At 72.8% G+C, this 57,671-nt stretch carries 40 protein-coding genes (1 of these 40 only partly in view); 18 read left to right on the plus strand and 22 right to left on the minus strand.

Annotated elements, in window-relative coordinates:
• The first annotated feature begins 228 nt into the window (after positions 1–228).
• Positions 229–942, plus strand: a complete 714-nt coding sequence (locus ACFVTF_RS07680; protein WP_387810491.1) for a TNT domain-containing protein — start codon at positions 229–231, stop codon at positions 940–942.
• A gap of 134 nt (positions 943–1,076) precedes the next feature.
• Here ACFVTF_RS07680 and ACFVTF_RS07685 read toward each other — a convergent pair whose 3' ends face one another.
• Together ACFVTF_RS07685 and ACFVTF_RS07690 are read right to left on the minus strand one after the other, a co-directional pair.
• The gene (locus tag ACFVTF_RS07685) at positions 1,077–6,767 is read right to left on the minus strand and encodes a hypothetical protein (RefSeq protein WP_387810494.1); all 5,691 of its coding nucleotides are present in this window, start codon (positions 6,765–6,767) and stop codon (positions 1,077–1,079) included.
• 689 nt (positions 6,768–7,456) lie between these two features.
• A complete protein-coding gene (locus tag ACFVTF_RS07690; protein WP_387810497.1) occupies positions 7,457–8,410 on the minus strand; it encodes a hypothetical protein in 954 nt (317 codons plus the stop codon).
• Positions 8,411–8,595: 185 nt separating this feature from the next.
• Between ACFVTF_RS07690 and ACFVTF_RS07695 the strand changes: the two genes are divergently transcribed.
• Positions 8,596–10,695 (plus strand): hypothetical protein, encoded by a 2,100-nt coding sequence (locus tag ACFVTF_RS07695; protein WP_387810500.1) that lies wholly within the window; start codon positions 8,596–8,598, stop codon positions 10,693–10,695.
• 93 nt (positions 10,696–10,788) lie between these two features.
• On the opposite strand, the gene ACFVTF_RS07700 is transcribed toward ACFVTF_RS07695, so the two are convergent.
• Positions 10,789–11,055: a hypothetical protein gene (locus tag ACFVTF_RS07700; RefSeq protein ID WP_387810503.1), complete on the minus strand. Its 267-nt coding sequence runs from the start codon at positions 11,053–11,055 to the stop codon at positions 10,789–10,791.
• A 72-nt stretch (positions 11,056–11,127) separates the two neighbouring features.
• Complete coding sequence (locus tag ACFVTF_RS07705) at positions 11,128–11,550, minus strand: LLM class flavin-dependent oxidoreductase (RefSeq protein ID WP_387810506.1); 423 nt, start codon at positions 11,548–11,550, stop codon at positions 11,128–11,130.
• A 134-nt stretch (positions 11,551–11,684) separates the two neighbouring features.
• Here ACFVTF_RS07705 and ACFVTF_RS07710 point away from each other — a divergent pair, with 134 nt between their 5' ends.
• On the plus strand, positions 11,685–12,893 hold the full coding sequence (locus ACFVTF_RS07710) for a serine hydrolase domain-containing protein (RefSeq protein ID WP_387810509.1): 1,209 nt from the start codon (positions 11,685–11,687) through the stop codon (positions 12,891–12,893).
• 47 nt (positions 12,894–12,940) lie between these two features.
• Positions 12,941–13,723, plus strand: a complete 783-nt coding sequence (locus ACFVTF_RS07715) for a MerR family transcriptional regulator (protein ID WP_387810512.1) — start codon at positions 12,941–12,943, stop codon at positions 13,721–13,723.
• A gap of 90 nt (positions 13,724–13,813) precedes the next feature.
• Here ACFVTF_RS07715 and ACFVTF_RS07720 read toward each other — a convergent pair whose 3' ends face one another.
• Together ACFVTF_RS07720 and ACFVTF_RS07725 are read right to left on the minus strand one after the other, a co-directional pair.
• The gene (locus tag ACFVTF_RS07720) at positions 13,814–14,536 is read right to left on the minus strand and encodes a GntR family transcriptional regulator (RefSeq protein ID WP_387810515.1); all 723 of its coding nucleotides are present in this window, start codon (positions 14,534–14,536) and stop codon (positions 13,814–13,816) included.
• 153 nt (positions 14,537–14,689) lie between these two features.
• A complete protein-coding gene (locus tag ACFVTF_RS07725; RefSeq protein ID WP_387810518.1) occupies positions 14,690–16,246 on the minus strand; it encodes an FAD-dependent monooxygenase in 1,557 nt (518 codons plus the stop codon).
• A 98-nt stretch (positions 16,247–16,344) separates the two neighbouring features.
• On the opposite strand from ACFVTF_RS07725, the gene ACFVTF_RS07730 reads away from it, so the two are divergent.
• The gene (locus ACFVTF_RS07730; RefSeq protein ID WP_387810520.1) at positions 16,345–17,067 is read left to right on the plus strand and encodes a TetR/AcrR family transcriptional regulator; all 723 of its coding nucleotides are present in this window, start codon (positions 16,345–16,347) and stop codon (positions 17,065–17,067) included.
• Positions 17,068–17,186: 119 nt separating this feature from the next.
• Here the strand turns inward: ACFVTF_RS07730 and ACFVTF_RS07735 are convergent, their stop codons facing one another.
• On the minus strand, positions 17,187–18,248 hold the full coding sequence (locus ACFVTF_RS07735; RefSeq protein WP_387810523.1) for a CU044_5270 family protein: 1,062 nt from the start codon (positions 18,246–18,248) through the stop codon (positions 17,187–17,189).
• 5 nt (positions 18,249–18,253) lie between these two features.
• Positions 18,254–18,886 (minus strand): RNA polymerase sigma factor, encoded by a 633-nt coding sequence (locus ACFVTF_RS07740; RefSeq protein WP_387810526.1) that lies wholly within the window; start codon positions 18,884–18,886, stop codon positions 18,254–18,256.
• Positions 18,887–19,220: 334 nt separating this feature from the next.
• On the opposite strand from ACFVTF_RS07740, the gene ACFVTF_RS07745 reads away from it, so the two are divergent.
• Positions 19,221–23,015 carry a cytochrome D1 domain-containing protein gene (locus ACFVTF_RS07745; protein ID WP_387810529.1) on the plus strand — a complete coding sequence of 1,265 codons (3,795 nt, stop codon included), beginning with the start codon at positions 19,221–19,223 and terminating at the stop codon, positions 23,013–23,015.
• Positions 23,016–23,072: 57 nt separating this feature from the next.
• Here ACFVTF_RS07745 and ACFVTF_RS07750 read toward each other — a convergent pair whose 3' ends face one another.
• The 14 genes from ACFVTF_RS07750 to ACFVTF_RS07815 all read right to left on the minus strand — a co-directional run bounded on the left by ACFVTF_RS07750 (position 23,073) and on the right by ACFVTF_RS07815 (position 46,410).
• Positions 23,073–24,590, minus strand: a complete 1,518-nt coding sequence (locus ACFVTF_RS07750) for a DUF2207 family protein (RefSeq protein WP_387810532.1) — start codon at positions 24,588–24,590, stop codon at positions 23,073–23,075.
• Entirely contained in the window at positions 24,587–25,156 is a 570-nt protein-coding gene (locus tag ACFVTF_RS07755; RefSeq protein WP_331744307.1) for a LemA family protein, read from the minus strand. The genes ACFVTF_RS07750 and ACFVTF_RS07755 overlap by 4 nt, the downstream gene beginning before the upstream one ends.
• Positions 25,157–25,314: 158 nt before the next feature.
• The gene (locus tag ACFVTF_RS07760; RefSeq protein WP_387810536.1) at positions 25,315–26,628 is read right to left on the minus strand and encodes a ferritin-like protein; all 1,314 of its coding nucleotides are present in this window, start codon (positions 26,626–26,628) and stop codon (positions 25,315–25,317) included.
• Entirely contained in the window at positions 26,625–27,410 is a 786-nt protein-coding gene (locus ACFVTF_RS07765) for a putative DNA-binding domain-containing protein (protein ID WP_387810539.1), read from the minus strand. The genes ACFVTF_RS07760 and ACFVTF_RS07765 overlap by 4 nt, the downstream gene beginning before the upstream one ends.
• Before the next feature lies 1 nt (position 27,411).
• On the minus strand, positions 27,412–28,308 hold the full coding sequence (locus ACFVTF_RS07770; protein ID WP_387810542.1) for a DUF692 domain-containing protein: 897 nt from the start codon (positions 28,306–28,308) through the stop codon (positions 27,412–27,414).
• The gene (locus tag ACFVTF_RS07775) at positions 28,305–28,952 is read right to left on the minus strand and encodes a hypothetical protein (protein ID WP_387810545.1); all 648 of its coding nucleotides are present in this window, start codon (positions 28,950–28,952) and stop codon (positions 28,305–28,307) included. Before ACFVTF_RS07775 ends, ACFVTF_RS07770 begins: the two co-directional genes overlap by 4 nt.
• A gap of 289 nt (positions 28,953–29,241) precedes the next feature.
• Positions 29,242–32,157: a glycoside hydrolase family 3 C-terminal domain-containing protein gene (locus ACFVTF_RS07780; RefSeq protein WP_387810548.1), complete on the minus strand. Its 2,916-nt coding sequence runs from the start codon at positions 32,155–32,157 to the stop codon at positions 29,242–29,244.
• 402 nt (positions 32,158–32,559) lie between these two features.
• The gene (locus tag ACFVTF_RS07785; RefSeq protein WP_387810551.1) at positions 32,560–33,318 is read right to left on the minus strand and encodes a thioesterase II family protein; all 759 of its coding nucleotides are present in this window, start codon (positions 33,316–33,318) and stop codon (positions 32,560–32,562) included.
• Positions 33,319–33,378: 60 nt separating this feature from the next.
• The gene (locus ACFVTF_RS07790) at positions 33,379–34,614 is read right to left on the minus strand and encodes a cytochrome P450 (protein ID WP_387810554.1); all 1,236 of its coding nucleotides are present in this window, start codon (positions 34,612–34,614) and stop codon (positions 33,379–33,381) included.
• Positions 34,611–36,539 carry an amino acid adenylation domain-containing protein gene (locus ACFVTF_RS07795; protein WP_387810557.1) on the minus strand — a complete coding sequence of 643 codons (1,929 nt, stop codon included), beginning with the start codon at positions 36,537–36,539 and terminating at the stop codon, positions 34,611–34,613. The genes ACFVTF_RS07790 and ACFVTF_RS07795 overlap by 4 nt, the downstream gene beginning before the upstream one ends.
• 190 nt (positions 36,540–36,729) lie before the next feature.
• Positions 36,730–37,110 carry a nuclear transport factor 2 family protein gene (locus tag ACFVTF_RS07800; protein WP_387810560.1) on the minus strand — a complete coding sequence of 127 codons (381 nt, stop codon included), beginning with the start codon at positions 37,108–37,110 and terminating at the stop codon, positions 36,730–36,732.
• 131 nt (positions 37,111–37,241) lie between these two features.
• Positions 37,242–40,391, minus strand: a complete 3,150-nt coding sequence (locus ACFVTF_RS07805) for an amino acid adenylation domain-containing protein (RefSeq protein WP_387810563.1) — start codon at positions 40,389–40,391, stop codon at positions 37,242–37,244.
• Positions 40,388–44,692, minus strand: a complete 4,305-nt coding sequence (locus ACFVTF_RS07810) for an amino acid adenylation domain-containing protein (RefSeq protein ID WP_387810566.1) — start codon at positions 44,690–44,692, stop codon at positions 40,388–40,390. The genes ACFVTF_RS07805 and ACFVTF_RS07810 overlap by 4 nt, the downstream gene beginning before the upstream one ends.
• Complete coding sequence (locus tag ACFVTF_RS07815; RefSeq protein WP_387810568.1) at positions 44,689–46,410, minus strand: condensation domain-containing protein; 1,722 nt, start codon at positions 46,408–46,410, stop codon at positions 44,689–44,691. The genes ACFVTF_RS07810 and ACFVTF_RS07815 overlap by 4 nt, the downstream gene beginning before the upstream one ends.
• A gap of 436 nt (positions 46,411–46,846) precedes the next feature.
• Between ACFVTF_RS07815 and ACFVTF_RS07820 the strand changes: the two genes are divergently transcribed.
• The 12 genes from ACFVTF_RS07820 to ACFVTF_RS07875 form a co-directional block, all read left to right on the plus strand.
• A complete protein-coding gene (locus ACFVTF_RS07820; protein WP_387810570.1) occupies positions 46,847–48,364 on the plus strand; it encodes an AMP-binding protein in 1,518 nt (505 codons plus the stop codon).
• Positions 48,361–48,630, plus strand: coding sequence for an acyl carrier protein (locus ACFVTF_RS07825; RefSeq protein ID WP_387810573.1), 270 nt, complete (start codon positions 48,361–48,363; stop codon positions 48,628–48,630). The genes ACFVTF_RS07820 and ACFVTF_RS07825 overlap by 4 nt, the downstream gene beginning before the upstream one ends.
• Before the next feature lie 2 nt (positions 48,631–48,632).
• Positions 48,633–49,700, plus strand: coding sequence for an anthranilate phosphoribosyltransferase (locus tag ACFVTF_RS07830; RefSeq protein WP_387810575.1), 1,068 nt, complete (start codon positions 48,633–48,635; stop codon positions 49,698–49,700).
• Complete coding sequence (trpA, locus tag ACFVTF_RS07835) at positions 49,697–50,500, plus strand: tryptophan synthase subunit alpha (RefSeq protein ID WP_387810578.1); 804 nt, start codon at positions 49,697–49,699, stop codon at positions 50,498–50,500. Before ACFVTF_RS07830 ends, trpA begins: the two co-directional genes overlap by 4 nt.
• 108 nt (positions 50,501–50,608) lie before the next feature.
• Positions 50,609–50,983, plus strand: a complete 375-nt coding sequence (locus tag ACFVTF_RS07840) for an ectoine synthase (RefSeq protein WP_331744348.1) — start codon at positions 50,609–50,611, stop codon at positions 50,981–50,983.
• A 13-nt stretch (positions 50,984–50,996) separates the two neighbouring features.
• On the plus strand, positions 50,997–52,136 hold the full coding sequence (locus tag ACFVTF_RS07845) for an acyl-CoA dehydrogenase family protein (protein WP_331744351.1): 1,140 nt from the start codon (positions 50,997–50,999) through the stop codon (positions 52,134–52,136).
• 6 nt (positions 52,137–52,142) lie between these two features.
• On the plus strand, positions 52,143–52,817 hold the full coding sequence (locus tag ACFVTF_RS07850; RefSeq protein WP_387810582.1) for an N-(5'-phosphoribosyl)anthranilate isomerase: 675 nt from the start codon (positions 52,143–52,145) through the stop codon (positions 52,815–52,817).
• Positions 52,818–53,609 carry an indole-3-glycerol-phosphate synthase gene (locus tag ACFVTF_RS07855; protein WP_387810584.1) on the plus strand — a complete coding sequence of 264 codons (792 nt, stop codon included), beginning with the start codon at positions 52,818–52,820 and terminating at the stop codon, positions 53,607–53,609.
• A 4-nt stretch (positions 53,610–53,613) separates the two neighbouring features.
• Positions 53,614–53,829, plus strand: a complete 216-nt coding sequence (locus ACFVTF_RS07860; protein ID WP_331744360.1) for an MbtH family NRPS accessory protein — start codon at positions 53,614–53,616, stop codon at positions 53,827–53,829.
• Complete coding sequence (locus ACFVTF_RS07865; RefSeq protein ID WP_387810587.1) at positions 53,826–55,004, plus strand: Glu/Leu/Phe/Val dehydrogenase dimerization domain-containing protein; 1,179 nt, start codon at positions 53,826–53,828, stop codon at positions 55,002–55,004. The genes ACFVTF_RS07860 and ACFVTF_RS07865 overlap by 4 nt, the downstream gene beginning before the upstream one ends.
• Before the next feature lie 341 nt (positions 55,005–55,345).
• Positions 55,346–56,194, plus strand: coding sequence for a class I SAM-dependent methyltransferase (locus ACFVTF_RS07870; protein WP_387810589.1), 849 nt, complete (start codon positions 55,346–55,348; stop codon positions 56,192–56,194).
• A 379-nt stretch (positions 56,195–56,573) separates the two neighbouring features.
• Positions 56,574–57,671, plus strand: the 5' portion of a protein-coding gene (locus ACFVTF_RS07875) for a hypothetical protein (protein WP_387810591.1). Its footprint extends 237 nt past the window's final position; only the first 1,098 of its 1,335 coding nucleotides appear in the window; its start codon is at positions 56,574–56,576; its stop codon lies beyond the right edge, outside the window.

Below are 57,671 nucleotides of genomic sequence, written 5' to 3' on the forward strand. Positions count from 1 at the left end.
GGCCAGGGGCGGCAGTGCGCGTGGCGCCGCAGCGAGCCGAGTATCCGTCAGCGGCATCGGCCGAACGGGTGGGCACCAGTGGCGCCGGACATCTTGTGCGTGCACGAAGGCAAATCGCCGTGCGTAACTGTGCGCGGGTCCGGCGGCCACACGGTCCGCCGTACGAGCCGACGGCCGCAGCCCGCCCGGCCCTTCCCCGCCCCGCACCCCGAACGGAGCCGCCCGCCCATGCGCACCCCCACTCTCGCCGCCCTCTCACTGGCGCTCGCCCTACCCCTGACGGGGCTGGCCGCCACCGGCACCGCCGCCGCCCAGTCCTCCGCCTCCCGGGGGGTTCCGATCACGGAGTGCAAGGACGTCCCCAAGGTCCGCGATGCCGGCGCCGAGAACTACCTCTGCACCCGGAAGGAACTCGGCCCGGTCACCCTGCCGACGGACTCCGTGCTGACCAAGCTGCTGGCGGGCTACGACCGGCTGGGCGGAGTGACGCCGGTGCGCTTCCTGGACTGGTACCGGGACTGGAGGGGGTGGAAGTACCCGGACAACAACGGCTTCGCCGACAACAACGGCACCCTCGACATGGCCGTACAGAGCATGAAGGAGCACCAGAAGCTGGACCGCTTCGGGAACAGCGCCTACGGCTCCTACCTCGCCCCCGGCGGCACGCCGTTCCCCCGGCGCGCCCTTCCGCCGGACTCCCTCAACGGAGGCGAGGACAACTACCACTGCTTCGAGGTGCAGAAGCCGTTCGACGTCCAGCAGGGCCGCATTGCGGGCGCGTTCTCCCAGCCGGGCAACGGGCTCCAGCAGTGGCTCGACCCGACCCTGAAGCCGGGCGACATCCCGGGCACGTACGACGTCGCCGGCCTCATCACCGCCGGGTACCTGACCGAGCACACCGCCGACAAGGACTTCTGCCTGTCGGGCCAGAACGACGCCTGACCCCCACCCCGCCGGACCTGACCGCGCACGCCCGGCAACCGGCAGCCGCCCAGCCCCGCCCTGCTACGCGCTCGGCGGGGCTGCCGCGACAGTCGGCACGGGCCTGTGACCTGCGGCGACACCGGGAAGCACGGCTAGTCGAAGGACGGGCTGACCGAATCGGAGAGCCCGACCGCATCGAGGTCCTTCGCCAGCCAGTTGTAGGCGAGAGCCGTGGCCGGAGTGTCCCCGAACACCCACAGGGCCTCACGGACGACGCTCCGGCTGGACCATGCGGCCGATTCGGGGCGGAGGTGGCGGAAGTCGGCCTGGCCGTCGACGGTCTGGCCGTCGACGGAGCCGGACCACGGCCAGGAGTCGGGCTCGGCAAGGACGTCCTCCACCCGGGTGACATCGACATGCGACGAGGAACCGAGCGGCAACGGGACGACGACCCGCGAGAACGTGGGCCCGAAACCCCAGCCGCGGTCGCTCCCGGCGGGTGGCCAGCTGATCTTGCAGGCGAACCGCACCGGCAGCGCACCGCCGAGGAACATGGTCCGCCGGACGGGAGACAGGTACTGCGCGACGATGTCCTCGTAGATGGAGAGGGCGCCGGAGTAGACCTGTCCGACCAGGTCGATCAGCACCTCCTCGCTGTACGCACTCGAAATGTCGCCCGACATCTGCTCCGGCGGGACGTCCGGTACCGGGTAGGGGCGGTGGATCAATCCGTCACGCGTGATCGGGAGGCTCTGTTCGACGCACCGGTCGCGGAGTTCCGCCAACTGCGACCTCGACACGACCTCGCCGCGCCGGAACCGCAGCAGGACGGCGTCCGGCGCATGGCGGAAGATCTCGTCGATCGTGGAGACGACGTCGGGGATCGGAACGGGACGGTGCGCCCCTGTGCCACGCTGGTCGGTCAACAGCCGGGAGAGACGCCAAGCCTCTTCCAGGCACGCGGCCGGGTTGTCCGGCAGTGGAAAGGCCCTGTGCGCCAGCACCTGCGCCATGCTGCTCTTCACCCAGGACAGCGAGAGCCGCCACGGCCAGGCCGGGACATCGGACGCGACGGTCACCGAACGCATCGAGGTGATCCTCAGCCCGTCCACTTCGCCTCGTTTCAGGTCCGGCGGGGCAGTGGTCTCGAAGAAGCGCTCACGGCCGTCGAAGGCTGCGGGGTCGGCGAACACGAGGCCGAGACTGCTGGAACTCTCGGTGCCCGATCCGACCCCGATCGGGACCCCTCGGCCGGTTCCGTCCGAGCAGCTGAGCAGCGCGCTCGCGCGGCCGACTCCGCCGAGCCAGGCGTCGAGCGTCCCGGACAGGCGCCGGGCGCATTCGAGGGCCTCGGGGTGCGCGACCGTCGATCCGTGCCCGAAGCTCGGGACGGCCTTCTCGGTGATCCATGCGGCCAACCCGGGGTCGACGGCCGTCAGATCGCTCAGCAGAGCCGTCACGCGGTCCCAGGGGCCGCTGGAGACGACGAAGGTCAGAGCGTCCCGCCACCGGTCCCGGCGCTGTGGCGAGAAATCCACGAGCTCCGGCAGTCCGTTGTCCAGGACGTACTGGCCGCCGAAGTACTGTCCCAGCACCGGGAGGGCGAAGGTGAGCGTGCGCTGCCGGTGGACGACCAACCTGGTCCGGACGAGTCGCAGCTGTTCCTCCCTCGTCCCGGCCTCGCCCGCCGGGACGGCGCCACCGGAGTCCAGGGTGAGCCGGCCCAGCCGACCGAGCAGGCTGTACGTGTCGTCACCGAGCCCGGGGGCCCGCGCGAGCGCCCGTTCGACGAGGGCGGCGAGGAACTCCCCCCGTGTGTGGGGTACATCGGAGCCGGCCTTCCGGCAGTCGGCGGCGATCAGCGCGAAGAGCGGCCGGTGCAGTGCGTCGCGGATCTCGGGGTTGGAGTGCCACGCCAGCGCCCGTGGTGCCCCCACCCTGTCGAGGAGGTCGCGGAGTTCGGTGTCCGAGAGAGCGGGCAGGGTGAGACAGTCGGTGCTCTGAAGGAGGCTGTCAGGGCGGCTGGTCGCCAGGACCTTCCGGCCGGACGCGCTGTAGACCCATTCCCGGAGGTCGTCGAGGATCTCCGCCGAGCGCCCGGCACCGAACTCGTCCAGGCCGTCGAGGAAGACCGTCACCTGGTCGTGGTCGCCGGGGAACCGCGCGAGCTGTTCGTCGAGCGCTCGCAGCAGGTCGGACCCGCTCGACTTCACGGTGAGGTGGACCGGCAGCGGCGCACGGGGGTCGTCGACGGCCCGCAGCACCGACGTCCGGTACTCGCGTTCCAGGGCGACGGTCTTCCCCGAGCCGAAGTCGCCCGTCAGGACGGCGACCCTGCGTCCGCTGTGGAATCGCCCGAACTCCGGGCACGCGCCGACGGCGCCGTCCTCGGCCAGCTCCTCCGCCAGTTCGGGTGCCAGCCCCACGGCGATCCAACGCGTCACCAGCCGTCCCCGGCTGGCGGACAGGCCGACGAGGAGTGCGTCCCTCCTGGCCGACACACTCGACGCGTCGTCGCCGGAGACCGCCCGCCGGACGTGGCGCGCAGCGACGGCAGCGTCGCGATCGAGGCCGATCGGACGGGCGAACCCCTCCTCGGGCGAGGGGAGTTCGGACCGGCCGTTCAGCTGTCCGATGACATTCGAGTCGATGTAGTGACCGTTGAACTCGTAGTGGTCCCCCAGGACGATCGTTCCCCCCTGTCCGGGGAACGACAGGATGCCGACCAGTTCGTCGAGGGGAACTCCCGACCATCCGGCCGCGGCGTAGCCGTTCTGTGCGGCGACGAGCGCGGACTTCAGACCCAGTCGCCAAGGGAACTCCGCGACCAGTGACTTGAGGACACGGAGCGCTTCCGGGGTGCATCGGCGAGTCAGCGTCCGGGGGATGGCGTCCCGCCACTCCACGACCTGCTGCTCGACACCGATGGAATGGGCTCCCAGGGGGTAGGCGGCTTCGGTTGCGGCGGACAAGGAGTGCAGCCAGCGGTAGAGCTCGGCCAGTTCGGCCTCTGCCAGCGGTGCTTCGATCCGCTGCCGTGCCGCCTCCGCGGTACAGGCCTCCGCCAGGCCGCGGCTGAACGACTCCGATCTGCCGGTCAGCGTCCGAAGGCGCGGCCACGCCCCGGGAGAGTCCGCGGTCAGCAGCGCCTTGGCCGCCCTGACCGCCAGCTCCGCTCGGACGGGCTCCTGGAAGTCCGCGACCCCCTTCAGCACCTCGGCCACGAGAGCGTGTGCCGACGCGCTTCCCGCCGGCAGCAAGGCTTCGAGCAGCACCGACCAGGTGTCCAGCGCCGCCCTGTCCACCCTGTCGTCACCCGCTGACTGCCCGATCCCCTCGGCCACTGACCGGGCCAGGCCCTCCATCGCACGTGCCAACGGCGTGGACCACTGCGGTTCCAGGAGCCGCAGGTTGCAAGGGTGCTGCCCGTGCTCCAGGTCTGCTCGGACACATCGTTCGACGGTTTCCGCGAAATCGTCCGGCGCGTGCTCGGCGGCGAGGCGCAGCAGCGCCGTCTGCACTTCACGAAGTGCCTCCTCAGGTGCGGTCGGCGGGCTGCACGCGACGGCTGCCATCCATCGGGGCCAGATCTGTTCGGGAACCTCGCCGATTCGGCCTGCCCGGTGCAGGAGGACGAGCGACTGATGGCCCGCCCAGGCCCGCAGGTCCTGCTTGTCCGTCCCGAGCCAGGAATCACGGTGGTCGTGCTCGGCCCGGAGATAGTGCAGCGCGCAGTCCGGAAGCTCGGCAAGCTGCTCGGCGGAGAACAGTGCGGCGCCCGGCCAGTCCTTGATGTCACCGCTGTCGCACGCCTCGGTCCTGCCGCCTTCGGGAGGCACTTGGAGGTTCCACAGCAATTTCCAGAAGCTGTCGGTGTCACCGTTTCGGGCACCGGCGAGTGCCGCATGCTGAAAACCGGACAGTTCGGCGGATGCGCCGGCCGGCTCGGACGCATCGCGTTCGGCTTCGGAATTCATGCGCAGGAACTCCGCCGTCTCACCGGCCAGCGGAACCCCCTCGAAGATCCACTTCAGTCGCGCCCAGGTCGGATCCTCCCGCCGCGCCCAGAGGAGTTCGAAAGCCTTCCGGTCGTCGTGGCGGTAGAGCTGGAACGCGAGGGTCGCGTAGGCTTCCGCGACCTCCGGCTCGCCGGCCCGCACTGCCCGATCGCCCTGGTCCAGGACCCACCCGAAGTCCTCCACCCTCGCCAGACTGCAGACGGACCTACGATCCGGTGCCGACCACCGCGGGCGGGTGAGCTCCCACAGCACCACCACGGACGATCGGCCGTCGCTGAGGCTCTCCCTGACCAGCGCGTCCACGAACGCCAACCGGCGCGACCGGGCCGCGGCGGCATCACAGGCGCCCAACCCGGTGTCGCCCAGCCCGGTGTCGTCCGGCCCGGTGTCGTCCATGGCGCTCGGACAGGAAACCCGCGCATGCCGCCGGAGGCGCCCGGCGACGATCACCGCCGCCTGCGGATAGAGCGCCGCGGCACGCTCGGAGCTCAGCACGCGATCGATGACCGCGTCGACGAACTGCTCCACCGCCGGATCGTCCGAACCGGGGAACCCGGAGTCCCGGGCCACCAGCCGGCCCAGCAGGCCGGCCGCCTGCTCCTCGTCGCAGTCGGCCACCAGAACCCGGAGGAATGCGCGATAGCTGCCGTACAGATGGGTGTTCCGCGGCGGTCGCAACACCCTCAGCACCGTCGCGAGGTCGAGATGACCGGGCCAGAGGCCGGTCAGCAGGACGCCTCGGAGCTCATCGTCCGGATCGACGCGAGCGGCGTACTCGTCATCCTCCAGGGAGCAGAGCAGGGGCCGCAGTTCACTCGCGGCCGTCTCGGGGGCGCAGGCGAACGCCGCGCTCACGGCGAGCCTGCGCTCGGTCGCCGGCCAACGGTCGTCATGGCACAGGGCGAGCAGCGGAGCCACCAGAGCGGGCTCGGCGCAGCCCCGGGCGAGCTGCAGAGCCACCCGTACCCGCGCCCGCATCGGCCAGTCGTCGTCCAGCGCGGTCGGGTCGCCCACCAGGGCCGCACGGAGTTGCTCCCCCAGCCGCGGGTGCAGCAGGCTCCAGCGGGTGAGCTGCCACCGGTTGGCGCTCAACTCCACCTCGGCCGCGTCCTCCAGGAGCCGGGCGACGATCAGCTCGCGCATCGCGTCGGACCGCACCAGCGAGCTGTGGACGGTCACGCTCTCGGGATCCGCGTCGGCCAGCCATCCGACGTGCTCCGGATCAAGGGCGACCAGCCAGGCCGCCGTCTCGCGCAGGGGCGGAGGGATGCGGGCCGCGCTCGCCCCCGGGATGTCGACCAGGAAGAGCGCCTTCAGCTGCCGGCGCGGCAGCCGTCGACGGACCAGGTACGAGGCGGCGAGATAGGCCGACAGCGACGAATGCCGGAACGCGCTGCGTTCGCGGTTGGTCGCGGTGAACAGAGCGGTGTGAAGCACCTCCCGCACCGCCAGCGGGGTGACCTGGAAGCGGTCCCCCGGCGCGGTCTCCTCCTCTCCCCCGGCCACGTCGTCGATCTCCAGGTCGAGCCGGTGCAGCTGATCACGATGCGCGGGCTCGTGCCAGAGCGTCCGTCGTCCCGACAGCAGCATCCGGGCGGCGATCCGGCCGGCGATCTCCACGCGCTGCTTGGGCAACGTCTGCGGTGGGCCCGGGGTGTTGCGTCCGGGGTCGTGTTCGGCGGCCAGCAGCCGGGCACCGCTCGCGAAGAGCCCGTGGGGATCACCGCTCAGGCCGTCGTTCTCCCGGCAGGAACGGACGAGCAGTTCCAGCGTCAGCGGCGCGCTGGCCAGGGCGCCCGCGCCGACCGACACCGCGGCGGTCACCAGGCGCTCGCCGTCCATACCGGTGCTGTCGACCAGGCGCACGGCCTCGGCACGGGACAGTGGTGCGAGGTCGACGAACAGGCAGTCGCTGAAGTGTTCGGTGAGTACGTCGGTCAGTCGCGGGGGCCAGTCGGCGGTCCGACAGGCCAGCAGCATCCGCAGGCCCGTGGTGTCCCTGCCGTTCAGCGACCTCGCCAGGGCTCCGTGCAGGGGGAGCAGCCGGGGGCTCTCGTCCAGCTGGTCCAGCACGATGGTCAGGCGGCGGGCGGCTGCCGCATCCGATGCCGCCGCCGTGCCGTCGCCGCTCCGCCGGGGCTTGCGGGGCAGGCCGTCCAGAATCCGTCCGACCAGCTGCTGGTAGGAGTACTCGGTCAGCTCGGAGCCGTCGACCCAGACGTAGCCGTCCGAGGTCCCCGGATCCGCCGGGTCCAGCGGCGCCAAGTCCTCGACCAGACGCCGCAGCACCGTCGTCTTCCCGCCGCCGGGCTCGCCCAGCAACACCATGACCCCGGCTCCCGCCACTTCCTCCGGCCGCAGCAGGGCCCCCGGGAGCACCTCGCCGTCCACCGGCCGGTATCCCGCCTCCTCGTCCAGGAAGCCGTCGTACCCGAGCGGGAACAGGTCCTCGACCGGATCACTGCCCGCCCGGACCCGGCACAGCCGTTCGGCCTGGACCTGGAACAGACTCCTCAACGATCACCATCCGAGTGGGGCCGCTCCGCACGGCAACCTGCTTGTCTGCCCGTCACCGTCGAGCCCGTGAAGACTCCGTTGAACTCGTAGTGGTCACCGCCGTAGCGGCGGTCACCACCGCTCCGGCCCGCAGGTCGCTCCCGTGCTGTGGCGAACGCGGTGGCGAACGTGGTGGCGAAGGTGTCACCGGTTGGACCGGCCGACTGCCTCGGGGGGAGGCCGGCGATCACGGACGACACCGCGGCGGCGGCAGCAGCCGCCGCTCTCGATCGCGATCCGTCGGCGTCGACGGCCTGTCCGGCATCCTGCGCACGGCCGCCCACCCCGCACACCACCAACGCCTGGCGGGCACGACGCAGGTACGCCAGCACGGACCCCGCGCGCCCGTCGTCGACCGCCACCGCGTCCCGGTGGTCGTCGCTCAACCGTTCGGCCACCTCTCCGGCCACCTCTCCGACCGTCATGTCGAGCGGGGCGCCTCCGGAAACGATCGGCTCGAAGTGGACGGCCGGCCTCCCGGCCAGGAGCACCCCCGGAGCGATCCGGTCGCGCCATCGGCCGTCGGTGAGAGCGGCCGAGGCATCCTGCACCAGGGGCACCGGTGGCTGCCACGGCGGTGGAGAGCCGCCGAGCCCCGCGGAGTACGGGCCCGCCAGTTCGTGATGCACCTCGGTGGCGACGACGACGTCGCCGAGCGCGAGGTCGTCCTCCAGGCAGTTCACGAGGTCGGCGAAGAACAGGGCGGTGGGTTCGGCTTCACCGACACGTTCGGCAATCACCGCGGCGGCCCGGTCGTACCCGCCGACGAGGACGGGCGCGACCCGCCACGAAGTCCCGGCCAGCCGGCCGCACGCCACGAACTCCCGTGCCCCGACCGGCCATCGCTCCACCTCGTCCAGCTGGCCCAGAAGCGCCTGGTACATCACCGGCAGGGTCGTCAGAACGGTCACCGCTCCCGACTGTTCGCCCACCCGTGCACCCTTCGTCACCCTTCCTCCGTTCACCGCAGCGGTCCAGAGCGACCGCTCGGACGACTTTCGAGCTGGCAACTTCCCTGTATACCAGTCTTGTTGATCATCACTGTCGAATCCATGCGTTTACCCGTCGTCACCTCGAAACCCGCTAGCGTCCTGCCATGGCCAACCACCCGGACGCACATCCCGACGAGACGGCGGACGAGGAGTGCGGTGACGGTACCGGTACCTCGTTCGAGGACCTGGCCGACCTCCTGAGCGCCGGCGATCGGACCGGCCCGGTCATCTACGCGCCATACGGAAACATCAACACCGGTGCGGTACACGGCGACCAGCGCGTCCTCAATGGCCATGCGGCTCATCATGAGGACCGTCACGCACACGTCCGCAGCGGCCCGATCCCCCCGGCGGAACTCGCCGACGCGCAATCGGGCTTCGCGGAACCGGACTGGTTCGCCGGCGCCCTGGCGTCACCTGGGGCGCGGCTGTTCTTCCTCACCGGGCGGCCGGGGACGGGACGGCGCACCGCGGCCGTCAATCTGCTGCTCCGCCTGCTTCTCCGCCGCGGTCGGCCGGGCAGCGCGCTGTGGTCCGTCGACGGCGATACGGACCTGTCGTCGTGGCGGCCCCACCGAGGAGAGGCCGGCGGCTACCTGCTGGACGACCGGCAGGCTCCGCGCTCCTTGAGGCTCAGCACCGTTCATCACCTCCAGCAGTCGCTGGAGAGCGCCGACGCCTACCTGGTGATCGTCGTACCCGACAGCCCCGAACTCGTCCGAGGTCTGGAACACCAGCTCCGCGTCGGTCCGCTGAGGCATCAACCACCGGTCCCCGAAGTCGTGTTCGCGACCCGCTTCGCGGCCGCAGTACCGGACCCGGACGAACGCGACCGGCTGCTCAAAGGCCTGGCGCCCGGCCTGCTGGACACAGTGCTCGTCCCGGAACTGGTGCCCGCCGAAGTCGCCGAGTTGGCGACGGCCGTGGCCACCTCGGCCGGGAAGTCCCTGACACTCGGCAGTCTGCACGAGCGGCTGGTCCTCCTCGCCGACAGCGAAGCTCCGCGCATCGTCGCCGAGTTGCGCGCGAACCCGCATGCCCTGGCGTTCCTGCTGGCCGTCTGCGTCTTCGAAGGCCTCGACCACCGGCTCGTCCAGGAACAGGCGGAGCGGCTCCTCGGCATCCTCGACGGCGCCCTTCGGACCGTACCCGGGAACGGCGACGACGGAAGCCCGCAGTTCTACGCCGATCCTCGACTCGCCCTCGCGTGGCCGTGGGAGGAGCTGCTGCACATCGTCCGCGCGGAGCGGATGCCGCCGGAGATCCGCACCGGGCCACCTCACCCCCGGACGCTGGAACCGGTGCGATTCACGCGACACCGGCAGGGCGAAGCGGTCCTACGACATGTCTGGCGCGAGTACAGCGGCCTCGCCGCCGCGCTGACCACATGGCTCGAACACGTCGCCGACACCGCCGAACTGACCGCGGCGGCCGGCCGAGCCCTGGGCCTGGCCGCGGGTTGCGGCCTCGGCCCCCAGGCGTTCCGGCGGATCGGCGCCCTCGCCGCGTCGGAACGCGGCGCCGACCGGGCGATCGCGGCCCACGCCCTGAGTGCAGCGGCCGCCGATCCGGCGCTGGCGGAGCAGGTCGAGTCCCTTCTGAACCGGTTGAGTCGGAGCCATGACCCGCGACGTCGCAGCACCGTGGCCCACGTCTGCGACACCTCCTTCGGACGTTCTCGGCCGGATCGCGCCATGGAGCTCCTTCTACGGGTCGCCCAAGGGCCCGTCGGTGAACCCAGTCTGCTGGTCCAACGCGCCGTCCGCCCCTCCGTGGTGAACCTGTTCACCTCGGGCGGCCAGCCAACGGTTGTGCGGCACCTGGCGAGCCGGCTGCGGCAGAGCGAGGCCGACGCCGAATCGGCCCTGCGCCTCTTTCCGCACCTCCTGGCGGATCTCCTCACCGAGGCGTCCTGGTTCCAGCAGGAAATCCTCGCCGAGGGCGCGTGCATGCGGCCGGTCGTCGAACTGATCCGCCGCAGCCTGGACCACGACGGAGTCTTCGACCTGACCTGTCGGCACCTCGTCCGATGGTGCCGCCTCGCTCCGACCGGTCCCCGGAGCAGGGCCGTGGACATCCTGTTCCGCGAGCTGGCCCGGCACCAAGGACGCGGGACACGACGACTCTCCACCGCCCTCGCCCCGAACAGCGGCCTCCTGTCGGCCGACCCCCGGAGCGATTCCGGGACGCCCCGGGGCACATGACGGCCGCCACCTGCCGTACGCGGCCGGCCGGCGCACGGGAATCCGGCACCGGCCGGCCCTGCAGAGCCCGTCCGGTCAGCCGGACGGCAGCGGTCAGGAGTTGGGGGCGATGGCCAGCGCCTCCCTGGGCTCAGGAATCTCCTCGCGCCGGTCGCCCGCCCAGACGACCGCACGGTACCCGTCCGGCGCGACGCCGGTCTGGCTCTTCTCGAGGAACGTCCTGAGGACCGTCTGCGCCAGTTCGTTCGGCGTCCCCTCCCACTCGTGGAAGCCCACCACCCCGTTGCCCACCGGCGTGGCCCATACGACACGATCGGGCCAGATCTGCTTGCGCTGGATTGCGCTCGTGTAGGTAGCCATGAACGCAATGTAGTCGGGGTGCGTCGCGAAAGGGGCCGGAACCTGACCAATACCGGCCGGCCCTCGGCTCGTTCAGTCGGCGAGGCGGGCGTGAATGCGGAGATAGTCGACGACGTCCTGGACGTCGTCGAGGGGCAGCGGGTAGACGACGAGGCGGCTGAGGCCGAGTGCCGCGTAGCGGCGGTGGGCCTCGCCGTCGACGGGCGTCATGGCGGTGTAGTTGAGTTCGAGGGGGCCCAGCCGGGCGGGGCGTTCGACCTCGTCGGCCGCTCTGCGCAGCCCGGCGAGGTTGGCGGCGAGCTGGTCGGGGCTGTCGCCGGCCCCGAACCAGCCATGGCCGCGGGCGACGGCCCTGCGGTAGGCGGCGGGGCTGTGCCCGCCGATGAGGATGCGCGGGCCGCCGGCCTGTACGGGGCGGGGGTGGGCGTCGAGGTGGTCGAAGGCGACGTGCCTGCCATGGAAGGCGGGTGCGGGCTGGGTCCAGAGGGCGGTCATGGCGTCGAGGACCGCCGCCCCCCGCTCGCCTGTGAGCCACATCACCGTTGAGGTTGACCTTGGGTCAGGGCTCAAGCTCCTCGCAACGGCACGGCGCCGACCCGGGCGTCACCGATGCGAAGGAGCACACCACCATGCCACTCCCCCTTTCCGACCTTTCCGGCCCTTCCGGCCCTTCCGACCAGGACGAGAACACCCTGCGGACCGCCGCCCTCGACGCCGCCGGGCAGGACCGCCCGGAGCTGCGGAAGGCGATCGAGGAGATCGTCGACTCCGGTTTCACCGGGGTGTCGCTGCGCGTGCACGACGAGCGGGGCGCGTGGGTCGGCAGCGCCGGGACGGCCGAACTGGGCGGGGCCGCGAAGCCCCCGACGGACGGGCGGGTCCGGATCGGCAGCACCACCAAGACCTTCACCGCGACCCTGGTGCTGCAGTTGGTGGCCGAGGGCAAGGTCGGGCTGGACACCCCGGCGGCGCACTACCTGCCCGAGTTCGGTCTGGACCAGCGGATCACGGTGCGGATGCTGCTGCAGCACACCAGCGGGGTGTTCAACCACACCGGCGAGGTCCACACCGACGGGACGGTCGCGCCGGGCATCCCCATCCCCTACGGCACCACGGGCAGCGAGTGGATGGACAACCGGTTCAAGACCTACCGGCCGCAGGAGCTGGTACGGCTGGCGCTGTCCAGGCCGGCCCGGTTCGAGCCGGGGACGAGCTGGAGCTACTCCAACACCAACTACGTGCTGGCCCGGCTGCTGATCGAGAAGGTCACCGGCCGCCCGGCCGCCGAGGAGATGCAGCGGCTGATCCTGGGGCCGCTCGGACTGTCGGCCACCGTGGTGCCGGGCGCCTCGCCGGAGATCCCCGAGCCGCACGCCCATGCCTACTACCGCTACGAGGACGCCGGCGAGCAGAGGACGATCGACATCACCCGCCAGAACCCCTCCTGGATCTCCAGCGGCGGCGACATGATCTCCACCACCCGGGACCTCCACACGTTCATCTCCGCACTCCTGGGCGGCAGGCTCCTGCCTGCCCCGCTGCTGGCCGAGATGTGCACCCCGCACCCGACGGGCATCCCGAACATGGACTACGGCCTGGGCGTGTTCGTGGTGACGACGGACGACGGCGCGACCGTCATCTCCCACAACGGCGCCGCCGTGGGCCACGCGGCGCTGATGTACAGCACGCACGACGGAAGCAGGACCCTGACCGCCGCGCTGAACTGCGTGGACGACGCCGACCTGTCCGTCGGCGGGGCGTTCCAGCAGGCGATGCGCAGGCTCGTCGACGAGGTGTTCTGCGGCAGGCAGGCCGATCCGGCCCAGCCGACGGACTGATGTGCTGTGCGTAGCCGCCGAGTTCGAACCCGGGGCAGGATTGACGGATGAATGGAGTCACGATCGGGCAGGCGGCGGCATTCGTCGGCATCACGGTGAAGACGGTGCGGCACTACCACAAGCTCGGCCTGGCCGAGGAGCCGGAACGCGACAGCTCCGGATACCGACGGTACGGATCGGCCGACCTGTTGCGGCTGGTGCAGATCCGGACGCTGGCCGCCGCCGGGGTGCCGCTGGCCGAGACCGCGCCCCTGCTCGACGCCGACGCCGCGCTGTTCACCGCCAAGCTTGCCGACGTCGAACGTCAACTCACCGAACACATCGAGGAGTTGACTTTGCGGCGCGACATGCTGCACCGGCTCGCCGACGGCGACCGGGCGCTGCTGCCCGACCGCGCCGTGGCACTGCTGGAGCGGATGGCCGGCCTCGGCTTCACCCCGGACGAGGCGGCGGCCACCCGGGAGGGCTGGGTACTGGCCAGAGCCCTGGTCCCGGAAGGCTTCGAGGACTACCTCACCGATGTCGAACACGCCCTGCTGGACGACCGGTTCGTCGCCTTGCTCAAGCGCGGCGCCGAAGCCGCGGCCTGGGAACCGGACGACCCGCGCATCGCCGAACTCGCCACCACCGCGGCCGACCACTTCCTCGCCAACCCCGCCCAGCTGAAGATCGTGACCGGCCTCCAGGCCCGCACCGAAGCCGCGACCCGGTACCAACTGATCGCCCACCACGGAGAAGAACAGGGATCGGCCGGGGCCCGCCTGGTCGCACTGGTCGAAACCAGGCTCCGCTCCGCCGACATCCGCATCCCCAGGCCGAACTCCCCCTGACCGCGGCGGGACCGATCACGCGAGGAATCCGCCCCGGCCTACGGGACCGGGGCGGCTCGTTCGTCCATCGGCGGCGTAGGTGCCGGGGGCTCAGGCGCCGTACTCGTAGCCGATCGTGACCCGGGTCGGGACGACCCAGAGGCCGAACTCGATCACGCCCTCATCGTCCGACCAGCGATGCACCCCGCCCAGGACCGGGGACCCCACGCGAAGACCCAGGGCCGATGCCTCTCGGGCATCGCACTCCCGGGCGTGCATGTCATCCCGGGCGTGCGTGATCGTCCGGCCGGACGCGTCGAGCACTTTCGCAGTGAGACCCGCGTTCTTGCCGGGCGCCGTGGAGAGCAGATCCGGCACCAGCGCGGCGAAGTGCGCCGGGTACCAGACGACCGCCAGCATGGTCCGGCTCCTGCCCCGGCCCGCGATGTACTCGCGGCGGACGAGCTGATCGCCGGGATCGAGGTTGAAGATGTCCTGCACGTACAACGGGGGCACCACCAGCTCGGCGGCGGTGACCCGGCTGGTTTCGCCCTCCATCAGGCTGGACCTGAACCGCTGGACGGTGGTCAGCCGGTCCCGCCCCGTCGCGGTGGACGTCACCTCGTCCGCCACGAACGTGCCCCGCGGGCTCGTCCTGATGAGCCCTTCCACCAACAGCTGGTTCAAGGCCCTGCTGACGGTCGCCGCTGCGACGTTCCACCGCTGGCACATCTCCCTGTTGGTCGGGAGCTTCCCGCCTGGAACGAGTTCGCCGGTGAGTATCGCCTGCCGGTAGTGATCGGCGATCGCGGTGAACGTCTTGGGGCCGGCCATGCGCTACTCCTCGGTCGAGGCGATAGTCACTCAGGAGCACGCTAGTGCACCGATGTTGAAGCCGACAGCGCTTCTCCTCGCTCTACCTTCTGACCCAGGACACAGGTTGAGTGCTCCAGGGAGTTCGCAGTGGTGGTTCACAAGAGGTGAAGTTCAGAGCACCGGGTCGGGCTGCGGCGCGGGGGACGGTGTGCCCGCCCAGTGGTGCAGGGCGGCTTCGAGGCCGGCAGCGTCAGCGGTGTCGCAGGCCCAGGCGACCACTCCGTCCGGGCGGACGAGGACGCCGGTCGGTGTCGCGTGGCCGTCGGTCACGCTGGTCACCCGCCCGGTCCAGCCCGTGGCGAGGCGGGTGAACGCGCCGTCCGCCGTGCGGTCGAGCAGCAGGAACCCGCCGCCGTGGCCGTGGTCGACCAGCCGGGAGCCGTCCCCCAGCCACAGGTCGGGGGCGTACCGGCCGACCAGCGGGTGGTCGCCGGGCAGGTCGATGCGCTGCGTCACTCCGGAGATCTTCTTGACCGCGTAGGTCGCGCCCGCCCCGGTGCCCAGCAGGTCGGCGACGACCTCCCGGAGCGCGGCCGACTTGGCGTCCCCGCGCAGCACCCCGATCTGGGCCCTCGTCCAGTCCAGTACCCAGGCGCCGAGGGGGCGGCGCTCGGCGTCGTAGGTGTCGAGCAGCCCTTCGGGCGCCCACCCGGCGACCACGGCGCCGAGCTTCCAGCCGAGGTTCATCGCGTCGCCGACCCCGAGGTTGAGCCCCTGGCCGCCGAACGGCGAGTGCACGTGGGCGGCGTCGCCGGCCAGCAGCACCCGCCCCGAGCGGTAGGCCGCGGCCTGGCGGGCGTTGTCGCTCCAGCGGGTAGCAGGCCCGCGCAGCGCGGTGAGCGTGACGTCGGTGCCCGAGACCCGGCGCAGGCTGCCCTGCACCTCTTCGAGGGTGACCGGCGCGGAGCGGTCGGCGGGGCCGCCGCCGAACTCCACGGTGACCACCCGCCCGGGCTGCGGCCCGCAGCGGTAGGCGCCCTTGGACGACCACACCCACCCGTCCGCGAGCACCGTGGGGTCGGCGATGTCGACGACCGCCAGGTGTCCGGTGAGTTCGGGGTCGGTGCCGGGGAAGCCGATGCCCGCGAGGCGGCGCACGGTGCTGCGTCCGCCGTCGCAGCCGACCAGCCATCCGGTGCGCACCGGGCCGGCGGTGGTGGTGACGAGCACGCCGTCGCCGGTGTCTTCGAGCGCGGTGACCTCCACCCCGCGACGCACCGCCACGCCCAGGCGCGCGAGCTTGCCGGCCAGCAGCGCCTCCAGCTCGCGCTGCGGCACCATCCGCGCTCCGTCGACGGCGGTGTGCGCGGCGAGGTCGGCGTCGGACCAGTCCACGAGGTCGGCGTCGAGGACCATCCCGGCGAAGTGCCCGGTGAAGCGGGGTGCGCGCGCCGGCCGGTCGCCGCCGGGCCGCTGGTCGACCGCGCGGGCGAACGACCCGACCCGTTCGAGCTGCTCCCGCTGCACCTGTTCGGCGGCCGGCAGCAGGCCTCGACGGTCAAGGGCCTCGGCCGTCGGGACGTTGATCGCCCCCGCCTTCATCGACCGGTCCGGCTCGGCGAGTCGTTCGAGCACCTGCACCGTCGCCCCGGAGAGCGCCAGCTCGGCGGCGAGCACGAGGCCCACCGGCCCGGCGCCGACGACGGTCACGTCCACGGCCTGGTTCATGGTCTGGTTCGAATCCTGATGCGGATCCCGGTTCGCATTCCTAGTCACGAACAGTGTTCTATAAACGAACGGCGTTCGTGTCAAGCTATGATGGTCCGGTGAACCCGAGAGAGCGACGCGCGGCACGCCACCAGCCGCCGAACCCCGACGCCGAGACCGACCCCAGGCCCCGGCGCCGCAAGGCCCCCATCACCGTGGACCAGGTCGTCGACACCGCACTGGACGTCATCGCCACCGAGGGCTACGAGGCACTGACCATGCGCCGCCTCGCCGGTGCCCTCGACACCGGGCCCGCCTCGCTCTACGCCCACGTCGTCAACAAGGCCGACCTCGACGAGCTGCTCATCGGACGGCTGTGCGCCGCGCTCGCCCTGCCCGAGCCCGACCCCGCGGCCTGGCGGGACCAGCTCCGCGGCGTCTGCACCCAGATCCGCGACCAGTACCTGGACTACCCCGGGATCTCCCGCGCCGCGCTCGCCATGGCCCCCACCGACCTCGAAACCATGCGCGTCAGCGAAGGGATGCTGGCGATCCTGCTCGCCGGCGGCGTCGCCCCCCAGGCCGCCGCCTGGGCCGTCGACGCGCTCCTGCTGTACGTGGCCGCCTACTGCCTCGAAACCTCGATCGTGCGCCAGCGCGCAGCACACGACGACGACGCGTGGGTCCTCGACCGCGGGGAACTGCTGCGCCGCCTCACCGCCCTGCCCGCCGCGTCCTTCCCCCACACCACCCGCCACGCAGCCGAAATCACCGCCGGCACGGGCCACGACCGCTTCGACTTCACCGTCTCCCTGATGATCGACGGCCTCGGCCGCCGCTAGGAGCCCTCCGTCCGACTCCGTTCACACAGCTCCGCCCGCCGCCCCGGCCCGAGAACGAGGGCCGGAACGACGGGCGGAGCAACACGCCGCGCAACGGGCGGAACGACGCGCAGGTGCGGTCAGGCCTGGGCGTTGCCCGGCTGGCGGCCGGGGGCGTCGGCGGCGGCGCGCTTGAGGACGGCGGTGTTCGCGGTGACGGTGCCGGGCTCGATCCCGGCGGCCTCGGTGACCTGGACGCTGCGCTCGCCCAGGAAGGCGTAGGAGCTGCGGTCGAAGATGATCTCGTCGCGCGAACCGGTGGCGGTGTTGGTCCGGGCGATCGCGATGCCGGTGCGCCCGGCGGCGTCGGTGGCGCTGTCGAGGAGGACGACACCGGGGATGCGGGCCGCCGCCCGGTAGAGCGCGGCGGCGAGCTCGCCGGGGACGGCCTGCTCGCGGATCAGGTCGGCGATGGTGACGAACGCCTGCTGGTCCGGCCCGTTGCCGCTCCCCTTGGTCTCGGTGTAGATCTTCTGCAGGAGTTCCTGCGGGTCGGTGGGCAGGGTGCGCAGGTAGTCGTAGGAGGGCGCGTTCAGGTGGCTGCCGCTGTCCGCCGAGAGTGCCGCGCCGCCTTCCGGGGACTTGCCCTCCTCGGTGAGCCAGCCGGTACGGCCGTCGGCCGAGCGCCAGATCTGCCGCTGGTGGGGCTTCTCGACCCACACCTTCGACGTGCCGCTGCTGAGGTCGACGGAGCCCGCGAGGTGGGAGACGGTGCTCTCGATGTAGACGTACTGCCCCGGGCGCAGGACGACGTCCGGCGCGGCCTTGGCGGCCAGCGAGATCCGCTCCACCGCGCCGGCCAGGCCCGCGGTGTCGCCCGCCGAGACCTGGATGACGGGCGCGGCGACGCGCTCACTGCGCGCGGGGGTCGTTCCCGCGCTGCCGAACGTGGTGGCCGCCACGGTGGCGGCGAGGGCGAGGGCCGCCACCGTGGTGGGCACGGCGATCAGCAGCCGCCGGCGCTTCCTGACCTCGGGGCGGACCGGCACTGCGGCTTCGGTGGTACGGGTGATCTCACTCATCAGGAACTCCTCGATCTGGCGCTGCCGGCCGAGCGGGACGGCAGGTGCTCCGGCCGCCGGCAGCAGGTGCCTCAGCTCCGTGTCGTCGAGCGGCTGCCGCTGCTGCGGGATGCTGGTCATCTGCTTCACTCCTTGTTCGACCGGGCCGGAACCATCCGGCCACCCTGTACTTGTCCGGCTGCCCGCAGGGGTTCCCGGCGAGTTTTCGAGGCCTGCCGCAGTTCCTTGTCCGCCAGGGCGCGCAGCCGGGTCCGGGCCCTGGAGAGCCTGGAGCGCACGGTGCCGACCGCGATGCCGAGGGCCTCGGCGGCCTCGGGGTAGCTGAGGCCCGCCCACACGCACAGCGAGAACACCTCGCGCTCCCCACGGCGCAGTTTCTCCAGCGCCGCCTTGGCGGCCAGCAGTTGATCGCGGTCGGCGAGCCGGCCGACCAACTCGTCGGCGAAGTCCGGGGCGGGTTCGGGGAGCGGCATGCGGGCGAGGGCGGCCGCATGGCGGCGGGCGGCCCTGGCCCGGTTGCGCAGGACGTTGACGGTGATGCCCATCAACCACGGGCGGGGAGTGGTGCCCTCGTCGCGGAGCTTGTCCCGCAGACGCCAGGCCTCCAGGAAGACCACCGCCATGACGTCCTCGGCACCGGCGCGGTCCCCGCTCACCCGGACCGCGTGTGCCAGAACCGCGTGCGAGTGCTCCTGGAACAACTGCCGGAAGGCGCCCGGGTCCCCGGCTCTGATCCGTTCGTGCAGCGAATAGTCCACACCTCTGGTTGTCCGGCCACCACGAAGCAGTTCCAGTGAGCTGCGTCACAGGTGTGCCGGCAATCGGCGGATGCCTTTCGCACTGACAGCAGGTCCTCCGCGCAGGTGCCGACTTGAGCGGCGGCACCTGCGCGGCGGCACCTGAGGCGCTCGACCCGGTAGCGAGCGGCTGCCTACCGGGCCGTCCCCCGAACGCCACGAGGTGTTCCGGCGAACCCCCCGATGCCGAGAACTCTGCAGCGGCGGCGCATTGTCCGAAAGAGCCCTCTGGGCAGGACATTCAAGTCGGACAACTATGTGAGGGGGCGGGAGAGGCCTGCCAAGGGTGGTGAACGTGGACACGCGGCCGAACGGGACACGGCGCAAGGCCCGACTGGGCAGACCAGAGGGGTTCGTCGATCCGCAGGCCGGCCCGGTGGAACGGCTCGCCTGGGAGCTGCGCCAGTTGCGGGACCGGTCGGGCGCACCGAGCTACCGCGCGCTGGCGAAGGAGTCGCACTACTCCGCCAGCACGCTGGCGGAGGCCGCGAAGGGCGAGCGCCTGCCGTCGCTGGCCGTGGTGCTCGCCTACGCGCGGGTGTGCGGCGGGGAGAAGGCGGAGTGGGAGGCCCGCTGGCTGGCGGCTTCCCGCGCCGTCCAAGGGCCGTCCGCCACCGCGCAGGACGACGATGAGGACCGCGCGGACGGGGGCGACCCCGCTCACTGCCCGTACCTGGGACTGGCCGCGTTCGGCACGGAGGACGCCGACATCTTCTTCGGCCGCTCGGAACTGGTGAGCCACCTGGTCCGGCACGTGGGTGACCACCGGCTGACGGCAGTCGTCGGCGCCTCCGGCAGCGGCAAGTCCTCGCTGCTGCGGGCCGGGCTGCTCCCCCGGCTCGACGAGTCCTGGCACACCGCGCCGCTGGTCCCCGGCGACCACCCGCTACGGGCCCTGGCCCTGGCGGTCTGTGCCCTGACGGGCGGTGACGCGGAGGCGCTGTCCCGCGCGCTGGCCGACGAGCCCGCGGCCCTGGGCATCGCGCTGGACACCTGGCTGGTCACGCAGCCCGCCGACCGGCGCGTCGTCCTCGTCGTCGACCAGTTCGAGGAGCTCTTCACCACCTGCGCGGACGCCGGGGAGCGGGAAGCGGCCCTGGCCTGCCTGGCCTGGACGGCCGGCGTGCGGACGACCGGCGACGGGGCCGCCGGCGCGGCCGAGGCCCGGATACGGGTCGTCATCAGCGTGCGCGCCGACTTCTACGACCGCTGCCTCGCCCACCCCGCCCTGGCCGCCGCCCTCCGCTCCGGCGCCCAACTGCCGATCGGCGCACCCACCCGGGCCGAGTTGCGGGACATCGTCGTCGAACCCGCGGCCCGAGCGGGCGTCGTGGTGGACCCCGACCTGCTGGAGGCCGTCCTCGCGGAGGCCACCGGCCAGCCCGGCGCTCTGCCGCTGGTGGCCCACGCGATGCGCGAGACCTGGACCAGGCACCGCGGGACCGTCCTGCGGCTGGCCGACTACCGGGCCATCGGCGGCATGCGGGGAGCCATCACCCAGACCGCCGAGGCCATGTACGCCGCTCTCCCGCCGGGCCACCAGGAGGCCATGCGGCTGCTGTTCCTCCGGCTCACCGCCCCGGGCGAGGGCACCGAGGACACCCGCCGCCGCCTGGCCCGGAAGGAACTCGACGGCCTCGCCGACGCCGCGACCGTCGACGACCTCCTGCACCGGCTCGCCGCCGCCCGCCTGATCGTCCTGGCCGACGGCACCGTCGATGTCGCCCACGAAGCGGTCATCCGCGCCTGGCCGCGGCTGCGCCACTGGATCGACGTCGACCGCGAGGCCCTGCGGACGCACCGCCGGCTCACCCAGGCCGCCCTGACCTGGCACGAACTCCAGCGCGACCCGGGCGCGTTGTACCGGGGGGCGCAGCTCGCCACCGCCTGGGGCTGGTCTCGTACCCGCGGCGCGGCGCTCAACCGGCTGGAGTCCGCCTTCCTGGACGCCAGCATCGCGGCGGACGACCAGCGCGGCCGTCGCCGGCGACGGACGGTCGTGGCGCTGGCCGTCCTGACCGTGCTCTCCCTGGTGCTGGCGGTGACCGCGTTCGTCCAGGGGGAGCGGTCCGACGCGCAGCGCCGCGTCGCGGTCTCCCGCGAACGGGCCGCCCAGTCCAGGCAACTCCTCGAAACGCAGCCCGAGGCCGCGGCGCTGGTCGCGCTGGAGGGCTACCGGACGGCCCGCACCACCGAGGCCCGGGGCAGCCTGCTGAGCGCCTACGCCGCCTACTCCTCCAACCAGTTCACCGGTCACACCGGCGCCGTGACGGCGGTGGCGTACGCGCCCGACGGCCGCACCCTGGCCAGCGGCAGCGCCGACCACACCGTGAAACTGTGGGACACCACCACCCACCGCATGCTCGCCACCCTCACCGGCCACACCGGCATCGTCAACGCGGTCGCCTTCAGCCCCGACGGCCGCACCCTGGCCAGCGCCGGCGCCGACCACACCGTACGGCTGTGGGACGTCGCCTCCGGCCGCACGACGGGCCTCCTCACCGGCCACACCGGCGCCGTCTCCTCGGCGGCGTTCTCGCCCGACGGCCGCACCCTGGCCACCGCCGGCGCCGACCAGACCACCCGGCTGTGGGACGTGGCGGACCAGCGCACCGTCGCCACGCTCACCGGTCACGCCGGTTCCGTACGAGCGGTGGCGTACGCGCCCGACGGCCGCACCCTGGCCACCGCCGGCGCCGACCACGCCGTGAAGCTGTGGGACACCACCACTCACCGCGTGCTCGCCACCCTGACCGGCCACACCGGCTCCGTCGGCACCGTCGCCTTCAGCCCCGACGGCCGCACCCTGGCCAGCGCCGGCACCGATCACACCGTCCGGCTGTGGGACCTGGCGTCGCACGACACCACGGCCGTCCTCAACGGGCACACCCAGGAGGTGAGCCAGGCCGCGTTCACCGCAGACGGCCGCACCCTGGCCACGGTCGGCCAGGACAACACGGTCGCCCTGTGGGACGTGGCCGGGCAGCGGCTGACCGCCACCCTCCACGAGACCAACACGTCCGCCCCCGCGCTGGCGCTCTCCCCCGACGGCAACGAGCTGGCGACCACCGCCACGGATCACATCGTCCACACGTGGGACCTCAGGACCCGCCAGATCGCCGCCACCTTCAGCGCGACCAACGGCCTGGAGGCCGTCGCGACCGTCGCCACCTACGCCCCGGACGGCCGCACCCTCGCCATCGGCCACACCGACGGCTCCGTCACCTCGTGGGCCACCAACCCGCCCCGCCCCCTCGTGACCTTCGCGGCGCACAGCCAGGACATCATGCACCTGACGTACTCCCCGGACGGCCTCCTGCTGGCCACCGCGAGCTCCGACCGCACGGCGCGCCTGTGGGACGCCGCGTCGGGCCGCCCGGTGGCCACCCTCGAAGGCCACACCGACCAGGTGTCGAGCGTCGCCTTCTCCCCCGACGGCCGCACCCTGGCCACCAGCAGCCTCGACACGACCGTGCGCCTGTGGGACGTGACGACCCACCAGACGACAGCGGTCCTCCAGGGGCACACCAGCCTGGTCTCCAAGGCCGCCTTCTCCCCCGACGGCCACACCCTGGCCACCGCCGGGTACGACGGGACGGTGCGACTGTGGGACCTGGCCACGCGCCGCACCGTCGCCGTCCTGTCCGAGAACGCCAACGCCATCTCTTCCCTGGCCTTCTCCCCCGACGGCCGCACCCTGGCCACCGGCAGCTCCGACGCCACCGTGCGCCTGTGGGACGTGGCGCAGCGCCGGACGGTCGCCACCCTCACCGGCCACATCAACACCGTCTTCTCCGTCACCTTCAGCGCCGACGGCCGCACGCTGGCCAGCACGGACGCCAGCGGCACGGTGTGCCTGTGGGACGTGGCATCACATCAGGTCACGGCACTGCTCGTCGGCCACACCAGAGCCGTGCACACGGCGGCCTTCAGCCCCGACCAGAGCACGCTCCTCACCGCCGCCGGCGACGGAGCACGGCTGTGGCCCACGGACGCGGACCGGACCGCCGACCGCATCTGCGACCTGAGCCGGACCAACCACTGGCCCGGCTCCCCCTCCGGCCCCACCCCGAGCGGCTCCTGCCGGTGAGCGGTCTCACGCCGGAACCGTCCGGGTCCCCGATCCCGGCCGGTCCGGCCCCGCCGGTCAGGCGGTGGCGGGTTCCGCCGACCTGACCGCCCGGGTGGCCGGCGACACGGTGAGGCGGACCACGCTTCCGGGTGCGAGCGCGGGTGCCCCGGCGGGCAGGGCCCAGGCGACGGTGCGGTCCGCGTCGCCCGTGTCCACGGCCAGGAACCGCGGTGCCTTGTCGCGCTTGCGCGGCTCCATGCGCAGCACCTCGCCGGTGACGGTGTGCGGAGCGCGCCGTTCCAGCACGGCGAGGGCGAGGTAGTAGGCGGTGAGCGCGCCGAAGCAGGCGATCGCGACCGTCTCGCCCGGCAGGGGCCCCGAGCGCTCCATGGCGTGGCCGAGCCAGCCGTGGCCGCTGGCGTAGTTGCCGGGCATCGTCGCGAGGAACGCCGCGAACAGCGTCCAGCGGCCGAAGCGGCCGGCCGCCGCGACGGCGAGCATCCCGATGCCGACCCAGCCGACGGTCAGCAGCAGCCCCGGGCGGCGGAGCGAGTGGCTCGCGTCGGGGCCGGAGGTGACGGCCCAGTCGGGCTGGCGCAGTGCGGCGAACAGGGCCAGGCCCACGGCCACCACGGCTGCGGCGCCCGCCAGTTGCAGCAGTTGTGCGGTGCCGGCTCCGAAGCCGAGGCGCAGGCGGGGGTAGCGGATCCGGACCGGGCGCCAGGCACCGCCGTAGGAGGACCAGACCCGGCGCTTGTCGCCCGCGTCGAAGCCGAGGAGTCGTGTGGTGTGGGTGGTGACGGCGAGCGCGGCGCCGTACGCGAAGTAGCGGTCCCACACGGTGACGGCCGCGGGCGGCAACTGGGCGAAGTCCTCGTGCGCCCGGAGCCACGTCTGGACTCCGGCCCAGTGCCCTGCGCGTTCGAGTCCGAACCGGGTGGCCCGTTCGCCGAGCGCCCTGGTGAGCAGGTACATCAGCGGGACCGACGGAAGGACGCCGACCACGAGCGCGGCGCGGACGTTGTGCCCGCCCGTGAGGACGCCCAGTCCGAGGAGCACCCCGGGCCCGAAGGCGGCGACGGACAGCGCGCCGGCCAGCAGGGGGGCGAACCGGGCCCGGGAGAGCCCGCGCAGCCGGGCCTCGGCGATGATCTCCCGGCGCAGTGCGCTGTTCCACGCCTTCGCGCGTTCCTCCGCGCGGAAGGCGATCGCGCCGATCGGGGCACCGGACCCGCCGGCCTGCTCGGTGATCCGGGCGAGGACCCGCTGTTCGTACGGGGTGAGGTCGGTGGCGTCCCTGCCGGTGACGTGCACCGTGCTGTGTCCCGGATCGGCGGCGGGCTGCCGCACCTCGACCAGGCCGCGCGCCGCGAGGTCCAGCAGGGTCGCGGCGGCGGCGTGGTCCACGGAGCGCCACCGGTTGGCCAGCAGGGCCACGACGGCCGGCGTCTCCGGCTCGGAGCCGAATTCCTGCGTGGCGGGGCCGGTGTGCACGGTGCCGTTCCGGGTGGCCATGAGGGAGAGCCAGAAGGCGGCGAACCAGAGCACGATCAGCCCGGCGCCGGCCCAGTAGAACTGGTCTTCGAGGCTCATGCGAAGCTCACCCGGGTCGCCTCCTGAACGGCGGCCTCGGCCTCGAAGTACTCCCGCTGGCCGTGCGTGCCACCGAGCTGGGAGACGAGGTTCCCCGGGAAGCTCTCCAGAGCGGTGTGGTAGCTCTGGACGGCGCTGTTGTAGAACTGCCGCGCGTAGGCGATCTTGTCCTCGGCCGTGGTCAACTCCGCCTGGAGGGTGGCGAAATGCCGGTCGGCCTTCAGCTGCGGGTAACTCTCGCCCAGGGCGAGGAGCCTGCCGAGGGACGCGGTCAGCACGTCCTCCGCGGCGGCCTTGTCCGCGACCCCGAGGCCGGCGCCCGTGGCCGCCCCGCGGGCGGTGACGACGGCCTCGAACGTCGCCTGCTCGTGCACGGCGTACCCGCGCGCGCCCTCGACCAGGTTCGGTATCAGGTCATGTCTGCGCTTCAGCTGAACGTCGATCTGCGCCCACGACGCCTGGGTCTGGTTGCGCAGCCGCACCAGCCGGTTGTACGTCGCGACGACCCACCACGCCAGCACCGCCACCAGTACGACGACGACGGCTCCGGCTATGACGACACCCATGATGTCCTCCCGAGGAATGACCCGGTGTTCCGGGCATTCCGGCAGGTCGTGGCGATCTTAGGGGTATTCGCCGGTCGACCGGCGCCATTAAACCGGGGGCGGGCGCGACCGGCGCCGGGCGGGTGGGGGCCGGACTCGCGGGCGCCGGTCGCGGGGCGTCAGTTGGGCATCGGGCGCGGGCGGCTGGCGGGGGGATCCGAGGGGATGTCGTCCACGCTGGGCAGGTTCCTCAGGAGCCAGTGGACGCTGTTGTCACCGCCGAGTTCGGGGAAGTCGACGACGGCGGTCTCGCAGAGCCAGAGCAGGTGCTCCTTCATGGTCGGGTGCCCCTTGGCCTTCTGCTCCGCCGCGAAGTCGTAGTACTCGAAGGTGGGGGCGGCGCTGGTCCCGTCCCAGGCGGGGTCGTCGCTGCCCGGGGTCGTCATGAGGAGTTCCGCGAGGGGGTAGAGCACACCGCTCATCGCGGCGACGAAGGTGCGTTCCAGGTGGTAGCGGGTGTTCCGCTGGTTCGGGTTGAAGTTCGACTGGACGTCGTAGAGCTTGTCGAGCATGGCCAGGGTGTAGCAGTAGGCGGCGTTGAAGAGGACGGCCAGGCCTGCGGCCGGTCCGGAGAAGTCCTTCACCCGGGGATCGTCGGGGACGTTGCGGACCTGCCCGATGACCTCGATGCCCTGTTCGATCCTCTTGAACTTCGCGTAGTGCGAGAGCTCGTCGAGGCCGGGGCGCGGGTTGATCGGGTCGATCGGGACGGTGGCCTTCTTCGGGTCCACGCCCTCGCCCTGCTCGACCACCGTCTTCAGAGCGCTCTCGGCGGTCTGGAGGTCGGTGACGACCACGGGTTCGCCGCCGCCGTCGTGGTTCCAGTACGCGCTCTCGTACTGCCAGGGGGCGTTCGCCTTCGCGTACTTCCACACGTTGTCCGGATCGACCTCGGTCAGGTGCTTGAGGCCGACCTCGATCGCCTTGTAGAACTGGCCGAGCGTGTTGTACTCGTCCGGTTGCGGCGCGGCGCCCTTCTCGGCGGGCAGTTCCAGCGGCAGGAACACCCGGTTCATCAGGTCCTTGCTGCACGGCTCCAGGTGGAGGGTCAGCGGCGGAGTCCGATGGAGCATCAGGCTCGGGTACTTGGGGATGAAGTCCGGGTCGTAGAAGACGACCCGGTCCGCTCCGCCGAGCGCGATGATCAGGTTGCGCACCAGGCACAGGTGCAGCATCTCCTCGATCGCGATGCTGATGATCGTGCGCTGCGCGGAGATTCCCGGGTCCCACTGGCTGTGGCCCTTGGTGCCGATGGAGTAGGCCGCGTACAGGTACATCGGGACGGTCGACAGCTCGACCTGGGCCGCCTGGTGCAGGTGGTCGAGCAGGGTGTCGATGTCCTCGATCGGTTGATCGGCCTTGATCGTGCTGATCGGGGTGACGGCGAAGGGGATGTCGGCCAGGCGACGGGTGGCGGGCTTGGTGGTCGTCATACCTCGGCTCCGTTCGGTTCCGGGCGCTCGGGGCGCGGTGGGGGCGGTGGGGGCGGTGAGGGCGGTGCGAGTGGCGGACCGGTCCGGGCGGGGCGGTCCGGGCGGTCGGTGTCGGAGTGCTCGGTGTCGGAGTGCTCGGTGTTCGAGGAGGCGAGGAGCGTGCGCCGGACGTCCTCGGTCAGCTCCGTCACGTGGACGCCGTGGTCCCGGCGGCGCAGCAGCAGGAGTACGGGGCGTGCGGCCGGCGGCTGCGGGTCCTCGCCCCGGGCCACCGCGGCCGCGTAGCGGTGCACGGGGTGGCGACAGGCCAGTACGCGGCACGCGCGGGCCGGCTCGGCGTCGTACACCTCGGCGAAGGCCCGTTCATATCCCGCGAGTTCGACGATCAGCTGGACCCAGGGGTCGACGTCGTGGCCCGGCGGGTCGCGGTCGGGTCGGGTGGTCGCGAGGTGTGTCGCGAAGCCGTCGGCGAAGTGTTCCAGGGTCCAGCTGCGGGGCGGGCAGGTGTTCAGGTACTCGGTGGCGAGCGCGTCGAAGGCCTCCGGCCCCAGGAGTCGGCGCAGCGCGGGGAAGCAGGAACGCAGGCAGGCCAGCAGGCGCAGCCGGTAGCCGCGGCGGTAGACGTCCAGCCGTTCGCCGGCGGTGAGCCGGCTGGAGGGTGTGAGCACCTGGGCGGCGGCCGCGCCGCCCTCCTGGTCCGGGCCGGTGGCGTGGAGGACGGCGGCCTGCAGCCAGTGCTGGAGTTCGGCCAGGTGCCCCGGCACCTCTTCGACCGTCGACATGTCAGACTCCCGTCGCAACGGGGGCGTTCGTCGGATCGAGGGCCCGTCGACGCGCCTTGTCGAGTTCCGCCACCAACTCGGGGAAGGGCGGCAGGCGGTCGTCCCACTCCAGCAGGGTGGACACGGGCCCGGTCAGCGCGATCGCCGCGTCGTACAGCTCCCACACGGCCGGTGCGACCGGTCCGTCATGGGTGTCGATCAGATGTGTGCCCGCGTCGGTGTGACCGGCCAGGTGGATCTGCACGACCCGGTCGTGCGGGAGTGCTCCGAGGTAGGCGCGCGGATCGGTGTCGTGGTTGACGGCCGACACGTACACGTTGTTGACGTCCAGCAGGAGCCCGCAGTCGGCCTCGACCGCCAGCCGTGCGACGAACTCCTCCTCCGGCATGGTCGACGCGGTGAAGCCCACGTACGTGCTGGGGTTCTCCAGCACCAGCGGGCGCTCCAGGAAGTCCTGCACGGTCCTGACCCTTCGCACCAGGTGCGTCAGCGCGGCCTCGGTGAAGGGGACCGGCAGCAGGTCGTGGGTGTTGAGCCCGGCGACCCCGGTGAAGCACACGTGGTCCGACACCCAGGCGGCGCCCACCGCGTCGGCCAGCTGCCGGAGCCGCCTCAGGTAGTCGAAGTCCAGGGGCTCCACGCTGCCGATCGACAGCGACACCCCGTGCATGACCAGGGGGTGCCGCTCGGCGACCCGGTCCAGTACGTGACGCGGGTGGCCGTGGGAGTCGAGGTGGTTCTCGGAGATGATCTCCAGCCACTCGGCGCCCAGCCCGTCGCCGAGGTGGTCCAGTACGTACCGGTGGTGCGGGCTGCGCAGGCCGACACCGAACCCCAGGTTCGGCAGGTCGAAGCGGGACACCCTGCCGTGCCGCTCGCCCTGGTGGGGCTCCGTCACGCGGTCGCCTCGTCCGACGACAGCGGCAGCACCTGCGGCTTGCTCCGGTCGAGCCTGCTCTTCCTCCGCTCGGCCTCGTTCACCTCGTACGGCGGGACGAGGTCGTCCGGGTAGCCCTCGCCCGGGGACGGGCCGAACGGGAGGCCGGCGGCGTACATCCGGGCCTCGAACAGCTGGCGGGCGAGCTTCCAGACGCTCTTGCCCTTCAGCGGGCCGCCCGCGAACACCCGGCTGACGTTGATCGGGCTCGCGCAGCTGCCGTTCTGCCGACAGGCCTGGTCGCCCGGCTTGGCGAGTTCCGCGTCGGGGCCGGTGTAGCCGCACCCGCCCTGCCCGCGGCACTCGTTGGCGCCGTGGCACACGTGCAGGACGGTGGCACAGGCTCCCATGCCCGCCATCGGTGCCTTCTCGTCGATGTCGTGGTTGCGGCAGGCGTTCAGGCCCATGCACACATGGAGTTCGAGGGCCTTCTGCAGATCGGCCGCGGACACGCGCGGCCCGCCGGCCTCGTGCGCGGCGTGCCGCAGCGCGATCCCGTCGTCGCCGCCGAGGATCACGCGTTCGATCTCCGCCAGCTCCTCTGGGGCCAGGTCCGGGAAGCCGTCACCGTCGGCCTTCCTGCCACCGTTCTCCCTGCCACTCACGAGTACCTCCTCGATCGCCTTGGCTCGGGCACCCACGGCGGTGCGATTCCGCCGCGATGTGACGCGATGTGAGGTGGCGCGATCCCACATGATGTGACGCGCGCCACAGCCGCCAAGGTGATCACAGCCGGGGGCGGGCTGGATAGCGCCAAATGAGTAGTGTGCGAATTATTTCAGTCGGGCGCAGCGCCCGGACGTCGTCCGCGTCGGAGCAGGGCCCGCCCCGGTGGCGGCGGGCGCCTGCGCCGACGGCAGGCGTCAGGACGGAAGGTGTCAGGACGGCAGGGTGTCAGGACGGGAGGGTCCAGCGCTGGTTGGGGCCGCCGTGGCAGTCCCAGATCTGCAGCCTGGTCCAGTCGGCGCCGCTGCCGTCGCGGGCGTCGAGGCAGCGGCCGGAGGCCGGGTTGAGGAGCGTGCCGTCCGGGCGTGGCTGCCAGCGCTGGGCGCCGGTGCCGTTGCAGTCGTAGAGCTGGGCGGGCGTCCCGGCGGCGGTCCAGCCGTTGGTGACGTCCAGGCACTTGCCGAGGGCCCGCAGGGAGCCGTCCTGCCCGACGGTCCAGTCCTGGGCGCCGGTGGAGTTGCAGCGGTAGAGCTGGACGGCGGTGCCGTTGGCCGTGTCGGCGCGGTTGAGGTCCACGCACTGCCCGGCGATGCCGGTCACCCGGCCGCTCGGGCGGGGAGTGGCCCAGCTCTGTTCGACGCCCCCCGAGCAGGTCCGCAGCAGCAGCCGGCCGTCGGCGGCCGCGAGGCAGCGGCCGGACGCCGGGTGGAGGATCGAGGAGCCCGGACCCGGGCGCCACACCTGGTCGGCGCCCGCGGTGCAGTCCCGCAGCCGGACGGCGGCGCCGTCGTCCGGGCCCGCCGGGGTCAGGCAGCCGTCGAGGACGCGGATCGTACCGTCCGAACCGACCGTGGCGTCCTGGGCCGCCGTGCCCGCGCAGCCGGCCAGGCCTACCGCCTCGTTGCCGTCCGCGGCGGCGGCCGCCGCGTCCAGACAGGACCCGTCGGCGCCGGTGATCCGCCCGGACCAGGTGGAGACGGCCGGCGCGCCCGGGACGTCCACCGCGCCCTGCAGCTTCGGCGCGCGCGAGGAGGAGCCGACCATGAGGCCGTACCGCCCGCCGGGGACCTGCCAGCCGTGCACGCCGGTGTCCCAGACCGCGAAGGAGGAGCGGTCCAGCGGCAGTTCCACGTGCGTCGACCGGCCGGGCGCCAGCGTGACCTTGTCGAAGGCCTTGAGCTGCTGCGGCGGCTCGCCGGCGGCGGACGGGAAGGAGACGTACAGCTGCGGCACCTCGGTGCCGGTCCGGGCGCCCTGGTTGGCGAGGTCGAAGCCGACCCGCACCCGGCCGGCGGCGTCCGGGCCGGTCACGGTCAGGTTGCTGTAGCCGAAGGTGGTGTACGAGAGGCCGTGGCCGAAGGGGAACAGCGGGGCGGTGGCGGTCGCGTCGTACCAGCGGTACCCGACCGCGAGCTGCTCGGTGTAGTGGTAGGCGCCGTCCGTGCCGGGGTACTGGGAGGCGTCCCGGATCGGCGTGGCCGCCGCCGAGGTCGGGAAGGTGACGGGCAGCCGCCCCGCCGGATCGGCGTCGCCGAACAGCACGTCGGCGAGCGCGGTACCGCTCTGCTCGCCCGGGTACCAGGCCTCGACCACCGCCGGCACCGCGTCCAGCCACGGCATGGTGACCGGCCCGCCGGTGTCGAGCACCACCACCGTCCGCGGGTTGGCGCGGGCGACGGCGCGGATCAGCGCGTCGTCCGCCGGGGCGAGGTCCAGCGAGCCGCGGTCCGCGCCCTCGGTCTCCTCGTCGCCGACCACCACCACCGCGACGTCCGCCCCGGCGGCCACCGAGGCGGCCGCGTTCGCGTCGTCGCCCGGGTGGTAGCGCACCGAGACGCCCGCACCGGCCCGGGCGGCGATGCCCTGGCGCGGCGTCACGACCTGCTCGGGGTAGGGGGCGACGTGCGAGGAGCCGTAGCCGCCGGTGTAGGCGTGGTCGGCCCACGGTCCGATCACCGCGACGGACGACAGGTGGGCGGCGTCCAGCGGCAGCACCGACCCCTGGTTGCGCAGCAGCACCGTCCCGGCGGCGGCCGCCGCCCGGGCGTCGCGCGCGCCGGCGGCGGGGTCGGCGGCGGGCGGCTGGCCGCCGTCCAGCGCCCCGGTCCGGACCATCAGCCGCAGCACCCGCCGCACCTGGTCGTCCAGGAGGGCCGGGGCGAGCCGCCCGTCGGCCACGGCGGCGGCCAGGTCGGCGAAGTACGTCGTACCGCCGAACTCCTGGTCCAGCCCGCCCGCCGCGGCGTTCACCGAGGAGTGCGTGGCCGGGTAGTCGGAGCCGACCACCCCGTCGAACCCCCAGCGGCCCTTCAGCACGTCCCGCAGCAGCGGGAAGTTCTCGCACGCCCAGATGCTGTTGACCGGGTTGTAGCCGCACATCGCCGACCAGGCCCGGCCGTCCCGGACGGCCGCCTGGAAGGCGGGCAGCTCCATCTCGGCCAGCGTCCGCTCGTCCACCTCCGAGCTGTAGGACTGCCGGTTGTTCTCCTGGTTGTTCGCCGCGAAGTGCTTCACCTGCGCCGCGACGCCCTGCGCCTGGATGCCGCGGACCTCCGCCGCCGCGACCCGCCCGGCGAGGAACGGGTCCTCCCCCAGCGTCTCGAAGTTCCGCCCGCCCTGCGGCACGCGCACGAGGTTGACCATCGGCGCGTACAGCACCTGGTAGCCGCGCGCCCGGGCCTCGCGGCCCAGCACGGCGCCGTAGGTGGCGGCGAGCCCCGGGTCGAAGGCGGCGGCCAGCGACACCGGCGCCGGCAGCGCCGTCGCCGGCTGCCCGTCCCGCACGCCGGCCGGGCCGTCGGACAGCAGCAGCGGCGGGATGCCCAGCCGTGGCACGCCCCGGACGTACCCGACCGAGTACACCCCGTTCGGTGCGGCGATCCCCTGCAGCAGCGTCGTCTTCTCGTCGGTGGTCAGCTGGCCGAGGAGCGCTTCGATCCGCTGCTCCGGCGACGGCCCGCCCTGCGACGGCCCGCCGTGCGACGCCCCGTCCTGGGACCGCCCGTCCTGGGACCGCCCGCCGTGCGGCGGCGGACCGGCCGGTCCGGCAACCGCTGGGAACATGCCGGAGCCGGAGGCGGCCGCCAGGAGGCAGCCGCTGAGTCCGAAACGGAGTATTCGCGTCCACGAGGAGATACGCCGCATGGCAGCACCTTTCGACGAAGGCGGGCCGAGCCGGGAGGGCCGTAAAAAGTGACGGCCAGTCAAATTTACGGCGTATTAACACTTACCGGCAGGTAGCGCGCAAGGGCGCGTCGGAAGCACCAAGGGCGCGAACCGTCACCAAGGGGCGCAGGCGGGGCGCGGGCGGCGCAGGCCCGGTCGTCGTCGACGCGTCGTCCATCCGCTGTCGACGAGCCGACCCTAGCCTGTCCGCGCCCCGCGATGCGGGCGGTATGCGGAAATGGGTTGAGGTGCGATCAGTGGGATTCCCCCCGCCAGGCCCTGCGCACTCCCCTCCCGCGCCTGGCCGTGGCAGCGCCCGAAGCGGCGCATCGGCGCGGCCGGCCGGCTCACCCGGGTGCAGGTGTCAGGGGGTGGCAGGTGTCAGGGAGTGCCGGGCCGGGTGGGCGTCAGGTCGGCGACCAGGAGCGCCAGCAGGTCCGTCGGCGCCTCGATGAAGCGGTAGTGGCCTCCCTCAAGGAGTTCGAAGGTCGTCTCGCCGCAGGCCGACCAGCCGGTCATCAGCGACGGCTCGATGCCCGTGTCCTGGGTCCAGCCGATGGCGGTGATCGGGGACGGCAGCCGGACCGGCTCGGCCACGTGGTACCGCTTGTTCATGTCGACGTCGTTCCGCAGGACGCCGAGGTAGAGCGCGAGCAGGCTCGGTTCCAGGGTGCCGCCCAGTTCCGCGACGAGCTGGCGCAGTTCGTCGGCCAGCTCGTCGTCGTCCATGCCGAGGAAGCGGCCGTAGGGGCCGTCCTGCGGCGCGACCTCGGCGGAGACGAACACCCGGGTCGGGGCGGGGCAGCCCCTCTGGACCAGCCGTACGGCGGTCTCGTAGGCCGCCAACGCGGAGCCGCAGTGCCCGAACAGCGCGTAGGGGCGGTCCAGGTAGGGGCGCAGCGCCTCGCAGAGGTCGTCGGCCAGCGCCTCGTAGGTGGTGTGGGCGGGCTCGCGCATCCGGTTCTCCCGGCCGGGCAGCTGCACGGGGCAGACTTCGACGCCGTTGACCGATGTCGGCCACTGGCGGTACATGCTCGCTCCGCACCCGGAGTAGGGCAGGCAGAACAGCCGGGCCGGTGCCACCGGCGACGGCTCGCGCAGGAACCACTTGTTGCGGGTACGGGCCGGCGGAGCGTTCACTGATGACCTTCCGGGTGGGGTTTCTTCTCGGGTGCGGCTGCGGGGGTTTGAAGACACGCCCTAGCGGGTCCGCGCGGTGATCGGCAGGTGGGTGAAGCCCGCGATGATGTTCGAGCGCATGCGTCGTGGCGCCCCGGCGAGTTCGAAGCCGGTGAACCGGGCGAGCAGTTCGGCGAACAGGATCCGCAGGGCCACCCGGGCGACGGTGTGTCCGATGCAGTAGTGCGCGCCGACGCCGAACGCGATGTGCTTGTTGGGCCGCCGTCGGATGTCGAAGGTGTCCGGGTCGGCGAACACGGTCTCGTCGCGGTTGGCCGACCCCAGCCACACGACGACCGCGTCCCCCTCGGCGATCGGCACGCCCCGGACCTCGACGTCGCGGGTGGCGTGGCGCATGAAGTGCTGGGTGGGCGAGGCCCATCGCAGGGACTCCTCCACGCCGCTGCCGAGCAGCTCCGGGTGGGCCGCCCAGTCGTCCAGGACCGCCGTCCCGGCCAGTTCGACCATCGCCGCGATCGGCGGCTGGGCGGTGGTGACGGTCGCGCCGAGCAGCAGGCTGTAGCAGTTGGACACGATCTCGCCCGGCGACAGCCGGCGTCCGTCCAGTTCCATCGTGAGCAGCACGCTGATCAGGTCGTCACCCGGTGCGCGCCGACGCGCGGTGACGATGTCCTGGAAGTAGGCGAACAGTTCGCGGTGGGCGGTCACCAGGGTGGCCTGCGGTCCGGCGGCGAGCTGGAACTCGGGGTCGTCCGCGGCGATGCAGGCGTGGGCGAGCCGGACCAGCCGCGGCCAGTCCTGTTCCGGCAGCGCCATCATGGTGCCGATCACCGCCATCGGCAGGGTGGCCATGGCGGCGGCGAAGTCGAACGGGCCGCCGTCGGCCAACGGCCGGAGCAGTTCGACGATGACCCGGCGGATGGCCTCCCGGTCGTTCTCCACCGTCTTGATCGACAGCGCCTGCTGCAGCGGGCCGCGCAGGTGCGCGTGCCGGGGCGGGTCGGTCACGGCCATCTGCCGGCCGCCCGCGGGGTCGCCCTGGCCGAGGAGGTTGAGCAGGGTGCCCTGTTCGGAGGTGAACGTGTCGTGGTCGCGGAGCACCCGGTTGGCCTCGGCGTAGCCGACGACCGACCAGTAGCCGATGTCGCCGACCGGCTGCCAGCTCACCGGGGCGTCGCGGCGCAGCCGTCGCCACACCTCGTGCGCCCCGCCCGAGTGGTAGAGGTCGGGGTCGATCAGGTCGACCGGCTGCGGGGCCAGGACCGGGCATCGCGGGGTGGGGGGAACGGCCGTCATCGGGGCTGCTCCTGCCGTGCTCCGTCGGCGGGGCCCGCCGTCGGACCGTCCGGGCTCTGCGTCGGACCGTCCGGGTCCGCCGTCCGCATCCGGGCGGTGAGGGCCGTCGCCAGCTCGGCGACGGTCGGCGACAGGTACAGGATCTGCGCGGGGAGGTCCACGTCGAACTCGCGCTGGGTGGCGACCAGGAGGTCGGTGGCCAGCAGGGAGTGCCCGCCGAGGTCGAAGAAGTCGTCCTCGACGCCGACCGGTTCGATGCCGAGGATGTCGCCCCACAACTCGGTCAGTCGCGTCTGCACCTCGGTGACGGGCGGGACGTACTCGTTGGCCACGTTGCGCGGGACCCGGGTGGCGCTGGGCAGGGCCCGGCGGTCGATCTTGCCGTTGCGGTTCACCGGCAGCTCGGGACGGACGAGGATCGCCCAGGGGATCAGGTAGCCCGGCAGCCTGTCCCGCAGCTCGTGGCGCAGCCGCCGGCCGAGGTCGGCGTTGCCCGCCGGGTCGGGCTGCGTGGGCACGACGTAGGCCAGGAGCCGGGTGCCGCCCGCCGGGTCGGCCTGCGGCAGCACGACCGCGTGCCGCACCTCGGCGAGCCGTTCCAGCTCGACCTCGACGGCGCGCGGTTCGGCGCGGTAGCCCTGGACCTTGACCTGGTCGTCCGCGCGTCCGACGAACTCCAGCGTGCCGTCGGGCAGCCATCGCACGAGGTCGCCGGTCCGGTACATCCGGGCCCCCGGCTCGGTCCCGAACGGGTCGGGCAGGAACCGTTCGGCCGTCGCGGCCGGGCGGCCCAGGTAGCCGCGGGCCAGGCCCGCCCCGGCCACGTACAGCTCGCCGCACTCGCCGACGGGCACCGGCCCGAGGTCGCCGTCGAGCACGGCGACCCTGGTGCCGCTGATCGGGCGGCCGATCGGCACGCTGCGCAGCTCCGGGAGGGTGCTGCTGGTCCAGCAGGTCGTGTAGGTGGTGTTCTCGGTCGGCCCGTAGCCGTTGGTGAAGAGCAGCCCCGGGTAGCGGGCCAGCAGGTGCTGGACGTGGCCCGGCGAGGCCACGTCGCCCCCGGTGAGGACGTGCCGCACGTCGGCGAACGCCTCCAGGTGCGAGCTCACCATCTGGTGGAAGAGCCCGGTGGTCAGCAGCAGGACCGTCACGCGCTCGGCGCGGACGACGCGCGCCACGTGCTCCAGCGTGATGGCGACCGGGGGGAAGAGGACCAGCCGGCAGCCGTTGACGAGGGGGGCCCAGATCTCGAACGTGGACGCGTCGAACGCGACCGGCGCGAGGTGGAAGAAGACGTCCTCGGCGCGGACGTCCACCCAGTCCGCACCCCGGACGAGCCGGTCGATCGCCCGGTGGGGCACGCCGACGCCCTTGGGCTCGCCGGTGGAGCCCGAGGTGTAGCTGACGTAGGCGAGCCGGTCCGGGTCGCCGGGGCGGGCCGCAGCCGCCGGCCCTGCGGCCGGCTCCTGCGCCGGGTCGCCTTCCGTCACCGCCACCGTCACCGTGACGACGGTGTCGGGCAGCTGCTCCCCCAGGGCCTCTCCGGCGATCACCATGCCCGCGCCGGCGTCCTTGAGCAGCAGCGCGTGGCGGCCGGCCGGGTCGTCCGGTTCGAGCCCGAGGTACGCCCCGCCCGCGATGAGGACGGCGAGCAGGGCCACGATCAGCTCCGGCGACCGTGGCACCAGCACGCCCACGACGTCCTCCTGCGCCAGTCCGGCCGCGCGCAGCCGCCCGGCGAGCCGGTTGGCGCGGTCGTTGAGCTGCTGGTAGGTCAGGGTCCGTCCGTCGCAGGTGACGGCGGGCGCGTGCGGGGCCCGCTCCGCCTGTTCGGCGACCAGCTCGTGGATGGCCCGCGCGTCGAACGGTGGCCGTCCGCTGCCGACGAACGCCGGGATGTCGGAGGTGAGGACCGTCTTGGTCAACTGCTTCCCGCTTTCCTGTGCTGAAGTGTCCCCGTCGGGGTTGGACGCGCGACCGCGTGGGCCGTCGTTGTGGCCGTCGCCGGCACGGTCGCCGTCGCGGTGGCCGCTGTCGGCGCTGTTCGGTGGGCGGTCGTCGCGGTGGCCGCTGCGCAGTACGTGGTGCGCGGTGTCACCGGGTGCGTCCACCGCCTCAGACCGCCGGCACGTGGAAGAAGGTGTCCCGCGCGGCGATGCGGCCCTGCGGCGTCATCCGGAAGAAGTCGGCGAACCGCAGCTCGACCTCACCGCCGTCGTGCAGCACGCCGCGGAACAGGCCGTGCACCGCCACCTCGTCGTCGGTCGTGACCACGGTGGCCAGGGTGTGCACGCCGGTGCGGATCACCCGCTGGTCGCGGTAGAAGCGTTCCAGTTCGGCGTGCCCGACCATGGGTCGGTAGCCGGGGCGGTGGTAGCGGGCGTCCGGGGTGAACAGGGCGACCAGCGCGGGCACGTCCCCGGCGTCGACGAGCTGGTAGTACCGGCGGACCTGGGACACCCCCAGTGCCGGGGCCGTCGGGGTTTGCTGGGCCATCGGGGTCTCCGGTCGTGCGGGTGTTGCCAGTGGTGCCGGTGGTGCCGGTGGTGCCGGCGTTTCGTCGGGATGGGAGAGGGTGTGGACCATGCCGAGGTGCTTCCTGTGATCGTTCGATCGCTTGATCGGTGTCAGAGTCGTGTGCGGGGTGAGAGGGCCGGTACGGCCGCGGCGTCCGGGGCGTCCTCGACCGCTTCGACCAGGCGCGCCGGTGTGGGTGCCTGGAACAGGGCGCCGAGGGTGAGTTCACGGCCGAACCGCACCCGCACCCGGTTGACCAGCCGGGTCGCCAGCAGGGAGTTGCCGCCCAGCGCGAAGAAACCGTCGTCGACGCCCACCGCCGGCCGGCCGAGCACCTCGGCGAACAGCGCGCACATCGTCTGCTCCGCCGGGGTTCGCGGCTCGGGCCCCGACGGTGCCGGTGCGAGGTCGGGGACGGGCAGCGCGGCCCGGTCGATCTTGCCCCTGGGCGTCAGGGGGAAGGCGTCGAGCGTGACGATCGCCGAGGGCACCATGTAGTCCGGCAGCACCGCGCCGACGTGTTCCCGCAGCGCCGCCGGGTCGAGCCCCGAGTCCCCGGCCGGGACGACGTAGCCGATCAGGCGCCTGCCGGGCGAGGCGCCCGGGCCGGCGACCACGGTCGCCTGGGCGACGGCCGGGTGCCCGGCCAGCACCGCCTCGATCTCGCCCAGCTCGATGCGGAAGCCGTGGAGCTTGACCTGCTCGTCCGCGCGGCCGAGGAACTCGAGTTCCCCCTCGGCGTTCCAGCGGACCACGTCGCCCGTGCGGTACATCCGCTCGCCCGGTTCGCCGAAGGGGCACGGCAGGAACTGGCCGGCCGTGCGGCGGGGGTCGTTCAGGTACCCGCGCGCCACGCCCGCACCGGCGACGTACAGCACGCCGGCCACCCCCGGCGGCACCGGCGACAGCGCCTCGTCCAGGACGAACACCCGCCTGTTGTCCACCGGTCGGCCGAGGGGGACGACGTCGGGCACGGGCTCGCCGGGGCGCAGCACCCTGCGCGTGGTGAACGTGGTGGCCTCGGTCGGGCCGTACCCGGCGACCACCACGGAGTCCGGGCACCGGGCCAGGACGCGCCGGACGGCATCGGCCGGCACGATGTCACCGCCGGTCCACACCTGGCCGACCCCGGCCAGCGTGCCGGGCGACTCCTCGGCGAACACCCGGAACAGCCCGGCCGTCAGCCACAGCGCCCCGACCCGGTGGTCGACGATGAGCCGGTGGAGGTCCGCGAGCGCCAGCTCGCCGGGCGGGGCCACGACGACCCGGCCCCCGTTGAGCAGCGGCACCCACCACTCGTAGGTCGAGGCGTCGAAGGCGTGCGGGGAGTGGGCGAGGACCCGTGGGCCGTCCAACTCGCGCCAATAGCGTTGCGCGGTCAGGCTGATGACGTTGCGGTGGGTCAGGGCCACGCCCTTCGGCGTGCCCGTGGACCCGGAGGTGTAGAGGACGCACGCCAGGTGGTCCGGGCGCAGCGGCACGACGGGGTCGGTGGCCGGCTCGTCGGCGAGTCCGGGGTCGGCGTCGACGACCACGACCGGTGTGCCGTGGGACAGTGGTGCGTCGTCCCGGGTGGCCCGGTGGGTGAGCAGCACCGCCGCCCCGGTGTCGTCCAGGACGCGGCGCAGGCGGGCCGCCGGGGCCCGGGTGTCCAGCGGCACGTAGGCGCCGCCGGCCTTGCTGATCGCCAGGACCGACACCACCACGTCCGCGGAGCGTTCCATGAGCACGGCCACCGTGCTGTCGCAGCGGACGCCCAGGGCGATGAGCCGGTGGGCCAGCCGGTTGGCGCGGTCGTTCAACTCCGCGTAGGACAGGGTGGTTTCGCCGCACACCACGGCGGGCGCGTCGGGCGTGCGCGCGACCTCGGCCGCGAAGGCCAGCGGCACCGTCGGGTGCGGCAGCGGCTGCGTGGTGCGGTTGACGGCCAGGACGGTGCGCTGCCGTTCCTCGGGGGTGAGGAGGTCGGGCCGGCCGATCGGCCGATCCGGGTCGGCGGCCACCGCGTCCAGGAACCGGAGGAACCGCTGCTGGTGGACGGTGAGTTCGGCCTCGGAGTAGAGCGCGGGGTTCGCGTCGACGTCGAGCCGGGGCGCGGTGCCGTCGGAGCGGTCGTAGACGGAGAACGAGAGGTCCTCGACCGGCCCGTTGGACAGGTTGTGCACGGTGGCCCGGACGCCCGCGAAGTCCAGGTGGTAGTAGAAGGACATGATGTTGACGAGGGGCCCGAACAGGACCCGCTCCGACCGGGCCGGATCCAGGTCCCTGCGCAGGTCCTCGCTGCGGTGGCGCTGGTGCCCGCGCAGGGCGGCGACCTCCTCGGCCACCTGTCGCGCGAGTGCGGACAGGCCCTGTTCCGGGTGCACGCGCAGCCGCAGCGGCACCACGTTCGCCACCATGCCGGGGACGGACTGCACGGAGGAGCCGGTGCGCCCGGTCACCGGCATGCTCAGCACGATGTCCCGTTCGCCGCTGAGGCGGTGGAGGTAGGCGGCGACCGCCGCGGTGAAGGCGGTGGGCCAGCTCGCCCCGGCGGGCCGCGCGGCCCGCCGCAGCGCGGCCACGGTGGGCGCGTCGAGGGTGCTGGTACGGCGCAGGAAGCCGTCCGAGGCGGCCGCCGAGCGGCTGGCGAGGCTGACGGGATCGGGCCGCCCGGCCAGCCGGGCCGCCCAGAACTCCCGGTCCTGTTCGGGCTGTTCCGACGCGTGGTAGGCGGCGTCGTACGTCAGCAGGGTGCTCAGCGGCCCGAAGGCCGGCCGTGCCCCTTCCCTGCCCTCGACCAGCCCGGTGTAGGTCCTGGCGACGCGGCGCGCGATGAGCGACATGCTGAAGCCGTCGACCACGATGTGGTGGACGCGCTGGTACCAGAGGAAGCGGTCCGGCGCGACGGCGAACAGGGCCTGGCGGAACAGCCGGTCCCGGGTGAGCCCGACCGGTGTGGACAGGTCGGCGCGCATCCAGCGCTCCGCCGCCCGCAGCGGATCCGGTGCCGAGGTGAGGTCGACGTGGTCCATCGACCAGTCGGGCGCCGGGGCGACGACCTGCCGGGGGCCCTCGGCACCGTCGGTGAGGCGAACGCGCAGGGACTCGGTCTCGTCCACCACGCGCCGCACGGCCGTCTCGAACAGCTCCGGGTCGATCGGCCCGGGGATGTCCACGTACTCGCCGGTGTTGTAGACGGGGCTGCCGGGGCGCAGGTGGTGGGCGAACCAGATGCCGGACTGGGCCGACGACAGCGGCAGTTCGTGTCCGTCGCTCATCCGAGCTCCTCCAGGACAGCCGACAGTGCGTCGGCGAAGGGTGCGGCGTGGGGCGGCGACAGCATGTCGTGGTGGTTGCCGGGCACCTCGACCACGCTCAACGCCCCCTCGGTGCGGTCGCGCCACCGGGCGGGGACCACGACCGGGGCGGCGAGCACGGGGTGTGCCTCGGCGCTCGTGAACAGGTGGATCGGTGTCCGCAGCCGCGCGGTCGACCGGTAGCGTCGGGCGGCGTCGCCGTTGGTGGTGAAGACCCGTACCATGCGCCGCAGTTGTTCGGTGCGCACCCGCTGGGGAAGGCGCTCGTCGGCGTGCGCGTCGTGGAGCAGCAGCGAGAGGGCGTCCTGCTCGTCGAGCTCGTGGAGGTCTCCGACGGCTCCGGCGGGCAGTCCGGAGGCGAGCGCGAACCGGGCCGTCCCGTGCGCGTCATGGCCGTCGGGCCCGTCGGTGGCTCCAGCAGTGGAGCCGTCGGTGGCTCCGTCGGTGGCTCCGTCGGCGGGCGCGGGCGCTCCGACGTCGATGATCCCGAGGAACCCCGGAGGGTTCCCCTCCTCCTCCAGCAGGCGGGCCATCTCGAAGGCGACCAGCCCGCCGAAGGACCAGCCGGCCAGCAGGTACGGACCGTCGGGCAGGACGGACCGCAGCTCCCGCAGGTAGCGCTGCGCCTGCTCCTCGACGGTGGCCAGTGGCGGCTCGTCGGTGTTGTAGCCGACGGCCTCCAGGCCGTAGACGGGCCGGCCGCCGGCGAGCGGTCCGGCGGCGAGCGGTCCGTCGGGGTGTGCGGCGGGGTGCTCGGCCAGGCGTTCGGTGAGGTGTTCGGTGAGGTGTTCGGCCAGGTGGAGGAAGGAGCACACGTCGCCGCTCTGCGGGTGCACCAGGATCAGCGGCGCCCTGCGGGGGTCTCCTTCGGCCAGCGGGACCACGAGCCGGCGCAGGGCCTGCGAGGCGTTGGGCAGTTCCGCGCACAGCCCCTCGACGGTGGGGTGGCGGAACACCGTGTTCAGCGGCACGGTGACCCCCCACTCCCGCCGGACCGCCTCCACGAGCTCGACCGCCCTGAGCGAATGCCCGCCCAGCGCGAAGAAGTCGTCCCGGACGCCGACCCGCGGGGTGCCCAGCACGCGCTCCCAGATCCTGGTCATCAGGAGTTCCAGCAGGTCCCGCGGCGGTAGCGCACCCGCCTCGTGGCCGTGGCGGGCCGGCTCGGGCAGGGCCCCGCGGTCCACCTTGCCGTTCGTGGTCAACGGGATCCGGTCGAGTGCGGTCAGCGTCGTGGGCACCATGAACTCGGGCAGGGTCTCGCGCAGCGAGCGCCGCAGGACCGCCAGGTCACCGGGCCGGTCCTGCCACACCAGGTAGCCGGCCAGTTCGGCGTCCGTCCCGGTGCCCCGCACCGTCACCGTGGCCCTGGCGACACCGGGCTGCGCGCACAGCGCGGCCTCGATCTCGCCCAGCTCGATGCGGTACCCCCGGATCTTCACCTGCTCGTCGGTGCGGCCGAGGAAGACCAGGCTGCCGTCCGGCAGGTACCGCGCCAGGTCGCCGGTCCGGTACAGCCGGCCGCCGTCGGCACCGAACGGATCGGGCACGAAGCGCTCGGCGGTCAGCCCCGGCCGGTTGGCGTACCCGCGGGTGACGCCGACCCCGCCGATGTGGATCTCGCCCGGAACGCCGGCGGGCACCGGGGCGCCGGCCGGGTCCAGCAGGTAGATCCGGAGGTTGCCGAGCGGCCGGCCGATCGGCACGGACCCTCCGGGCCGGACCAGGTCCCGGTCGGCGTCCACGCGCCGGGTGACGCAGCCGACGGACGCCTCGGTGGGGCCGTAGCCGTTCCACAGCGTGGAGACCCGGTCGAGGAGCCGCCGGGCCAGGGCGGGCTGGAGCGGTTCGCCCACGCAGATCGCCTGGAACCGGCCGCCCTGCCATCCGCCGTCCAGCAGCAGGAGCCAGGTGGCCGGTGTGGCCATGAGCGTGGTGACGCCGAACTCGCGCATCATCTCCGTCAGGCGCGGGCCGTCGACCGCGACCTCCGACGGGGCGATCACCACGCTCGCGCCCCAGGCCAGGGGCATGAGCACCTGGGGGACGATGACGTCGAAGGAGATCGAGGCCACCGAGGCGACGACGTCGTCCCCGTCGAGGTCCAGCTGTCGGCCTCGGACCACCAGGTAGTTGACCACGCCCTCGTGCGGGACCAGCACGGCCTTGGGGCGGCCGGTCGAACCGGAGGTGTAGATCGAGTACGCCAGGTTGGCGGGCGTCGCGAGCGGCGGCAGCCCGTCCCCGGGCAGGGCCGCGATGAGCCCGGCCTCGTCGTCCGTCCACACCGTCGCGGCGCCGTGCTGCGGCAGCCGGTCGGCCAGGGAGCGCTGGGTGAGCAGCAGCGGCACTTCGGCGTCGGCGAGCATGAACGACATGCGCTGCGCCGGGAGGTCCGGGTCCAGCGGCAGGTAGGCGGCGCCCGACTTGAGGACGGCCAGCAGGGCCACCACCAGGTCGGCCGAGCGCGGCAGGCACACGCCGACCAGGCGTTCCGGCCGTGCTCCCCTGGCTCGCAGGTGTCGGGCCAACTGGTTGGCCCGACTGTCGAGTTCCCGGTAGGTCAGCAGCTGGGCGCCGCAGCGGACCGCCACCGCGTCGGGGGTCAGCCGGGCCTGTTCCTCGACCAGCTCGTGCACGCAGAGGTCGGCGGGGAAGGGTTCGTCGGTGGCGTTGGCGGCCACCAGCAGCGCTTCGCGCTCGGCCTCGGTGAGCAGGTCCAGGCGCGAGACGGGGCGGTCGGGGTCGCCGGCCGCGGCGTCCAGCAGCCGCAGGTAGTGGCCGACCAGGCGTTCCACGCTCGCGCGGTCGAACAGGTCGGTGTCGAAGGCCACGGTCCCGGTGGTGCCGGCTGTCCCGGTCGTGCCGGTCGTGGCGGCCGAGGCGGCCGGCCGCTCGGCTATCACCAGGCTGAGGTCGACCTTGGCCGTGCCGTTGTCGACCTCGATCTGTTCGACCTCCGTCCCCACCAGCCGCAGGGCGGCGGCCGGGTCGGACAGGCCGGCGAACATCACCTGGAACAGCGGGTTGCGGTCGAGGCCTCGGGCCGGCCGCAGCTCCTGCACCAGCCGTTCGAACGGCAGGTCCTGGTGCGCGTAGGCGTCCACGGCGGTCCGGCGCACCCGGTCGAGCAGTTCGGCGAAGCTCGGGTCGTCCGCGAGGTCGGTGCGGATGACCACGGTGTTGATGAACGAGCCCACCAGCGGGTCGAGTTCCGGTCGGGTCCGGCCCGCGACCGGGGTGCCGACCGCCACGTCGGACTGCCCGCTGTAGCGGGCCAGCAGGGCCTGGAACCCGGCGAGCAGCGTCATGAACATCGTCGCGCCGTGCCGCCGGCCCAGCAGCCGCAGCCGGTCGGCCAGTTCCTCGGGCACCGTGAAGGTGATCCGTTCGCCCCGGCCCGCGCGGACCGGTCCGCGCGGGCGGTCGGTGGGCAGGTCCAGCGGCGAAAGCCCGGACAACTGTGCACTCCAGTAGTCCAGTTGGCGCTGCAGGCGCTCGCCGGAGAGCCGCTCCCGCTGCCAGTGGGCGAAGTCCGCGTACTGGATCCGCAAGGGGGGCAGCTCGTGCTCGCGGCCTTCCAGCCGGCTCCGGTACATCGCCGACAGGTCGTCCCACAGCAGCGGCATCGACCAGCCGTCGACGGCGATGTGGTGGACGACCACCACCAGGACGTGTTCGTCCTCGTCGACCCGCAGCAGTGCTGCGCGCAGCAGCGGGGCGGCGGCCAGGTCGAACGGGCGCAGGATCTCGGACCGGACGAGGTCGAGGGCCAGCTGCGCCCGGCGTTCCGCGGGCTCGGTCCGGAGGTCCGTGACGGGCAGGTCGAGCGGCCGGGCCGGCTCGACCGAGGGGCTGGGGCGCCCGTCCCGCTCGGGGAAGGCGGTGCGCAGGACTTCGTGGCGTCGCACCAGCCCGGTGAGGCTGTGGCCGAGGGCGGCCACGTCCAGCGGGCCGTGCAGCCGGAAGACCTCGTGGACGTTGTACATCGCGGGGCCGGTGGACAGCCGCTCGATCAGCCACATGCGTTCCTGGGTGAACGACGTCACCTGCGCTCCCGCCGGGCGGGGCGGGATCGCGGCCTCCGGCTCGCCCTCGGCGGCCCGGCTCCGGGCCGCGCGGACGCGTTGGTCGAGCAGGGCCCGGGTGGTGGCCCGTGTGGTGGCCGGCGCCGGGCCGGTCGAGGGGCCGGTCGACGGGGCGGCTCCGGGCGCGGAACCGGTCGGCCGGCCGGGCTCGGGGCGACTGTGCTGTGCCTTCACGGGTGACGGGCCTTTCCGGCGGGGAGCGGTTCCGATTCGGCGGCGGCGAGGTCCGCCAGCAACGCCGCGTCGATGCCGTCGGCGAGTTCGGCGACGGTCGGGTGGTAGAAGAGCAGGGCGACGGGCAGTTCGAGGTCGAGTGCCCGGCCGAGTCGGGACATGACCTTCGACGCGAGGAGCGAATGGCCGCCCAGCTCGAAGAAGTCGCTGTCCACGCCGTCCGGGGTGACACCGAGCACCGCGGCCCAGGTCTCCAGCACGAGGAGCTCGGTCTCGGTGGCGGGCCCGGTCGCGGGTTCGGTCTCGGGCTCGGTCTCTGCGGCGGGCTCGGTCTCGGTCCCGAGGGTGGCGGGCGCGGGGCGGCTCACCCGGAGGCCCGGAGGGGTCTCCCACGCCGAGATCGGCCGTTCGGGGCTGTCGACGAGCTGGTCGAGCAACGCCCGGAAACCCTCGGAGAGTTGCCGCACCGTGTCGCGGTCGAAGAGGTCGGCGGCATAGCGGATGACGCCGGTGAAGCGATCGCCGCCGTCCGTCATGGAGACCTCGATGTCGAACTTCGCCACGCCGTTCGGTATCTGATGGGCACTCACTTCGAGCCCCGGGAGGCCGGACGGGAGCGCGGGCGGATCCTCCAGCTGGAACATGACCGTGAACAGCGGGTGTTGGCCGAGGTCGCGTTCGGGCCGCAGCTCCTGCACCAGCCGTTCGAAGGGGACGTCCTGGTGGGCGTAGGCCTCCACCGCGCCCCGCCGCACCCGGGCGAGCACGTCGGTGAAGCCGGGGTCGCCCGACAGGTCGGTGCGCAGGACGAGCGTGTTGACGAAGAAGCCGACCAGCGGCTCCACCTCGATCCGGGTCCGCCCGGAGATCGGCGTCCCCACCGTCACGTCGGCCTGTCCCGTGCAGCGCGCGAGCAGGACCTGGAAGGCGGCCAGCAGGGTCATGAACGGCGTCACCTCGTGGGCGCGCCCCAGTGTGCGTATGCGCTCGGCGAGTTCCGCCGGGATCTCGATCTCGACCTGGTCGCCCCGGCCTGACCACTCCGTGGGGCGGGCCCGGTCCGTCGGGAGCACCGACGGGCTCAGGTCGGCCAAGTGCTCGCGCCAGTGGGCGAGTTGGTCCAGCATCGCCGCTCCGGCCTGGTGGCTCCGTTGCCAGTCGGCGAAATCGGCGTACTGGACGGGCAGGTCCGCCAGGGCGATCGGCCGGCCGTCGACGGCGGCGCCGTATCCGGCGGAGAACTCCTGCCACAGCACCGACAGCGACCAGCCGTCACAGGCGATGTGGTGGATCACCAGGAGGAGCAGGTGGTCGTCGGGGGCGATGCGGATCAGCCGGGCCCGCAGCATCGGAGCGGTCCCGAGGTCGAACGGGGTCGCCAGATCGGCGGCCACCAGCTCCCGGGCCCGCTGCCAGGCCTGCTCCGCGGGGGTGTGCGTCAGATCGGTGATCGTCGGCACGAAGGTCTCGACCGGCTCCGCGACGTGGCGCGGGCCGTCCTCGGTGTCGACGATCCTGCCGCGCAACACCTCGTGGCGCCGCACGACTTCGGTCAGCGCCCGGGTGAGCGCCTCCTGGTCCAGTCGGCCGCGCAGGCGCACCGCGGTCGGGACGTTGTGGTCCGGCCGGCCCGGCCGCAGCCGGTCGAGGAACCACAGCCGTTGCTGGGCGAAGGACAACAGGGTCGGAGCGTGCGCGCGCCGATCGGGGCCAGGCATGACGGATCCACCTTTCACGGCGATCGGGAACGCTTCAACGCCCCGGAAATCCCTTCGCCGATTCGCTACTTGGCGAACAGTACGGCGGATACTAGGTCGGTCCCGTCTCACTCCGCAAGATCGGGAACGGGGTTGCAGGCATCAAGACAATATTTACGCCAGTCCACCGGAATCCTTATGTAGATCGAACACGCTCGACGGCTAGCATCGGCGCGGCCGACCCGACACCGTCTCTGACGTGCCGTCATGACGCGGATCGTGCACTCCACTTCCGTGGACGGGCATCACGTGATAATTCTTCTGTCTCCAGGGGACGGCCGGGTGGGCCCCTTTCCTGTCGGGCCTTCATTGTTCCGGAAAAGATCGGTGAACCCGTTGCATGAACTCATCCGTTGTATATGAACCCACCCCGTTGCATGAACTCGGAGAAGTCGTGATGCAGCAGCAGAGTCTGGTGGGTTCATTCGTCTCGCACGCCACCGGCCACCCCGGTGATCCGGCGCTGATATGGCGCGGGGAAGAGACGACCTACGGTGAACTCCACCAACTGGCGGAGCGGGAGCGCGTCCGGATCGCCGGGCTCGCCCTGGGCGGGGACGAGCCGGTCGGCATCCCGGCCGCCAAGTCGCCCTCGACGATCGCCCTGGTGCTCGCCTGCCTGCTGGAAGGGCGGCGCTTCCTGCTGCTGCCAGCGCCCGCGCCGGAGGGGAGAACACCCCACGCGCTGGTCGAGCAGGCCGGAATCCGGCACGTCCTGTCGCCGGAGAGCCCTCGGGCGCCCGGACCGGGGCCGGGTGACCCGGACCGGCCGGCGGCACCGGAGGCGCCGCGCCGCACGGAACCCGGCGACGTCTCCTTCATGTTCACCACCTCCGGATCCACCGGGCGGCCGAAGATCGTGCCGCTGAGCACGGGGGCGGTGGACCGCTTCACCACCTGGGCCGGCGAGCGGTTCGGCATCCGTCGGGGAACGACGGTCCTCAACTACGCGCCGCTCACCTTCGACCTGTGCCTGCTGGACATCTGGACCACGCTCAAGTACGGCGGCCGCGTCGTCCTGGTCGACCCGGCCCGGGCCACCCAGCCGGGCTACCTGCTGGACCTCGTGTCCCGACACGCGGTCCGACTCGTCCAGGCGGTACCGATGTTCTACCGGCTGCTGGTCGACGCGGCCGCCGGGAGCGGCCGGCGGCTCGACACCGTCGAGCACGTCGTCTTCACCGGCGACAGCATGCCCGCCCGCTGCCTGTCCGAACTCCCGCGGCTGTTCACCGGCGCGCGGTTCTACAACGTCTACGGCTGCACCGAGACCAACGACAGCTTCCTGCACGAGGTCGACGGCACCGAGCCGGCCGACGGCCCGGTGCCGATCGGGCGCCCGCTGCCCGGAGTCCACGCGGTGATCGTCGGTGCCGACGGCGGGATCGTGACCGGGCCGGGAACCGGCGAGCTCCACGTCGCGACGCCGTTCCAGACCGACGGCTACCTGGACCGGGAGCAGGACGCGGACAGGTTCGCGACCCACCACCACGACGGGCAGGCGCGGCGCCACTTCCGCAGCGGCGACCTCGTGCGGCGTGACCGGGACGGCCGCATCACCCTGGAAGGCCGCAACGACCACCAGGTCAAGGTCCGCGGCGTGCGGGTCAACACCCACGAGGTCGAGCAGGTGCTGCTCGACCACCCCGACGTCGTCGAGGCGGCCGTGGTGACCGTGCCCGACCCGGTGGCCGGCCGCCTGCTGCGGGGCGTGGTCCGCCGCGCCCCGGACAGCCGGCTGAACTCGCTGGCGCTGCGCCGGCACTGCGCACAACGGCTTCCGCTCACCGCCGTCCCCTCGACCCTGCTGATCGTGGACGACCCGCTGCCCAGGACGTCCACCGGAAAGATCGACCGCACATCCCTCCAGCCCGCCTGCTCCCCGTCCCAGCCAAACGAAGGAACGGCCACGTGAAACACGCCGCGGTAGTCACCCAGTTCATCATCGAGGAGTTCCTGCCGGACGTCGGCGCGAACGAACTGGACGCCGACTACGACCTCGTGGACGGCGGGGTCATCGACAGCCTCGGCCTGCTCAAGACGATCGCCTGGCTGGAGGACTGCTTCGACCTGCGCGTCGAGGAGATCGACCTCGACCTCGACCCGGACAGCTTCCGCTCGGTCGGCTCGATCAACAGGTTCATCGAGCAGGCCCAGCAGCACCGGACGGACGCCCCCTAGTCATGCACGAGGTGCTGCGAGCGCTGATCGGCCGGGACCGCGCCGTCGTCGACCAGGAGATGTGGGGGTCCTTCTGGGACCAGCTGCGTGACGGCGCCCTCCGCTCCGGCGAGACGGTGGCGCTGCTGTCCTCGCTGTCCACCCGGATGCCCGACCGGGACACGCTGGTCGCCATGCTCCGCTCGCTGGACGAGCGCCGGCCGGCCGTCCCCGCGCGGCTGGACGGCACGGCCAACATCGTCGGCACCGGAGGCGGGCCGGCCACGTTCAACATCTCCACCGCGGCGGCGTTCGTCGCCGCCGCCCTGGGCGTGCGCATCGTCAAGACGGGATCCCGCGCCTACACGAGCACCTGCGGCTCCCACGACCTGCTCGACAGCCTCGGCATCCGGACGACCGCCTCGTACGAGCAGACCGACGACCTGCTGGAACGCTTCGGCATCGCCTTCCCGGGGAACTTCGTCTACCCGCGGGAGGTGGCGCTGCTGGCCCGGAGCATCGTGCCGATGGACCTGCGGATGATCGGCGGATTCGTCAACTCCGTCGGCCCCTTCCTGGCCGCGGTGCCGGTCTCCGCCCAGCTCGTCGGCGTCTCGGACCATGCGCTGCTGCCGGTTCTGGGCCCGGTCGCCGCCACGGTCGCCGACCGGAGGATCTGGCTGTGCTCCAACGAGCTGGGAGTCGACGAGCTCGTCAGCTCCGTCGACAACGTCGTCCTCACCAATGACGGCACCGACGCGATCCGGCTGCGGGCCGAGGCTCCCAAGGCTCCGGGCAGCGGCACCGGCACCGGCACCGACGCGATCGCCGAACTACGGCCGGCCGCAGCGGGAGAGGACGTCGTCGACCACTTCCTCGCCGTACTCTCCGGAGCCGGGACGCCGCTCGCAACGCGGACCGTCCGCCTGAACGCCGCCGCCCTGGCCGTCGCGAGCGGGCTGATCGACGGCTGGCCGGAGGCGATCCGGGCGGCCGACGACGCCCTCCGCAGCGGCGCCGCCCGCGCCCTCGTCGACCGCTTGCGCGCCCACCCGGCGCGCAGCGTGATCACCACGGCGCGTGCGCGGTGAGCGGGTTCTTCGCACACCGGCCACCGGACCGGCCCGGCCTGGCGATGTTCCTCAACGCCGGAGACCCCCCGCTGCCCGTCCTCGCCGACGTCCTGCGGATGCTCGACGACTGCCACGTGGACTGCCTGGAGCTGGCGGTGCCCTTCCCCGACTCGGTCACCGACGGGCCGGTCATCCGCCGATCGGCGCAGCGGGCCCTGGCCGACGGCGTCGGACTCGACGAGGTGCTCGGGTTCCTCGGCGGGATCCTGCCCCGGCTGCGCCACCTGCGGGTGGCACTGCTGGCCGACTGGAGCCACACGGTCAGAGGCCTGACCGTGCCCGGCTTCGTCCGGCGGGTCGCCGACTCGGGCGTCGACGGCCTGCTGGTCCACGGCCTGCCGCCGCGGCTACGGGCCGGCTACCTCGAAGCGGTGCAGGAGGCGGGGCTGCCCGTGGTCACCACCTGCTACGCCGCGTCGACGGCCGAGGTGAAGGCCGCGGCCGCCGAGTCCGCCACCGCGTACCTGTACCTGGTGGCCCACTACGGCCGCAGCGGCGGCACGCTCACGGCCGACCGCCAGGAGCTGGCCGACGCGCTGGCCGCGCTGCGCAGGACGACCGCCGTACCGATCGCCGTCGGGTTCGGCGTCCGCTCCAGGGCGGACATCGACCTGCTGCACGGCCTCGGCGCCGACGCCGCGGTCGTGGGCAGCGCCGGGGTCGCCCGGATCGAACACGCCCTCGCCGAAGGGGCCGACGTGGTCGAGGAGCTCCACACCTTCGTACGGACCGTTTCGCCGTACTCGGCAAACCGCTGATCCGGCAAGCCGCTCACTCAACAAACCGCTCACTCAGCAACCCGCTGATTCAGCAAACCGCTCACTCAACAAGCAACTCACTCAACAAGCCGCCAGGAGGCACACCCGATGATCGTCCGACGCCTTGACGAGGTGACCACCGTGGACTGGGGCAACGGGCTCAGCCGCAGGTTCCTTCTCGAATCCGACGGCCTGGGCTACACGATGACGGACACCACCGTCCGCGCCGGCACCAAGTCGAGGCTGGAGTACCGCCGCCACCTGGAGGCCTGCTACTGCATCGAGGGAACGGGCCAGGTCGTGAACGCCGACGGCACGTCCCACCCGATCGAGCCGGGCACCCTGTACGCGCTCGACCTGCACGACGCCCACTTCCTGATCGCGGACCAGGACGCGGACCTCCGCCTGGTGTGCGTGTTCTCGCCCGCGCTGCGCGGCGACGAACGCCACAACCTGGACTCGACCGACTTCTCCGAGTACTGAGCAGGACTGACGGATGATCAGCTGGAACGCCGACCAGATCGCCCTGGGCGAGGGCATCGCCCAGTGGTGCGAGGAACTCAGCTCGGGCCATCTCGAAGGGGACGCGGAAGGCGCCTTCCCGTGGGACAAGTGGAAGCTGATCCAGCGGTCCGGAATCCTCGGCCTGCCGTTCGACGAGCAGTGGGGCGGGCTGGGCCAGGACCTGCTCACCACCATGCACGTGCTCGAACGACTCGGCACCGGATGCCGTGACGGCGGACTGAACTTCTCGGTCGCCACCCACCTGGTCGGCGTCGGAGTCCCGCTGCAACGTTTCGGCTCGCCGGAGCTCAAGGCGCGCCACCTGCCGGGGATCTGCTCGGGAGAGACGATCGGGGCGCACGCGATCAGCGAGACCGAGAGCGGCTCCGACGCGCTGGCGATGAGGACCACCGCCACCCGCGAGGGCGACGACTTCGTGCTGCGGGGCGGCAAGGCCTTCATCACCAACGGCCCGGTGGCCGACGTGTTCGTGGTCTACGCGCGCACCCACCCGAAGGCCGGCCCGCTCAGCATCACCGCCTTCGTCGTGGAGCGGGACACCCCCGGGCTCGTCGTCGGGCCACCCGTCGCCACCATGGGGCTGCGGACGGCGCCGCTGGGCGAACTGCACTTCGACGACTGCCGGATCCCCGCGTCCGCCGCGATCGGCCGGGTCGGATCCGGGTTCCTGGTCCTGGACCACGTGATGAAGTGGGAGATCCTCTGCTCCTTCGTCATCAACACCGGCCAGATGCGGTACCGGCTCGACCGCTGCGTCGAGTACGCCAAGGAGCGCGTCCAGTTCGGCAGTCCGATCGGCTCGTACCAGTCGGTCTCCCACAAGCTCGTGGACATGAGCATCGGCCTGGACACCGCACGCAAGTGGCTCTACGACACGGCCGTCCGGCTCACGGAGGGCGAGAACGTCACGAGGGACATCGCCGTCAGCAAGGTCCTCACCAGCGAGAGCAACCTCTCCTCCGCACTGGCCGCCGTGCAGATCTTCGGCGGCAGCGGGTACCTGGCCGAGTACGGACTGGAGAAGGACGTGCGCGACGCGGTCGCCGGCCCGATCTACTCGGGCACGTCGGAGATCCAACGCAACCGCATCGCCGCCATGTTGGGGCTGTGACACCTGATGCTGGTCAAGATCTGCGGAGCCACCTCGGCCGAGGACGTGGCAGCGCTCGACAGCGCCGGAGCCGACTTCGTCGGCCTGTGGCACGGCGTCCCAGGCGGCCGCGCCAATCTGACGCTCAGTCAACTCACCTCTCTCGTCGACACCGTGCACCGAACGGCGCGGATGCATCCGGTCCTCGTGACCTTCCTCAACGACGCCGAGACGCTGCGCGCGGCGACGGCCGCGGCCGGGGTCCGGTGGGTCCAACTGCACGGCTACCAGCCGCCGGGCCTGGTCCGCGCCCTGAAGGGCACCACGGACCTCACCGTGGTCAAGGTGCTGCACCTCGGCGCGGACACCCGCGCGGAACGGTCCCTGATCGCGGCGTACGAGCGGGCCGGGACGGACCTCTTCCTGCTGGACGCGGTCGCCGGGGACGGCCGGATCGGCAGTACCGGGCAACCGGCGGACTGCGGGGCCGTCATCGAGTTCGCGGACCGCCTCTCGCGGCCCTTCCTGCTGGCCGGCGGCATCTCGGCTGACAACCGGGAGGACTACCGGGCCGTGCTGGACCACCCCCTGTTCCTGGGCGTCGACGTGGACACGGCGGCCAGGGACCTCGACGGACGGCTGAGCGCCGACCGGGTCACGGCCGTGCGGCGCGGCTGGCGTGACCCGAAAGCGAGGGCCTAGATGACGGCCGCGTTCATCGAGGCGCTGCTGGACGCCCGCCGACCGGTGATCATGGAGCTCAAGCGGCAGGACGCCGCCGGACACGACCTGTTCGGCGACAGGTCGGCCGCCCGGCTGGTCGCCGACTACCAGGACGTCGGCGCGCCCTGCCTGTCCGTGGTCACCGGCCGGTGGTTCGGCGGCACCCCGGACCTGCTGCACGAGGTCGTGTCGGCGACGGACCTGCCCGTGCTGCAGAAGGACTTCATCACCCGCCGGAGCCAACTGCACCAGGCCCGCGAGAGCGGCGCGTCCGCGGTCCTGCTCACCGCCGCGCTGCTGCCGCGCGCCACCCTGGGCCATCTGGTCGAGCTCGGCCTGAGCCTGGGCCTGACACCGTTCGTCGAGGTCACCACCGAGGAGGAGATCAGCCGCGTGCCGCGCGCCGAGGAGTGCGTGGTCGCGGTGAACAACAAGGACATCGCCACCCGTGAACGCGGCGCGGGCGACCTCGGGCGCAGCTCGTCACTCCTGCCCGCGGTGCTGGGCAGCGGCACCCGGTGCCCGGTGAGTGCCGGGGCCATCCGCGGCCCCGACGCCGCCGCCCGCCTGCTCAGTGAGGGCTTCGCCGGTGTGCTCGTCGGAACGGGCCTCCTGCGCGCCGCCAGCCTGCCGGCGTGGCTGGACGGCCTCGATGCGCGCCTCGACGCCCGTCCCGGACCCCACCATGGCCCCCGTCTCGACGCCGGCCGTGAATCCGCTCCACCCGTCCGCCGTCCGGCGGACCCCCCGACCACCGACATCTGGAGGTAACGGCATGACCAGCGCAGCACCCGAGCAGTGGAAGGTCGTCGTCAACGACGAGGAGCAGTACTCGATCTGGTCCGCCGACCGCGAGTCGCCGGCCGGCTGGCGCGAGGTCGGTGTGCGGGGCGCGAAGGACGAGTGCCTCGCGCACATCGAACACGTGTGGACCGACATGCGCCCCCGCAGTCTGCGCCTGCGGTCCGTCCCGGCGGACGGTGCGCAGTGAACCGGACGCTCGCACCGCACGGCGCACGCCCGGTGGCCGAGCCCCTGCTCTCCACCACCCTGAACCTCCCGGGGTGCCAGGCCCGGGGCTGGGTCGTCGTCGACTCCATGGTCGACGGCCTGGCCCTGGGCGGCACCAGGATGACCCCGACGGTGACCGAACAGGAACTGGCCGGGCTCGCCAGGGCCATGACCCACAAGCTGGCGCTGGTCGGCCTGCCCATCGGCGGCGCCAAGGCCGGCATCGCACCCGATCCGGGCGCCACCGTCGAACGGCGGGCGGTGATGCGGGGGTTCGGCCGCGCCGCGGCCCCGCTGCTGAACGGCGGGGTGTACCTGGGGTGCGACCAGGGCACCACCTACGCCGACCGGCAGGTCGCCTTCGAGGCCGCCGGGTACGACGTCACCCGCCGCCCCGGCACCACCCGCCTCACCGTCGACTGGGCCGAATTGTGGGACCACATGGGCGACATCACCGGGTTCGGCGTGGCCGTCGCGGTGCTCGGCGCCCTACGGGCCTCCGGTGCGCGGACCCCGCAGCGCATCGCGATCCAGGGCTTCGGCACCGTCGGGCGCGCGGTGGCCGGCCACCTGGCCGCCCACGGCCACTCGGTGGTGGCCGTGGCCGACGTCCGGGGCACTGTCGAGGACCAGCGCGGACTGCCCGTCGCCGAACTCGCCGCGCTCACCAGCAGCGACGGCACGATCGACCGGAGACGGCTGCCCGCCCGGGTCACCGTCCACGGGCCCGGGCAGGCGTGGCTGCACGTCGACGCCGACGTGCTGGTGCTGGCGGCCTCCGCCTCCGCGGTCGACGAGGAGGCGGTGCCGGCGGTCCGGGCCGGCCTGGTGGTCGAGGGCGGAAACCTGAGCTGCACCCCGCCCGCCCGCCGGTTGCTGCGCGAGGCCGGCCACACCGTCCTGCCGGACGTGGTCGTCAACGTCGGCGGAGCGGCGGCGACCGGGTGCGTGCTCGCCGGGCTGGCCCCGTCCGACCTGCCGCTCCCGCAGCTGTCCGCGTGGCTGCGCGAGTGGGTCTCCAGCAGGGTCGCCAGGAACTGCGAGCTGGTACAGGAGCTGAGCGCCTCGGGCAGCGCCGATCCGGTCGCGCAGCTCCTCGGTGAGCGCGGAGCCCCGGCCGGCGCCTACGAACCGGAGGTGCCGGCCGACCGGTGACCCGGCGTCAGGACGAGCCCTCGCGGCCTCACTCGAACGTGGCCTCGCGCGAAGCGGACCGCACCCTCCGTGGTTGCCGGCCTCCTGGGATGACCGCGGCAAAGGTGCGGCACATCGTCGGGGTGGAGCGCTTCCGTCCCGGCGGGCCCGTCCCTGCCCCTGAGTAGTGCTCCTGCCCTCGCCGCCCTTCGCCTCATCGGCGACCCACCAGCGACTCATCAGCTACCGAAGCGACCGAAGCGACTCAAGGTTGGTGGTCAGTGCGCGCATTCGCGGCCGGCCGCGCACGGACCCGGCTCCCCTCATCAGGCCCCTCCGGTTCGATCATCTAGGCTGGCGCGATGACTGATGAGCAGGAGCGGGTGCAGCCGTCGGGAGTGTGGGCCACGGCGGTGGGGGTGGCCAGGGTGCGGGCGCTGGAGACCGAGCGGGTGGACGCGTTGTTCCGCGACCCACTGGCGCAGGCCTTCGCCACCGCCGGCGGCCTGTGGCCCTCCTCGCCGCCACCCGCCGACGAGGCCGCGCGCCGCCGCCGACTGGCCGTGTCGTTCTCCATCGTCATCAGGACGAAGTTCCTCGACGACCTGTTGCAGCAGGCCTCCGCGTCCGGGGTCCGGCAGGTCGTGCTGCTCGGCGCCGGCATGGACAGCCGTGCCTTCCGGATGGACTGGCCCGAGGGCACCCGGCTGTTCGAGGTCGACACCGCGGTGCCACTGGACTTCAAGGCCTCGGTGCTGCGCCAGGAGCGGGCCGTCGCACGCTGCGAGCGGATCACCGTCGCGGCGGACCTGCGGGAGGACTGGCCGGCCGCGCTGGCCGCCGCAGGGCACGACCCGGCCGCGACGACCGTGTGGATCGCCGAAGGACTGCTGATCTATCTGCCCGAGGACGCGGTGGAGCTGCTGCTGGCCCGGATCAGCGCGCAGTCGGCGCCAGGCAGTCGGATGGGGCTGACCTTGGGCTCGCGCGGCGTGATCGAGCGCTTCGGCGCGGACTCCGTGCCCGGCTCGGCGGCGTCCATGTGGGTCTCGGAGATGCCCGACGACCCGGCGGACTGGCTGGCCGGGCACGGCTGGGAGGCCGACACCCACACCCTGCGCGAGCGCGCCGCCGCCTACGGCCGCCCGATCAGCACCCCGCCGCAGCGCGAGGAGCAGCCCGGCGGACTGGTCTCGGCGGTCCGCCGGTAGCGCGCCTCCCGGTTCCTCCGCCCAACAGCCGCCCAACAGCCGCCCGAACGCTGCCACTTCACGTGAACGAAGCCAGGCCGCCTGCGCATCCCGCTGGAGGTCGCGGATGTGCGGGCCGTGGCCGCCACGTCCAGCGCGTTCCGGCAAAGGGTTCGTCAACGGTCATTCCTCAACTCCCGGATTCCGCAGGTGGCATGCCCACCGAGTCCGGCCGGACCGGCATCCGCCGTGGTCGGGAGGTGGAGAGGAGTTGGCGAAATCGTGTCCATGACCGGTCCGGCCCCGTTGACCGCCGGTACGGCCGGGCGGTTGGCTCGCCCCGAGCCGGCCGGCGGGGGCGGGAAGCGGTGCGGGCCGAGGCAAGGGGAGGACGGTTCAGGTGGAACGGACGAACGCGAGGACCCGCGGCCGGTGGGCGGTACGGGCCGGCAGCGTGCTGGCAGCCGCACTCCTGGCCGCCACCACCGCCCAGGCCCAGGCCCAGGCCCAGGCCGCGCCGCTCCCGGAGGGCACCGTCACGGTGAACGTCGCCCCCGACGGCACCCCGGCCGACGACTGGTCGGAGCCGCTGGGCCTGAGCGCCGACGGCCGCTACGCCCTCTTCACCTCGCTGGCCGCCAACCTGGTGCCCGGCGACACCAACCGCCTGTACGACGTGTTCGTCCGCGACCTGTGGACCGGGCACACCGAGCGGGTGAGCGTGGCCGACGGCGGCGGCCAGCTCGACGGCTCCACCAACCAGGCGGCGATCAGCGCCGACGGCCGGTACGTGGCCTTCAGCACGAACGCCACCGACGTCATCCCGGGGCGGCACGGCGACGGCCGGTTCGACGTCTACGTCCGCGACCGCTGGACCGGCCGCACCGAACCGCTCACCGCGGGCACCGGCGCCGGCAACTCGCTCGACCCGGCGATCAGCGCCGACGGCCGGTACGTCGCGTACGCCTCGGACCGCTCCGACCTCGCCCCCGGCACCCAACCCGGCGTCCAGAACGTCCACCTGACGGACCGTCGCACCGGCGCCACCCGCCTGGTCAGCACCGGCCGCGACGGCGCCCCCGCCGACGGCGGCTCGGTCGAGCCCTCGCTCAGCGCCGACGGCCAGACCGTCGCCTTCCGCTCCAAGGCGACCAACCTGCTGCCGACCGCGCCCACGGCGGCCACAGCGGCCGCGACCACTGCCACGACCGCCACCAAGCCCCCGCCCGCACGGCAGCTCTTCCCGCTCTACACCTACGACGCGCGCACCGGCCGGATCCAGGGCGCCAGCATCGACGCCTCCGGCACCCTGCGCGACGCCGCCAAGGCCGGGCGCCTCAGCCCCGACGGGCGCTACGCCCTCTTCCGCGTCTTCGAACGCGAGCAGGACGTCGTCCAAGTCCGCCTCTACGCCCGCGACCTGCGCACGGGCACGGTGACCACGGTCTCCGCCGTCGACTCCCAGCCCGCCGTCATGACCGCCGACGACCGCTGGGTC

Origin of the sequence: Kitasatospora sp. NPDC057940 (assembly GCF_042887425.1) — a bacterium.
Taxonomy (GTDB): Bacteria; Actinomycetota; Actinomycetes; order Streptomycetales; family Streptomycetaceae; genus Kitasatospora.

What these genes read in the sequence shown, in the direction of transcription:
- ACFVTF_RS07680 (WP_387810491.1), top strand. Translation starts at nt 229, where the DNA reads ATGCGCACCCCCACTCTCGCCGCCCTCTCACTGGCGCTCGCCCTACCC.
- ACFVTF_RS07695 (WP_387810500.1), top strand. Translation starts at nt 8,596, where the DNA reads ATGGCCAACCACCCGGACGCACATCCCGACGAGACGGCGGACGAGGAG.
- ACFVTF_RS07700 (WP_387810503.1), bottom strand. Translation starts at nt 11,055, where the DNA reads ATGGCTACCTACACGAGCGCAATCCAGCGCAAGCAGATCTGGCCCGAT.
- ACFVTF_RS07705 (WP_387810506.1), bottom strand. Translation starts at nt 11,550, where the DNA reads ATGACCGCCCTCTGGACCCAGCCCGCACCCGCCTTCCATGGCAGGCAC.
- ACFVTF_RS07710 (WP_387810509.1), top strand. Translation starts at nt 11,685, where the DNA reads ATGCCACTCCCCCTTTCCGACCTTTCCGGCCCTTCCGGCCCTTCCGAC.
- ACFVTF_RS07715 (WP_387810512.1), top strand. Translation starts at nt 12,941, where the DNA reads ATGAATGGAGTCACGATCGGGCAGGCGGCGGCATTCGTCGGCATCACG.
- ACFVTF_RS07720 (WP_387810515.1), bottom strand. Translation starts at nt 14,536, where the DNA reads ATGGCCGGCCCCAAGACGTTCACCGCGATCGCCGATCACTACCGGCAG.
- ACFVTF_RS07725 (WP_387810518.1), bottom strand. Translation starts at nt 16,246, where the DNA reads ATGAACCAGGCCGTGGACGTGACCGTCGTCGGCGCCGGGCCGGTGGGC.
- ACFVTF_RS07735 (WP_387810523.1), bottom strand. Translation starts at nt 18,248, where the DNA reads ATGACCAGCATCCCGCAGCAGCGGCAGCCGCTCGACGACACGGAGCTG.
- ACFVTF_RS07750 (WP_387810532.1), bottom strand. Translation starts at nt 24,590, where the DNA reads ATGAGCCTCGAAGACCAGTTCTACTGGGCCGGCGCCGGGCTGATCGTG.
- ACFVTF_RS07755 (WP_331744307.1), bottom strand. Translation starts at nt 25,156, where the DNA reads ATGGGTGTCGTCATAGCCGGAGCCGTCGTCGTCGTACTGGTGGCGGTG.
- ACFVTF_RS07760 (WP_387810536.1), bottom strand. Translation starts at nt 26,628, where the DNA reads ATGACGACCACCAAGCCCGCCACCCGTCGCCTGGCCGACATCCCCTTC.
- ACFVTF_RS07765 (WP_387810539.1), bottom strand. Translation starts at nt 27,410, where the DNA reads ATGTCGACGGTCGAAGAGGTGCCGGGGCACCTGGCCGAACTCCAGCAC.
- ACFVTF_RS07780 (WP_387810548.1), bottom strand. Translation starts at nt 32,157, where the DNA reads ATGCGGCGTATCTCCTCGTGGACGCGAATACTCCGTTTCGGACTCAGC.
- ACFVTF_RS07790 (WP_387810554.1), bottom strand. Translation starts at nt 34,614, where the DNA reads ATGACGGCCGTTCCCCCCACCCCGCGATGCCCGGTCCTGGCCCCGCAG.
- ACFVTF_RS07800 (WP_387810560.1), bottom strand. Translation starts at nt 37,110, where the DNA reads ATGGCCCAGCAAACCCCGACGGCCCCGGCACTGGGGGTGTCCCAGGTC.
- ACFVTF_RS07805 (WP_387810563.1), bottom strand. Translation starts at nt 40,391, where the DNA reads ATGAGCGACGGACACGAACTGCCGCTGTCGTCGGCCCAGTCCGGCATC.
- ACFVTF_RS07815 (WP_387810568.1), bottom strand. Translation starts at nt 46,410, where the DNA reads ATGCCTGGCCCCGATCGGCGCGCGCACGCTCCGACCCTGTTGTCCTTC.
- ACFVTF_RS07820 (WP_387810570.1), top strand. Translation starts at nt 46,847, where the DNA reads ATGCAGCAGCAGAGTCTGGTGGGTTCATTCGTCTCGCACGCCACCGGC.
- ACFVTF_RS07830 (WP_387810575.1), top strand. Translation starts at nt 48,633, where the DNA reads ATGCACGAGGTGCTGCGAGCGCTGATCGGCCGGGACCGCGCCGTCGTC.
- ACFVTF_RS07840 (WP_331744348.1), top strand. Translation starts at nt 50,609, where the DNA reads ATGATCGTCCGACGCCTTGACGAGGTGACCACCGTGGACTGGGGCAAC.
- ACFVTF_RS07845 (WP_331744351.1), top strand. Translation starts at nt 50,997, where the DNA reads ATGATCAGCTGGAACGCCGACCAGATCGCCCTGGGCGAGGGCATCGCC.
- ACFVTF_RS07850 (WP_387810582.1), top strand. Translation starts at nt 52,143, where the DNA reads ATGCTGGTCAAGATCTGCGGAGCCACCTCGGCCGAGGACGTGGCAGCG.
- ACFVTF_RS07855 (WP_387810584.1), top strand. Translation starts at nt 52,818, where the DNA reads ATGACGGCCGCGTTCATCGAGGCGCTGCTGGACGCCCGCCGACCGGTG.
- ACFVTF_RS07860 (WP_331744360.1), top strand. Translation starts at nt 53,614, where the DNA reads ATGACCAGCGCAGCACCCGAGCAGTGGAAGGTCGTCGTCAACGACGAG.
- ACFVTF_RS07870 (WP_387810589.1), top strand. Translation starts at nt 55,346, where the DNA reads ATGACTGATGAGCAGGAGCGGGTGCAGCCGTCGGGAGTGTGGGCCACG.